This is a genomic window from Pseudomonas sp. yb_9 (assembly GCF_043103635.1).
GTDB lineage: Bacteria > Pseudomonadota > Gammaproteobacteria > Pseudomonadales > Pseudomonadaceae > Aquipseudomonas > Aquipseudomonas monteilii.
On record NZ_JBICKA010000077.1, the window covers coordinates 1 to 49,528 of the forward strand.

At 61.7% G+C, this 49,528-nt stretch carries 52 protein-coding genes and 1 tRNA gene; 24 read left to right on the forward strand and 29 right to left on the reverse strand.

The genetic code is table 11. From position 1 onward, the window contains the following. Positions 1–76: 76 nt before the first annotated feature. On the reverse strand, positions 77–2,302 hold the full coding sequence (locus ACF8MI_RS20510; RefSeq protein ID WP_060497755.1) for an NADP-dependent isocitrate dehydrogenase: 2,226 nt from the start codon (positions 2,300–2,302) through the stop codon (positions 77–79). A 414-nt stretch (positions 2,303–2,716) separates the two neighbouring features. On the opposite strand from ACF8MI_RS20510, the gene icd reads away from it, so the two are divergent. Beyond that, complete coding sequence (icd, locus tag ACF8MI_RS20515) at positions 2,717–3,973, forward strand: NADP-dependent isocitrate dehydrogenase (protein WP_016711502.1); 1,257 nt, start codon at positions 2,717–2,719, stop codon at positions 3,971–3,973. 69 nt (positions 3,974–4,042) lie between these two features. Here the strand turns inward: icd and cspD are convergent, their stop codons facing one another. After that, positions 4,043–4,297, reverse strand: coding sequence for a cold shock domain-containing protein CspD (gene cspD, locus ACF8MI_RS20520; RefSeq protein WP_060497754.1), 255 nt, complete (start codon positions 4,295–4,297; stop codon positions 4,043–4,045). A gap of 229 nt (positions 4,298–4,526) precedes the next feature. Here cspD and clpS point away from each other — a divergent pair, with 229 nt between their 5' ends. Both clpS and clpA read left to right on the forward strand, forming a co-directional pair. After that, complete coding sequence (gene clpS, locus ACF8MI_RS20525; protein ID WP_013973290.1) at positions 4,527–4,889, forward strand: ATP-dependent Clp protease adapter ClpS; 363 nt, start codon at positions 4,527–4,529, stop codon at positions 4,887–4,889. Between the two features lie 30 nt (positions 4,890–4,919). After that, positions 4,920–7,190 carry an ATP-dependent Clp protease ATP-binding subunit ClpA gene (clpA, locus tag ACF8MI_RS20530; protein ID WP_104834320.1) on the forward strand — a complete coding sequence of 757 codons (2,271 nt, stop codon included), beginning with the start codon at positions 4,920–4,922 and terminating at the stop codon, positions 7,188–7,190. A 157-nt stretch (positions 7,191–7,347) separates the two neighbouring features. On the opposite strand, the gene infA is transcribed toward clpA, so the two are convergent. The 3 genes from infA to aat form a co-directional block, all read right to left on the reverse strand. After that, positions 7,348–7,566, reverse strand: coding sequence for a translation initiation factor IF-1 (infA, locus tag ACF8MI_RS20535; RefSeq protein ID WP_002553999.1), 219 nt, complete (start codon positions 7,564–7,566; stop codon positions 7,348–7,350). Positions 7,567–7,667: 101 nt separating this feature from the next. Further along, a complete protein-coding gene (locus tag ACF8MI_RS20540; protein WP_016711499.1) occupies positions 7,668–8,375 on the reverse strand; it encodes an arginyltransferase in 708 nt (235 codons plus the stop codon). Positions 8,376–8,431: 56 nt separating this feature from the next. Beyond that, a complete protein-coding gene (gene aat, locus ACF8MI_RS20545) occupies positions 8,432–9,112 on the reverse strand; it encodes a leucyl/phenylalanyl-tRNA--protein transferase (RefSeq protein WP_156867698.1) in 681 nt (226 codons plus the stop codon). 296 nt (positions 9,113–9,408) lie between these two features. Here aat and ACF8MI_RS20550 point away from each other — a divergent pair, with 296 nt between their 5' ends. From ACF8MI_RS20550 to cysG, 6 genes are all read left to right on the forward strand, one after another. Continuing rightward, positions 9,409–11,973, forward strand: a complete 2,565-nt coding sequence (locus ACF8MI_RS20550; protein WP_392517771.1) for a DNA translocase FtsK — start codon at positions 9,409–9,411, stop codon at positions 11,971–11,973. 62 nt (positions 11,974–12,035) lie between these two features. Then, positions 12,036–12,659 (forward strand): outer membrane lipoprotein chaperone LolA, encoded by a 624-nt coding sequence (lolA, locus tag ACF8MI_RS20555; RefSeq protein WP_019096729.1) that lies wholly within the window; start codon positions 12,036–12,038, stop codon positions 12,657–12,659. A 12-nt stretch (positions 12,660–12,671) separates the two neighbouring features. Further along, positions 12,672–13,997, forward strand: a complete 1,326-nt coding sequence (locus ACF8MI_RS20560) for a replication-associated recombination protein A (protein ID WP_025753662.1) — start codon at positions 12,672–12,674, stop codon at positions 13,995–13,997. Continuing rightward, positions 13,994–14,368, forward strand: coding sequence for a fluoride efflux transporter CrcB (crcB, locus tag ACF8MI_RS20565; protein ID WP_016711494.1), 375 nt, complete (start codon positions 13,994–13,996; stop codon positions 14,366–14,368). The genes ACF8MI_RS20560 and crcB overlap by 4 nt, the downstream gene beginning before the upstream one ends. Positions 14,369–14,398: 30 nt before the next feature. Then, a complete protein-coding gene (gene serS / locus ACF8MI_RS20570; protein WP_060497748.1) occupies positions 14,399–15,679 on the forward strand; it encodes a serine--tRNA ligase in 1,281 nt (426 codons plus the stop codon). Next, the gene (gene cysG / locus ACF8MI_RS20575; protein WP_060497747.1) at positions 15,680–17,071 is read left to right on the forward strand and encodes a siroheme synthase CysG; all 1,392 of its coding nucleotides are present in this window, start codon (positions 15,680–15,682) and stop codon (positions 17,069–17,071) included. Positions 17,072–17,104: 33 nt separating this feature from the next. Here the strand turns inward: cysG and ACF8MI_RS20580 are convergent, their stop codons facing one another. The 8 genes from ACF8MI_RS20580 to ACF8MI_RS20615 all read right to left on the reverse strand — a co-directional run bounded on the left by ACF8MI_RS20580 (position 17,105) and on the right by ACF8MI_RS20615 (position 22,892). Then, on the reverse strand, positions 17,105–18,064 hold the full coding sequence (locus ACF8MI_RS20580; RefSeq protein WP_104834321.1) for a glutathione S-transferase family protein: 960 nt from the start codon (positions 18,062–18,064) through the stop codon (positions 17,105–17,107). A gap of 96 nt (positions 18,065–18,160) precedes the next feature. Beyond that, on the reverse strand, positions 18,161–19,162 hold the full coding sequence (locus tag ACF8MI_RS20585) for a glycosyl transferase family protein (RefSeq protein ID WP_156867703.1): 1,002 nt from the start codon (positions 19,160–19,162) through the stop codon (positions 18,161–18,163). Continuing rightward, positions 19,159–19,494, reverse strand: a complete 336-nt coding sequence (locus tag ACF8MI_RS20590; RefSeq protein ID WP_060497744.1) for a TusE/DsrC/DsvC family sulfur relay protein — start codon at positions 19,492–19,494, stop codon at positions 19,159–19,161. Before ACF8MI_RS20590 ends, ACF8MI_RS20585 begins: the two co-directional genes overlap by 4 nt. Then, on the reverse strand, positions 19,491–19,787 hold the full coding sequence (tusB, locus tag ACF8MI_RS20595) for a sulfurtransferase complex subunit TusB (RefSeq protein WP_060497743.1): 297 nt from the start codon (positions 19,785–19,787) through the stop codon (positions 19,491–19,493). Before tusB ends, ACF8MI_RS20590 begins: the two co-directional genes overlap by 4 nt. Then, positions 19,787–20,146, reverse strand: coding sequence for a sulfurtransferase complex subunit TusC (gene tusC / locus ACF8MI_RS20600; protein WP_060497742.1), 360 nt, complete (start codon positions 20,144–20,146; stop codon positions 19,787–19,789). The genes tusB and tusC overlap by 1 nt, the downstream gene beginning before the upstream one ends. A gap of 1 nt (position 20,147) precedes the next feature. Further along, positions 20,148–20,540 carry a sulfurtransferase complex subunit TusD gene (tusD, locus tag ACF8MI_RS20605; protein WP_200928633.1) on the reverse strand — a complete coding sequence of 131 codons (393 nt, stop codon included), beginning with the start codon at positions 20,538–20,540 and terminating at the stop codon, positions 20,148–20,150. A 96-nt stretch (positions 20,541–20,636) separates the two neighbouring features. Further along, a complete protein-coding gene (locus tag ACF8MI_RS20610) occupies positions 20,637–22,016 on the reverse strand; it encodes a nucleobase:cation symporter-2 family protein (RefSeq protein ID WP_060497740.1) in 1,380 nt (459 codons plus the stop codon). Positions 22,017–22,220: 204 nt separating this feature from the next. Beyond that, entirely contained in the window at positions 22,221–22,892 is a 672-nt protein-coding gene (locus ACF8MI_RS20615) for a Bax inhibitor-1/YccA family protein (protein WP_003251184.1), read from the reverse strand. 134 nt (positions 22,893–23,026) lie between these two features. Here ACF8MI_RS20615 and ACF8MI_RS20620 point away from each other — a divergent pair. Further along, a tRNA-Ser gene (locus ACF8MI_RS20620) sits at positions 23,027–23,114 on the forward strand. A gap of 138 nt (positions 23,115–23,252) precedes the next feature. Here the strand turns inward: ACF8MI_RS20620 and ACF8MI_RS20625 are convergent. Both ACF8MI_RS20625 and ACF8MI_RS20630 read right to left on the reverse strand, forming a co-directional pair. Further along, complete coding sequence (locus tag ACF8MI_RS20625) at positions 23,253–23,600, reverse strand: hypothetical protein (RefSeq protein ID WP_223624402.1); 348 nt, start codon at positions 23,598–23,600, stop codon at positions 23,253–23,255. Positions 23,601–23,651: 51 nt separating this feature from the next. Then, a complete protein-coding gene (locus ACF8MI_RS20630) occupies positions 23,652–23,786 on the reverse strand; it encodes a hypothetical protein (RefSeq protein ID WP_317851767.1) in 135 nt (44 codons plus the stop codon). A gap of 261 nt (positions 23,787–24,047) precedes the next feature. Here ACF8MI_RS20630 and ACF8MI_RS20635 point away from each other — a divergent pair, with 261 nt between their 5' ends. Both ACF8MI_RS20635 and arfB read left to right on the forward strand, forming a co-directional pair. After that, positions 24,048–24,227 carry a hypothetical protein gene (locus ACF8MI_RS20635; protein ID WP_060497648.1) on the forward strand — a complete coding sequence of 60 codons (180 nt, stop codon included), beginning with the start codon at positions 24,048–24,050 and terminating at the stop codon, positions 24,225–24,227. A gap of 99 nt (positions 24,228–24,326) precedes the next feature. Continuing rightward, positions 24,327–24,740, forward strand: coding sequence for an alternative ribosome rescue aminoacyl-tRNA hydrolase ArfB (gene arfB, locus ACF8MI_RS20640; RefSeq protein ID WP_060497647.1), 414 nt, complete (start codon positions 24,327–24,329; stop codon positions 24,738–24,740). Positions 24,741–24,884: 144 nt separating this feature from the next. Here arfB and ACF8MI_RS20645 read toward each other — a convergent pair whose 3' ends face one another. Then, the gene (locus ACF8MI_RS20645; RefSeq protein ID WP_060497646.1) at positions 24,885–25,526 is read right to left on the reverse strand and encodes a 3-oxoacid CoA-transferase subunit B; all 642 of its coding nucleotides are present in this window, start codon (positions 25,524–25,526) and stop codon (positions 24,885–24,887) included. Positions 25,527–25,534: 8 nt separating this feature from the next. After that, a complete protein-coding gene (locus ACF8MI_RS20650) occupies positions 25,535–26,230 on the reverse strand; it encodes a 3-oxoacid CoA-transferase subunit A (protein WP_026020319.1) in 696 nt (231 codons plus the stop codon). A 1,904-nt stretch (positions 26,231–28,134) separates the two neighbouring features. On the opposite strand from ACF8MI_RS20650, the gene ACF8MI_RS20655 reads away from it, so the two are divergent. The 3 genes from ACF8MI_RS20655 (at position 28,135) to ACF8MI_RS20665 (ending at position 29,999) form a co-directional block, all read left to right on the forward strand. Next, positions 28,135–28,794: a methyl-accepting chemotaxis protein gene (locus ACF8MI_RS20655; protein ID WP_392492286.1), complete on the forward strand. Its 660-nt coding sequence runs from the start codon at positions 28,135–28,137 to the stop codon at positions 28,792–28,794. Positions 28,795–28,811: 17 nt separating this feature from the next. Beyond that, positions 28,812–28,991, forward strand: a complete 180-nt coding sequence (locus ACF8MI_RS20660; RefSeq protein WP_016711479.1) for a hypothetical protein — start codon at positions 28,812–28,814, stop codon at positions 28,989–28,991. A gap of 117 nt (positions 28,992–29,108) precedes the next feature. Then, positions 29,109–29,999, forward strand: coding sequence for a LysR substrate-binding domain-containing protein (locus ACF8MI_RS20665; RefSeq protein WP_025753674.1), 891 nt, complete (start codon positions 29,109–29,111; stop codon positions 29,997–29,999). Between the two features lie 53 nt (positions 30,000–30,052). On the opposite strand, the gene ACF8MI_RS20670 is transcribed toward ACF8MI_RS20665, so the two are convergent. After that, the gene (locus ACF8MI_RS20670) at positions 30,053–31,273 is read right to left on the reverse strand and encodes an amidohydrolase family protein (protein WP_392517765.1); all 1,221 of its coding nucleotides are present in this window, start codon (positions 31,271–31,273) and stop codon (positions 30,053–30,055) included. A gap of 285 nt (positions 31,274–31,558) precedes the next feature. Here ACF8MI_RS20670 and ACF8MI_RS20675 point away from each other — a divergent pair, with 285 nt between their 5' ends. Beyond that, positions 31,559–32,713, forward strand: coding sequence for an MFS transporter (locus ACF8MI_RS20675; protein WP_104834428.1), 1,155 nt, complete (start codon positions 31,559–31,561; stop codon positions 32,711–32,713). Positions 32,714–32,788: 75 nt separating this feature from the next. Here ACF8MI_RS20675 and ACF8MI_RS20680 read toward each other — a convergent pair whose 3' ends face one another. Beyond that, positions 32,789–32,974 (reverse strand): hypothetical protein, encoded by a 186-nt coding sequence (locus ACF8MI_RS20680; protein WP_060497641.1) that lies wholly within the window; start codon positions 32,972–32,974, stop codon positions 32,789–32,791. Between the two features lie 555 nt (positions 32,975–33,529). Between ACF8MI_RS20680 and ACF8MI_RS20685 the strand changes: the two genes are divergently transcribed. Beyond that, complete coding sequence (locus ACF8MI_RS20685) at positions 33,530–33,886, forward strand: SH3 domain-containing protein (protein ID WP_019096764.1); 357 nt, start codon at positions 33,530–33,532, stop codon at positions 33,884–33,886. A 334-nt stretch (positions 33,887–34,220) separates the two neighbouring features. Here the strand turns inward: ACF8MI_RS20685 and ACF8MI_RS20690 are convergent, their stop codons facing one another. Beyond that, the gene (locus ACF8MI_RS20690; RefSeq protein WP_156867705.1) at positions 34,221–35,126 is read right to left on the reverse strand and encodes a LysR family transcriptional regulator; all 906 of its coding nucleotides are present in this window, start codon (positions 35,124–35,126) and stop codon (positions 34,221–34,223) included. A 100-nt stretch (positions 35,127–35,226) separates the two neighbouring features. Between ACF8MI_RS20690 and ACF8MI_RS20695 the strand changes: the two genes are divergently transcribed. Further along, positions 35,227–35,988 (forward strand): TSUP family transporter, encoded by a 762-nt coding sequence (locus tag ACF8MI_RS20695; RefSeq protein ID WP_200928565.1) that lies wholly within the window; start codon positions 35,227–35,229, stop codon positions 35,986–35,988. A gap of 1 nt (position 35,989) precedes the next feature. On the opposite strand, the gene ACF8MI_RS20700 is transcribed toward ACF8MI_RS20695, so the two are convergent. The 4 genes from ACF8MI_RS20700 to ACF8MI_RS20715 form a co-directional block, all read right to left on the reverse strand. After that, the gene (locus tag ACF8MI_RS20700) at positions 35,990–37,414 is read right to left on the reverse strand and encodes a GGDEF domain-containing protein (protein WP_104834430.1); all 1,425 of its coding nucleotides are present in this window, start codon (positions 37,412–37,414) and stop codon (positions 35,990–35,992) included. A gap of 137 nt (positions 37,415–37,551) precedes the next feature. After that, positions 37,552–39,381: an SLC13 family permease gene (locus ACF8MI_RS20705; RefSeq protein ID WP_156867706.1), complete on the reverse strand. Its 1,830-nt coding sequence runs from the start codon at positions 39,379–39,381 to the stop codon at positions 37,552–37,554. Between the two features lie 138 nt (positions 39,382–39,519). Beyond that, positions 39,520–39,909 carry a glycine zipper domain-containing protein gene (locus ACF8MI_RS20710; protein ID WP_025753699.1) on the reverse strand — a complete coding sequence of 130 codons (390 nt, stop codon included), beginning with the start codon at positions 39,907–39,909 and terminating at the stop codon, positions 39,520–39,522. A gap of 73 nt (positions 39,910–39,982) precedes the next feature. Continuing rightward, the gene (locus ACF8MI_RS20715; RefSeq protein ID WP_104834432.1) at positions 39,983–40,174 is read right to left on the reverse strand and encodes a hypothetical protein; all 192 of its coding nucleotides are present in this window, start codon (positions 40,172–40,174) and stop codon (positions 39,983–39,985) included. Positions 40,175–40,398: 224 nt separating this feature from the next. On the opposite strand from ACF8MI_RS20715, the gene ACF8MI_RS20720 reads away from it, so the two are divergent. Continuing rightward, on the forward strand, positions 40,399–41,559 hold the full coding sequence (locus ACF8MI_RS20720) for a GGDEF domain-containing protein (RefSeq protein ID WP_104835441.1): 1,161 nt from the start codon (positions 40,399–40,401) through the stop codon (positions 41,557–41,559). 1 nt (position 41,560) lies between these two features. Here ACF8MI_RS20720 and ACF8MI_RS20725 read toward each other — a convergent pair whose 3' ends face one another. Next, positions 41,561–41,851, reverse strand: a complete 291-nt coding sequence (locus ACF8MI_RS20725) for an RcnB family protein (protein ID WP_104834433.1) — start codon at positions 41,849–41,851, stop codon at positions 41,561–41,563. A 114-nt stretch (positions 41,852–41,965) separates the two neighbouring features. Here ACF8MI_RS20725 and ACF8MI_RS20730 point away from each other — a divergent pair, with 114 nt between their 5' ends. Beyond that, positions 41,966–42,316 (forward strand): hypothetical protein, encoded by a 351-nt coding sequence (locus tag ACF8MI_RS20730; protein ID WP_060497634.1) that lies wholly within the window; start codon positions 41,966–41,968, stop codon positions 42,314–42,316. A gap of 110 nt (positions 42,317–42,426) precedes the next feature. Continuing rightward, positions 42,427–43,248, forward strand: a complete 822-nt coding sequence (locus ACF8MI_RS20735; RefSeq protein WP_060497633.1) for a bifunctional 2-polyprenyl-6-hydroxyphenol methylase/3-demethylubiquinol 3-O-methyltransferase UbiG — start codon at positions 42,427–42,429, stop codon at positions 43,246–43,248. On the opposite strand, the gene ACF8MI_RS20740 is transcribed toward ACF8MI_RS20735, so the two are convergent. The 4 genes from ACF8MI_RS20740 to ACF8MI_RS20755 form a co-directional block, all read right to left on the reverse strand. Then, positions 43,249–44,016 carry an SDR family oxidoreductase gene (locus ACF8MI_RS20740; protein ID WP_016711440.1) on the reverse strand — a complete coding sequence of 256 codons (768 nt, stop codon included), beginning with the start codon at positions 44,014–44,016 and terminating at the stop codon, positions 43,249–43,251. A gap of 36 nt (positions 44,017–44,052) precedes the next feature. Continuing rightward, positions 44,053–45,120 carry a phosphotransferase family protein gene (locus ACF8MI_RS20745; RefSeq protein ID WP_060497632.1) on the reverse strand — a complete coding sequence of 356 codons (1,068 nt, stop codon included), beginning with the start codon at positions 45,118–45,120 and terminating at the stop codon, positions 44,053–44,055. 184 nt (positions 45,121–45,304) lie between these two features. Next, positions 45,305–45,622, reverse strand: a complete 318-nt coding sequence (locus tag ACF8MI_RS20750) for an SCP2 sterol-binding domain-containing protein (protein ID WP_060497631.1) — start codon at positions 45,620–45,622, stop codon at positions 45,305–45,307. 57 nt (positions 45,623–45,679) lie between these two features. After that, positions 45,680–46,390, reverse strand: a complete 711-nt coding sequence (locus ACF8MI_RS20755; protein WP_060497630.1) for a histidine phosphatase family protein — start codon at positions 46,388–46,390, stop codon at positions 45,680–45,682. A 434-nt stretch (positions 46,391–46,824) separates the two neighbouring features. Between ACF8MI_RS20755 and ACF8MI_RS20760 the strand changes: the two genes are divergently transcribed. From ACF8MI_RS20760 to ACF8MI_RS20770, 3 genes are all read left to right on the forward strand, one after another. Next, entirely contained in the window at positions 46,825–48,117 is a 1,293-nt protein-coding gene (locus ACF8MI_RS20760; protein WP_200928564.1) for a tyrosine-type recombinase/integrase, read from the forward strand. Between the two features lie 44 nt (positions 48,118–48,161). After that, positions 48,162–48,575 (forward strand): BRO family protein, encoded by a 414-nt coding sequence (locus ACF8MI_RS20765; protein ID WP_200928563.1) that lies wholly within the window; start codon positions 48,162–48,164, stop codon positions 48,573–48,575. Positions 48,576–48,638: 63 nt separating this feature from the next. After that, positions 48,639–49,301 (forward strand): HNH endonuclease signature motif containing protein, encoded by a 663-nt coding sequence (locus tag ACF8MI_RS20770; protein ID WP_392517769.1) that lies wholly within the window; start codon positions 48,639–48,641, stop codon positions 49,299–49,301. The last annotated feature ends 227 nt before the right edge of the window (positions 49,302–49,528 follow it).

Below are 49,528 nucleotides of genomic sequence, written 5' to 3' on the forward strand. Positions count from 1 at the left end.
GCAGAGCAGCCCCATTTCCCAGAAAGCACAAACCCCGGTGCGTGGCCGGGGTTTGTGCTGTTACTTCAAGCGAACCTTACAGGGCGGCAATGGCGCTGTTCAGGGTCTGGCTTGGGCGCATCACCTTGGCGGTCAGCTCGGCATCCGGGGCGTAGTAGCCACCGATGTCGGCTGGCTTGCCCTGAACGGCGTTGAGCTCGGCGACGATCGTCTCCTCGTTCTCGGTCAGGGTTTTTGCCAGCGGGGCGAAGCGAGCCTGCAGGGCAGCGTCGTCAGTCTGGGCAGCCAGGGCCTGGGCCCAGTACAGGGTCAGGTAGAAGTGGCTGCCGCGGTTGTCGATACCACCGACTTTGCGCGAAGGCGACTTGTTGGTGTCGAGGAACTTGCCGGTAGCCTGGTCCAGGGTGTTGGCCAGAACCTTGGCACGCGGGTTGTCGTAGGTGTTGCCCAGGTGCTCCAGGGAAGCGGCCAGGGCCAGGAATTCACCCAGCGAGTCCCAACGCAGGAAGTTCTCTTCAACCAGCTGCTGCACGTGCTTCGGAGCCGAACCGCCGGCGCCGGTTTCGAACAGGCCACCGCCGTTCATCAGCGGCACGATCGACAGCATCTTGGCGCTGGTGCCCAGTTCCATGATCGGGAACAGGTCGGTCAGGTAGTCGCGCAGCACGTTGCCGGTCACCGAGATGGTGTCCTTGCCTTCGCGGATGCGGGCCAGGGAGAACTTGATGGCGTCGACCGGGGCCAGAACGCGGATGTCCAGGCCGGTGGTGTCGTGATCTTTCAGGTACTTCTGCACTTTTTCGATCATCACGCCGTCGTGGGCGCGGGCCGGGTCCAGCCAGAACACCGCAGGGGTGTTGCTCAGGCGGGCACGGTTGACGGCCAGCTTGACCCAGTCCTGGATCGGCGCGTCTTTGGTCTGGCACATGCGGAAGATGTCGCCAGCTTCGACGTTCTGCTCAAGTACGACGTTACCTTTGCCATCGACCACGCGCACAACGCCGTCGGCCTTGATCTGGAAGGTCTTGTCGTGGGAACCGTACTCTTCGGCCTTTTGTGCCATCAGGCCAACGTTCGGCACGCTGCCCATGGTGGTGGGGTCGAAGGCGCCGTTTTTCTTGCAGTCTTCGATGGTGGCCTGGTAGATGCCAGCGTAGCAACGGTCCGGGATCACGGCCTTGGCGTCTTGCAGTTCGCCAGCGGTGTTCCACATCTTGCCCGAGTCACGGATCATGGCCGGCATCGAAGCGTCGACGATGACGTCGCTCGGTACGTGCAGGTTGGTGATGCCTTTGTCGGAGTTGACCATGGCCAGGGCTGGGCGCTGGGCGTACAGGGCCTGGATGTCGGCTTCGATCTCGGCCTGCTTGTCGGCTGGCAGGTCCTTGATGCGGGCGTACAGGTCGCCGATGCCGTTGTTGGCGTTGAAGCCGACTTCAGCCAGCGCGGCGGCGTGCTTGGCCAGCACGTCGTTGTAGAACTCTTCGACGATGACGCCGAACATGATCGGGTCGGAAACCTTCATCATGGTGGCTTTCAGGTGCACCGACAGCAGTACGCCGGAGGCCTTGGCATCGGCGATCTGCTCGGCGATGAAGGCTTTCAGGGCCTTGCGGCTCATGGTGGCGCAGTCGATCACTTCGGCAGCTTTGACGGCGGTCTTTTCTTTCAGCACGGTGGTGCTGCCGTCTTTGGCAACCAGCTCGATGCGCAGGCTATCGTCAGCTTCGATCAGGGCAGCTTTTTCGCTGCCGTAGAAGTCGCCCTGGGTCATGTGGGCAACGTGCGACTGAGAGTCGGCGGCCCAGGCGCCCATCTTGTGTGGGTGCTTGCGGGCGTAGTTCTTGACCGACAGCGGCGCGCGGCGGTCGGAGTTGCCTTCGCGCAGTACCGGGTTCACGGCCGAACCCTTGATGCGGTCGTAGCGGGCGCGGGACTCTTTTTCTTCCGCGGTGGCCGGCTCGTCGGCGTAGTCAGGGATGTTGAAGCCCTTGCCTTGCAGTTCCTTGATCGCGGCTTTGAGCTGCGGTACCGAGGCGCTGATGTTCGGCAGCTTGATGATGTTGGCTTCAGGGGTGGTAGCCAGCTGGCCCAGTTCCGCCAGGTGATCGCCTACTTGCTTCTCTGCGCCCAGTTGCTCCGGGAAGGCGGCAAGGATACGGCCGGCCAGGGAGATGTCGCGGGTTTCGACGGCGATGTCAGCCGAAGCGGTGAAGGCTTCGACGATCGGCAGCAGCGAGTAAGTGGCGAGGGCGGGGGCTTCGTCGGTGAAGGTATAGATGATCTTGGAACGGGTGGGCATGCGGGTTAACTCTCTGTGTGCTGAGCGTGCTCGAGTCTCGTGGTGCGCAGGGTAGGCGCATCGCCCTGACAACGCCATGAGCGGAAAGTCGAGAGGCTGCGAGCGGTGATGGTGGATGCATCAGTCGAGCGTCAAGTGCTGAACTGCGGTAACAGCCCAGGCTTTACGGCCATTCATGGCCTAGGGCGGTCCGCATTTTCCTGGGATTCGCCCCGATGACCCTTCGGTCGCGGCGGAGTATACCAAACCATTCGGGCTAATCAGCAAGGCCAAGTGATATCGGCCCATTTATAAGACCAAAGACTAAGCGGCAATGTGGCGGGTTGTCGCATGCCTTGCAGGTCGGCAGATGTGGTTTAGGCTCATTGCATCGCATGATGTCCAAACCACACCCGACAGCGGAGTAGTGCAAGCATGGGATACCAGAAAATCAAGGTTCCGACCGACGGCACCAAGATCACCGTCAATGCAGACCATTCGCTTAACGTGCCTGACCACCCGATCATTCCTTACATTGAGGGTGACGGCATCGGCGTCGATGTTTCGCCCGTGATGATCAAGGTGGTCGATGCCGCCGTGCAGAAGGCCTACGGCGGCAAGCGCAAGATTGCCTGGATGGAGGTGTACGCCGGCGAGAAGGCCACCCAGGTGTACGACCAGGACACCTGGCTGCCTCAGGAAACCCTCGACGCCGTGCGTGATTACGTGGTGTCGATCAAGGGTCCGCTGACCACCCCGGTGGGTGGCGGCATCCGCTCGCTCAACGTGGCCCTGCGCCAGCAACTGGACCTGTATGTGTGCCTGCGGCCGGTGCTGTGGTTCCAGGGTGTACCGAGCCCGGTGAAAAAGCCTGGCGACGTCGACATGGTGATCTTCCGTGAGAACTCCGAGGACATCTACGCCGGCATCGAGTGGAAGGCCGGCTCGCCCGAGGCCAACAAGGTGATCAAGTTCCTCAAGGAGGAAATGGGCGTCACCAAGATCCGCTTCGACCAGGACTGCGGCATTGGCGTGAAGCCGGTCTCGAAAGAAGGCACCAAGCGCCTGGTGCGCAAGGCCCTGCAATACGTGGTGGACAATGACCGCGAGTCGCTGACCCTGGTACACAAAGGGAACATCATGAAGTTCACCGAAGGTGCCTTCAAAGACTGGGGTTATGAAGTGGCCCGGGATGAGTTCGGCGCCGAACTGCTCGATGGTGGCCCTTGGATGAAGTTCAAGAACCCCAAGACCGGCCGCGAGGTCATCGTCAAGGACGCCATCGCCGACGCCATGCTGCAGCAGATTCTGCTGCGCCCGGCCGAGTACGACGTGATTGCCACCCTGAACCTCAACGGTGACTACCTGTCCGACGCTCTGGCGGCGGAGGTGGGCGGTATCGGCATCGCACCGGGCGCCAACCTTTCCGACACCGTGGCCATGTTCGAGGCCACTCACGGCACTGCGCCCAAGTACGCGGGGCAAGACAAGGTCAACCCCGGCTCGGTCATTCTCTCGGCGGAGATGATGCTGCGACACATGGGCTGGACCGAGGCGGCCGACCTGATCATCAAGGGCACCAATGGCGCGATTGCGGCCAAGACCGTGACCTACGACTTCGAGCGGCTGATGGACGGGGCAAAGCTGGTGAGCAGCTCAGGCTTTGGTGATGAAATGATCAAGCATATGTAAGGCAAGAGAAAACCGGTCGCCAGGGTAAAAGGGCGACCGGTTTTTTCGTACTACGACACGGGGCGGCGATCAGACGCGTACGGTTTCGCTTGCGGCCTGGCCTTGGGCTTTGGCAGCCGCAGCAGCGTCCATTATCTTCACCGCGTGCAGGCCTTTGGGGCCCTGGATGATTTCGAACTCCACGGCCTGGCCCGCCTTCAGTGTCTTGTATCCGTCCATCTGGATGGCCGAGTAATGAGCGAAAAGGTCATCGGATTTACCTTCCTCGTTGATGAATCCGTAGCCCTTGGCATTGTTGAACCACTTGACTTTACCGCTTGCCATCCCTATGTCCCTCTGCAAAGGACTCCATCACTGGAGTATCATCCACTTCATCCGCATACGAACCTTGCGAAATTCTGGTTGACTGCGCGGATCTTTATCGACCACGGTGGGTTCTTATTGGTTGTAACACCGTTTTTCCGATAGTCAAGGTCGCCCGGCGCCTGCGCCGTTCGTGGCCTGTGCGGTCAACCCACAACCTTAACCTAACGCTCATGATGAAATTCTTTCCATGCATGCACCTAGTGAGATTCGACTAACATTCAATCAGGATCGCCCGCAATCGAATGAGGACGACGGCTCAGGTCTTGCAGTTCAGGAAGCCAAGCCGATCCTGCAGGCGCCACCGATGTACAAGGTGGTTTTGTTCAACGATGACTACACGCCGATGGATTTCGTCGTCGAAGTGCTCGAGACGTTCTTTAATCTGAACCGCGAGCTGGCGACCAAGATCATGCTGACCGTCCATACCGAAGGGCGGGCAGTGTGCGGATTGTTTACCCGTGACATCGCCGAAACAAAGGCTATGCAGGTCAACCAATACGCCAGGGAAAGCCAGCATCCGCTACTCTGTGAAATCGAGAAGGACGGTTAATCGCCGACCACTTGGGTATGAGGTGAAGCTATGTTAAACCGCGAGCTCGAAGTCACCCTCAATCTTGCCTTCAAGGAGGCCCGTTCGAAGCGTCATGAGTTCATGACCGTCGAACATCTGCTGCTGGCACTCCTTGACAATGAGGCTGCCGCGACCGTTCTGCGCGCCTGTGGCGCCAATCTCGACAAGCTCAAGCACGACCTGCAAGAGTTCATCGATTCCACTACGCCGCTGATTCCTGTCAACGACGAAGATCGTGAAACCCAGCCGACCCTGGGCTTCCAGCGGGTGCTGCAGCGTGCCGTGTTCCACGTGCAAAGCTCCGGCAAGCGCGAAGTGACCGGCGCCAACGTGCTGGTGGCGATCTTCAGCGAGCAGGAAAGCCAGGCTGTGTTCCTGCTGAAACAGCAGAGCGTGGCCCGTATCGACGTGGTCAACTACATCGCCCATGGCATCTCCAAGGTGCCGGGGCATGGTTCGCAATCTGAAAGCGACCAAGACATGCAGGACGAGGAGGGTGGCGAAACCTCCTCTTCGAGCAACCCGCTGGACGCCTATGCCAGCAACCTGAACGAGCTGGCCCGTGCTGGCCGTATCGACCCGCTGGTGGGGCGCGAGCAGGAAGTGGAGCGCGTGGCGCAAATCCTGGCGCGCCGGCGCAAGAACAACCCGTTGCTGGTGGGTGAGGCGGGCGTTGGCAAGACTGCCATCGCCGAAGGCCTGGCCAAGCGCATTGTCGATGGCCAGGTGCCCGACCTGCTGGCGCAAAGCGTGGTGTATTCCCTTGACCTGGGCGCGCTGTTGGCTGGTACCAAATACCGCGGCGACTTCGAGAAGCGCTTCAAGGCGCTGCTCGGTGAGCTGCGCAAGCGCCCGCAGGCGATCCTGTTCATCGACGAAATCCACACCATCATCGGTGCCGGTGCGGCATCGGGCGGGGTGATGGATGCCTCCAACCTGCTCAAGCCGCTGCTGTCGTCGGGTGAGATCCGTTGCATCGGCTCGACCACCTTCCAGGAATTCCGCGGCATCTTCGAGAAGGACCGTGCCCTGGCACGTCGCTTCCAGAAGGTGGATGTCAGTGAGCCGTCGGTCGAAGACACCGTGGGCATCCTGCGCGGCCTGAAAGGGCGCTTCGAGAGCCACCACAACATCGAGTACAGCGACGAAGCCCTGCGCGCCGCCGCCGAACTGGCCTCGCGCTACATCAATGACCGGCACATGCCCGACAAAGCCATCGATGTGATCGACGAAGCCGGTGCCTACCAGCGGCTGCAGCCGGAGGCCATGCGCGTCAAACGCATCGATGTGCCTCAAGTCGAGGACATCGTCGCCAAGATCGCGCGGATTCCGCCGAAGCACGTCACCAGCTCCGACAAGGAGCTGCTGCGTAACCTTGAGCGTGACCTGAAGCTGACCGTGTTCGGTCAGGACCAGGCCATCGACTCGCTGTCTACGGCCATCAAGCTGTCCCGTGCTGGCCTGAAGTCGCCAGACAAGCCCGTCGGTTCGTTCCTGTTCGCTGGCCCTACCGGCGTCGGCAAGACCGAAGCGGCGCGGCAGCTGGCCAAGGCGCTGGGCGTGGAGCTGGTGCGGTTCGACATGTCCGAGTACATGGAGCGTCATACCGTGTCGCGCCTGATCGGTGCGCCTCCAGGTTACGTAGGGTTCGACCAGGGGGGCTTGCTGACCGAGGCGATTACCAAGCAACCGCACTGCGTATTGCTGCTCGATGAAATCGAGAAGGCCCACCCGGAAGTCTTCAACCTGCTGCTGCAGGTGATGGACCACGGTACCCTGACCGACAACAACGGGCGCAAGGCCGACTTCCGTAACGTGATCCTGATCATGACCACCAACGCGGGTGCAGAAACGGCAGCGCGGGCCTCGATCGGCTTTACCCATCAGGACCACGCGTCCGATGCCATGGAAGTGATCCGCAAGAGCTTCACGCCAGAGTTCCGCAACCGTCTGGATACCATTATCCAGTTTGGTCGCCTGAGCACCGAGACGATCAAGAGCATCGTCGACAAGTTCCTTATCGAACTGCAGGCGCAGCTGGAAGACAAGCGTGTGCTGCTGGAAGTCAGCGACGCCGCACGCGGCTGGCTGGCGGTGTCGGGCTACGACGTGCAGATGGGTGCGCGGCCGATGGCGCGGCTGATCCAGGACAAGATCAAGCGGCCGCTGGCCGAGGAGATCCTGTTTGGCGAACTGGCCGAGCATGGTGGTGTGGTGCACGTCGACCTGCGCGATGGCGAGCTGGTGTTCGACTTCGAGACCACGGCTGAGGTTGCCTGATCGATGAGGGTCGCTTTGCGGCCATCGCGAGCTGCGCTCGCTCCTACGGGGTTTAGTGTGCCCATGTAGGAGCGAGCGCAGCTCGTGATGGCCGCAAAGCGGTTCTGGCAGGCACAAAAAAGCCCGGCGCATGGCCGGGCTTTTTCATGGCTTGAGCTTAGCGCGCACGGTAGGTGATGCGGCCCTTGCTCAGGTCGTATGGTGTCAGTTCGACGCGGACCTTGTCGCCAGTGAGAATACGGATGTAGTTCTTGCGCATCTTTCCGGAGATGTGCGCGGTTACGACGTGCCCGTTTTCCAACTCCACGCGGAACATGGTGTTGGGCAGGGTGTCGACGACAGTACCTTCCATTTCGAAGCTGTCTTCTTTCGACATGCAGTAGAGCCCTCGGATCCAGTGTTGGCCCGACGCATATCCGCACCGGGCAAAAAAGTGGCGTGGATTATGCCCGAAAACTGTGTGTCAAGCCAATGCTTTCAGTTGAGGGTGACCCAGCGCTGGTTTATCAGCAATTCGATGGGCCGATACTGCGTCTTGTAGTTCATTTTCTTGCAGTTCTTGATCCAGTAACCCAGGTATACCGCTTCCAGGTCCTGGCGCAGGGCTTCGGTGATTTGCCACAGGATGGCAAAGCGGCCCAAGCTGCGTCGCTCTTCGTCCGGTTCGTAGAAGGTGTAGACCGCCGACAGGCCGTTGGGCAGCAGGTCGCACACGGCCACTGCCATCAAGCGGCCTTCCAGGCGGAACTCGTAAAACCAGCAGAACGGCAGGTCGCGCACCAGAAAGGTGGAAAACTGGTCGCGGCTGGGCGGGTACATGTCACCGTCGGCGTGGCGTGTTTCGATATAGCGCCGGTACAGCTCGAAATACTCTTCCTTGAAGGTTGGGCGCGCCGCCGTCACGGTCAGGTCGGCATTGCGCTTGAGGATGCGCCGTTGCTGGCGGTTGGGGATAAAGCGCGCCGCCGGGATGCGTGCCGGCACGCAGGCGTTGCAATTCTGGCAGTGCGGGCGGTACAGATGGTCGCCACTGCGGCGGAAGCCCATTTCCGACAGGTCGGCGTACACGTTAACGTCCATCGGCTGGCTGGGGTCGAGGAACAGCGTGGTGGCCTGTTCCTCGGGCAGGTAGCTGCAGGAGTGGGGCTGAGTGGCATAAAACTTCAACCGCGCCAACTCTGTCATGATCAACCCCCTCGGTGAGACTTTGTTTTAAGTGTAAGCCAGCTACGGGAACTCGCCTAGGCAACCCATGTGGCGCTGTTGGGCTGGTCGAGGTGGCGTGCCAGGTAGCCAGCGAATTCGGCGCGGCTGATGGCGTGGGCGCCCAGGCTGTGCAGGTGGTTGGTGGGCATCTGGCAGTCGATCAGCACGAACCCGGCCTGGCGCAGGTGGTTGACCAAGGTCACGAAGCCGACCTTGGAGGCGTTGTCGGCGCGGCTGAACATCGATTCACCGAAGAACAGCTGGCCCATGGCCAGGCCGTACAGGCCGCCGACCAGCTCACCGTCCTGGCGCACTTCCACCGAGTGGGCAATGCCGCGTCGGTGCAGTTCGCAGTAGGCATTGCGCATGGTATCGGTGATCCAGGTGCCGTCGGCGTAGTCGCGTGGCGCGGCGCAGGCGGCGATCACGGCCGGGAAGTCGGTGTCGAAGCTGACCTGGTAGCGGCCCTGGCGCATCAGCTTGGCCAGCGAGCGCGACACGTGCAGCTGGTCGGGCACCAGCACCGTGCGCGGGTCGGGTGACCACCACAGGATCGGCTGGCTATCCTGGTACCACGGGAAGCAACCGTGACGATAGGCCTGAACCAGGCGCTCGGGGGTAAGGTCGCCGCCGGCGGCCAGCAGGCCGTTGGGGTCGTGCAGGGCCTTTTCCAGGGGCGGGAAGGTCAGCGAGTCGCGGGTCAGCCAGGTAAGCATGGTCTATCGTGCGGTGGGGGAGGGGAGAGGGCAGCATGGCTTGCGCGCATGGCAGGGTCAATGGTTGTGGCTGCTTTGCGGGGGGCGAATTCAGGCAATTTCCTACACATTCATGAAACCGCAGGCACCATCCGCTACATTTGCTGTCACACCTGTGCAAAAACACAGCATAAGCCTTTGTCACAAAAGAAAATGCATGCTCAAATTGCAGGTATATGAAAGTCGCCCCCGGCCAAACCCCCATACGGCGTGCCGCCATGGCGGCTGTCGGGCAGTAATGTTAAAAGTAGTGGTTCATTGGCCGCACCGCCGCCGATCACTATTGGACGCGCAGCACGCGCAGGAATAGACGCGTTTTGAAGAAATCCACCGCAACCCCAGCTCCCTTGCCCGTGCCCCTGTGGCGGCAGCAGCTGCATTATCGCCTCAAGGAAGGTGCGTTGATCGCTGTCGGCGCCCTGTGCCTGTACCTGTGGATGGCCCTGCTGACCTACGACACTTCGGACCCGGGTTTCAGCCACACCGCCACCGTCGACCAGGTGCAGAACGCCGCCGGGCGTGCCGGCGCCTACTTCGCCGATATCCTGTTCATGGTGCTGGGTTACTTCGCCTATATCTTCCCGCTGCTGCTGGCGGTGAAGACCTGGCAGATCTTCCGCGAACGCCACCAGCCGTGGGACTGGAGCGGCTGGCTGTTTTCCTGGCGGTTGATCGGCCTGGTCTTCCTGGTGTTGTCCGGGGCGGCGCTGGCGCATATCCACTTCCACCCGCCGGCGAGCTTGCCGTTCTCTGCAGGTGGCGCATTGGGCGAAAGCCTTGGTGACCTGGCGCGCAACCTGCTGAACGTGCAGGGCAGCACGCTGATGTTCATTGCCCTGTTCCTGTTCGGCCTGACGGTCTTCACCGACTTGTCGTGGTTCAAGGTGATGGACCTGACCGGCAAGATCACCCTCGACCTGTTCGAGCTGGTGCAGGGCGCCGCCAACCGTTGGTGGGAAGCCCGCAACGAGCGCAAGCGCCTGGAGGCGCAACTGCGCGAGGATGAGCCGGTGGTCAAGGCCGCGCCGATGGCCGCCGAGAAGCGTGAACCGGCCAAGCCGGCGTTGCGTGAGCGTATTTTCAAGCGTGAAGAAGCGCCGGCCCCGGTCGTTGAACCCCGTGAGCCGACGCTTGGCCGTGAGCCTGTCGTGCCACCACGTGAGGCCGTCCGTGAGCCCGTAGTGCCGCGTGAAACCGTGGTCCCTCGCGAGCAGCACGCCGCCCCGACGATCGTGCCACCCGCCGCCGCCAAGGCTCCGGAGCCGAGCAAGCGGGTGATGAAGGAAAAGCAGGCACCGCTGTTCATCGACAGCGCGGTGGAAGGCACCTTGCCGTCGATTTCCATCCTCGACCCTGCCGAGCAGAAGAAAATCGAGTATTCGCCAGAGTCCCTGGCCGGTGTCGGCCAACTGCTGGAAATCAAGCTCAAGGAATTCGGTGTAGAAGTGGCGGTGGACTCGATTCACCCCGGCCCGGTGATTACCCGTTACGAAATCCAGCCGGCCGCTGGCGTGAAGGTCAGCCGCATCGCCAACCTGGCCAAGGACCTGGCGCGCTCGCTGGCCGTGACCAGCGTGCGCGTGGTCGAGGTGATCCCCGGCAAGACCACCGTGGGTATCGAGATTCCCAACGAAAACCGGCAGATGGTGCGCTTCTCCGAGGTGCTGGCCACGCCGCAGTACGACGAACAGAAGTCCCCGGTCACGCTGGCCCTGGGCCATGACATCGGCGGCAAGCCGGTGATTACCGACCTGGCCAAGATGCCCCACCTGCTGGTGGCCGGTACTACCGGCTCCGGTAAGTCGGTGGGTGTGAACGCGATGATCCTGTCGATCCTGTTCAAGTCCAGCCCGGAAGACGCGCGGCTGATCATGATCGACCCGAAAATGCTCGAACTGTCGATCTACGAAGGCATCCCGCACCTGCTGTGCCCGGTGGTCACCGACATGAAAGACGCCGCCAACGCCCTGCGCTGGAGCGTGGCCGAGATGGAGCGGCGCTACAAGCTGATGGCGGCCATGGGCGTGCGTAACCTGGCCGGTTTCAACCGCAAGATCAAGGACGCCCAGGAAGCTGGCGAAATCATCCACGACCCGCTGTACCGTCGCGAGAGCATGGACGACGAGCCGCCAGCGCTGAAAACCTTGCCGACCATCGTGGTGGTGGTGGACGAGTTCGCCGACATGATGATGATCGTCGGCAAGAAGGTCGAAGAGCTGATCGCCCGTATCGCCCAGAAGGCGCGGGCAGCCGGTATCCATCTGATTCTCGCCACCCAGCGCCCGTCGGTGGACGTGATTACCGGCCTGATCAAGGCCAACATTCCGACCCGCATGGCGTTCCAGGTGTCGAGCAAGATCGACTCACGCACCATCATCGACCAGGGTGGTGCAGAGCAGCTGTTGGGTCATGGTGACATGCTGTACATGCCACCGGGCACCAGCCTGCCAATCCGCGTGCACGGTGCGTTCGTTTCCGACGACGAAGTGCACCGTACGGTCGAAGCGTGGAAGCTGCGAGGCGCGCCGGATTACAACGATGACATCCTCAACGGTGTCGAAGAAGCCGGCAGTGGCTTCGACGGCGGCGGCGGTGGTGGCGGTGATGGTGAAGATTCGGAGAGCGACGCCCTGTATGATGAGGCCGTGCAGTTCGTGCTGGAAAGCCGCCGCGCGTCCATTTCGGCCGTGCAGCGCAAGCTGAAAATCGGTTACAACCGCGCCGCCCGTATGATCGAAGCCATGGAAATGGCCGGCGTGGTCACCCCCATGAACAGCAACGGCTCGCGGGAAGTGATTGCCCCGGGCGGCCCGCGCGACTGAAGAACACCTTGCCGGGCGCCAACGGTGGCGCCCGGCCTTTTCAATGCTCAATGAGGATTCCCATGCGCGCGATTCGCATGCTGTTGGTTTCTGCCCTGACCCTGGGCTCGGTTACTGCTTATGCCGGTGAGCAAGACGTACAACGCCTGACCCAGTTGCTGGAAAAGTCGCAGACTATCGAGGCCAACTTCTCCCAGCTGACCCTGGGCGCCGATGGCACCAGCCTGCAGGAAACCTCGGGCAAGATGGCGGTCAAGCGCCCGGGCCTGTTCTACTGGCATACTGATGCGCCGCAGGAGCAGGTGGTGGTTTCGGACGGCAAGAACGTCACCCTGTGGGACCCGGACCTGGAACAGGCCACCATCAAGAAGCTCGATGTGCGACTGAACCAGACCCCTGCACTGCTGCTGTCCGGTGATGTGTCGAAGATCAGCCAGAGTTTCGACATTGCTTCCAAGGAGCAGGGCGAGGTGATGGACTTCACCCTCAAACCGAAGACCAAGGACACCCTGTTCGACTCGCTGCGCGTGTCGTTCCGCAAAGGCCTGATCAATGACATGCAGCTGATCGACAGTGTCGGCCAGCGCACCAACATCCTGTTCAATGGCGTCAAGGCCAACCAGGCGGTGCCGGACAGCCAGTTCAAGTTCGACATCCCCAAAGGCGCGGACGTGATCAAGGAGTAACCAGAGCCCGTCATGGACCTGTTTCGAAGCGAACCCGTCGCCCAGCCCCTGGCCGCTCGCCTGCGCCCGTCCAACCTGGACGAGTACGTCGGCCAGGAGCACTTGCTGGCGCGCGGTAAGCCGTTGCGCGAGGCGCTGGAGCAGGGTGCGCTGCACTCGATGATCTTCTGGGGGCCGCCGGGGGTGGGCAAGACCACCCTTGCGCGGCTGCTGGCGCAGTTTTGTGACGCGCATTTCGAAACCGTGTCGGCGGTACTGGCCGGGGTGAAAGAAATCCGCCAGGCCGTTGAAGTGGCCAAGCAACAGGCCGGTCAGTATGGCCGCCGCACCATCCTGTTCGTCGATGAAGTGCACCGCTTCAACAAGTCGCAGCAGGATGCCTTCTTGCCCTACGTGGAAGACGGCACGCTGCTGTTCATCGGCGCCACCACTGAAAACCCGTCCTTCGAACTGAACAACGCGCTGCTGTCGCGGGCGCGGGTGTACGTGCTCAAAAGCCTGGACGAGGCGGCACTGCGCAAACTGGTCAACCGCGCGCTGACCGAAGAGCGCGGCCTGGGCAAGCGCAACCTGCGAGTGGGTGACGACGCCTTCAAGATGCTGATGGCTGCCGCCGATGGCGATGGCCGGCGCATGCTCAACTTCCTTGAGAACGCCTCGGACCTAGCCGAAGACGGCAGCGAAATCGACGTCGAGATGCTGCAAAGCCTGCTTGGTGATAGCCGCCGTCGTTTCGACAAGGGGGGGGAGGCGTTCTACGACCAGATTTCCGCGCTGCACAAGTCGGTGCGCGGTTCCAACCCCGATGGCGCCCTGTACTGGTTTGCACGCATGCTCGACGGCGGTTGCGACCCGCTTTACATCGCCCGCCGCGTGGTGCGCATGGCCAGCGAGGATATCGGTAACGCTGACCCGCGAGCGCTCAGCCTGTGCCTGGCGGCGTGGGACGTGCAGGAACGCCTGGGCAGCCCCGAAGGCGAGCTGGCAGTGGCCCAGGCTATCACCTACCTGGCCTGCGCGCCGAAGAGCAACGCGGTGTACATGGGCTTCAAGACCGCCCTGCGCGAAGCGGCCGAACATGGCTCGCTGGAGGTGCCACTGCACTTGCGCAACGCTCCGACCAAGCTGATGAAACAACTGGGCTATGGCGACGAGTACCGCTATGCCCATGATGAACCCGACGCTTATGCCGCCGGTGAAGATTACTTCCCTGATGAACTGGAGCCTCGCCAGTACTACCAGCCAGTGCCCCGTGGCCTGGAACTGAAGATTGGCGAGAAGCTACGCCACCTGGCCGAGCTCGACCGCAACAGCCCCCGTCAACGGAGAAAACCGTGATCGCACTCATCGCCGCGGTCAGCGCGGGCGGTATCGCCGGCACCTTGTTGCGCTTTGCTACCGCCAACTGGGTAGCGGCCCACTGGCCACGGCACTTCTATGCCGGTACGCTGGCGGTCAACCTGGTTGGCTGCCTGCTGATCGGCCTGCTTTATGGCCTGTTCCTGCACAAGCCCCTGGCGCCGGTCGAGCTGCGCGCCGGCCTGATTGTCGGCTTCCTCGGCGGCCTGACAACCTTTTCCTCCTTCTCGCTCGATACCGTGCGCCTGATGGAAAGCGGGCAGGTGCCCCTTGCCTTGGGCTATACCAGTATCAGCGTGGTGGGCGGGCTGCTCGCGACCTGGGCCGGCCTGTCCCTGACCCGATTCTGAACCAACACCTACTTATAACGAGAGAACGATATGCTCGATTCCAAACTGTTACGCGGCCAACTTCAGGAAGTGGCGGATCGCCTGGCCTCCCGTGGCTTCAGCCTGGATGTCGCGCGCATCGAATCACTGGAAGAGCGCCGCAAGGCAGTGCAGACTCGCACCGAGCAGCTGCAAGCCGAGCGCAACGCCCGTTCCAAGTCCATCGGCCAGGCCAAGGCCAAGGGCGAAGACATCGCGCCATTGATGGCCGACGTCGAGCGCATGGCCAATGAACTGGCTGCTGGCAAGACCGAACTGGACGCCATCCAGGCCGAACTGGATGGCATCCTGCTGACCATCCCCAACCTGCCGGACGCCAGCGTACCGGTCGGTGCCAGCGAAGACGACAACGTCGAAGTGCGCCGTTGGGGCACGCCGAAGGCCTTCGACTTCGAAATCAAGGACCACGTCGCCCTGGGCGAAGTCAGCGGTGGCCTGGACTTCGAAGCCGCTGCCAAGCTGTCTGGCGCCCGTTTTGCCGTGCTGCGTGGCCCGATCGCCCGCCTGCACCGCGCCCTGGCGCAATTCATGATCAACCTGCACACCGGCGAGCACGGCTACGAGGAGCACTACACCCCGTACCTGGTGCAGGCCCCGGCCCTTCAAGGCACCGGCCAGCTGCCGAAGTTCGAGGAGGACCTGTTCAAGATCACCCGCGAAGGTGAGGCGGACTTCTATCTGATCCCGACCGCCGAAGTGTCGCTGACTAACCTGGTGGCCGGTGAGATCCTTGACGCCAAGCAGCTTCCGCTGAAACTGGTTGCCCATACCCCGTGCTTCCGCAGTGAAGCCGGTGCTTCCGGCCGTGACACCCGCGGCATGATCCGCCAGCACCAGTTCGACAAGGTCGAGATGGTGCAGGTGGTAGAACCGGCCAAGTCGATGGAAGCGCTGGAAGGCCTGACCGCCAACGCCGAACGTGTACTGCAGCTGCTGGAGCTGCCTTATCGCGTACTGGCCCTGTGCACCGGCGACATGGGCTTTGGCGCCGTCAAAACCTACGACTTGGAAGTGTGGGTGCCGAGCCAGGACAAGTACCGCGAAATCAGCTCGTGCTCCAACTGCGGCGACTTCCAGGCGCGCCGCATGCAGGCCCGCTGGCGCAACCCGGAAACCGGCAAGCCAGAGCTGGTGCACACCCTCAACGGCTCCGGCCTGGCCGTCGGACGTACACTGGTTGCCGTGCTGGAAAACTACCAGCAGGCTGATGGTTCGATCCGCGTGCCGGACGTGCTGAAGCCGTACATGGGCGGCGTCGAGGTCATCCGCTAAATGGATTACCTGCCGCTGTTCCACAAGCTGCAGGGCGGCCGCGTGCTGGTCGTCGGTGGCGGTGAGATCGCCTTGCGCAAGGCGCGCCTGCTGGCGGATGCCGGTGGCGTGCTGCGCGTGGTGGCGCCGGATGTCGACGGCCAGTTGGCTGCGTTGGCCCGGGAAGGTGGCGGTGAGGTGCTGGTGCGTGGCTATCAGGCCGCTGACCTGGTCGGTTGCCGGCTGGTGATCGCAGCGACCGACGACCCAGGGCTGAATGCCCAGGTGTCAGCGGATGCGCAGGCCCTCAGCCTGCCGGTCAATGTGGTGGATGCGCCGGCCCTGTGCACGGTGATCTTCCCGGCGATCGTTGACCGTTCACCCCTGGTGATTGCGGTGTCCAGTGGCGGTGACGCCCCGGTTTTGGCGCGGTTGATTCGCGCCAAGCTCGAGGCCTGGATTCCGTCGGCCTATGGTGAGCTGGCCGGCCTGGCAGCGCGCTTTCGGCACAAGGTGAAATCCTTGTACCCGGACGTCAACCAGCGCCGAGGCTTCTGGGAAACCGTGTTCCAGGGGCCGATTGCCGAGCGTCAGCTGGCCGGGCAGGGTGCCGAGGCCGAACGCCTGTTGCAAGCGATGGTAGACGGCGCGCCGGTGCAGCAGGGGGGCGAGGTGTATCTGGTCGGTGCAGGCCCGGGTGATCCCGACTTGCTCACCTTCCGTGCCTTGCGCCTGATGCAGCAGGCCGACGTGGTGCTGTACGACCGCCTGGTAGCCCCCGCGATCATCGAGATGTGCCGGCGTGATGCCGAGCGTATCTACGTGGGCAAGCGCCGCGCCGACCACGCCGTGCCGCAGGACCAGATCAACCGCCTGCTGGTCGATCTGGCTCAGCAGGGCAAGCGTGTGCTGCGTCTGAAGGGGGGCGACCCGTTCATCTTCGGCCGGGGTGGCGAAGAGATCGAAGAGCTGGCCGAGCATGGCATTCCGTTCCAGGTGGTGCCGGGCATTACGGCGGCCAGCGGCTGTTCCGCTTATGGTGGGATTCCGCTGACTCACCGGGACTACGCCCAGTCGGTGCGCTTCGTGACCGGGCACCTGAAGGATGGCACCAGCAACCTTCCGTGGGATGACCTGGTGGCGCCGGCGCAGACCTTGGTGTTCTACATGGGGTTGGTGGGCTTGCCGACCATCTGTGCCGAGCTGATTCGCCATGGGCGGGCGGCGAGTACGCCGGCTGCGTTGGTGCAGCAGGGGACTACGCGTAATCAGCGGGTATTCACCGGTACCCTGGCGGATTTGCCAGAGCTGGTGGCGCGGCATGAAGTGCATGCGCCTACCCTGGTGATTGTGGGGGAAGTCGTGCAACTGCGTGAAAAGCTGGCCTGGTTTGAAGGTTCGCAAAACGGCTGAAATCGTTGGGGCTGCAAAGCAGCCCCGGCAATCTCAAACCTGCCAAATCCCCTTGCCCGCCAACCGCTCCCGATCATGCGCCAGGCCAAAGTCCTGCAAAGGCCCCTTTGGCACGACACCGGTCGGGTTGATGGTTTTGTGGCTCATGTAATAGTGCTTCTGGATATGCTCCATATCCACCGTGCCCGCCACACCAGGCCACTGATACAGCTCGCGCAGCCAGTTCGACAGGTTGTGGTAGTCGCTCAGGCGCCGCAGGTTGCACTTGAAATGCCCGTGATACACCGCATCGAAGCGCACCAGCGTGGTAAACAGGCGCACATCGGCTTCGGTCAGGTATTCACCCGCCAGATAGCGATTGCGGCTTAGCACGTCTTCCAGATAGTCCAGCTCATTGAACACGTCGTCGAACGCGGCTTCGTACGCCTCCTGCGTGGTGGCAAAGCCTGCGCGGTACACGCCGTTGTTCACGGCCGGGTAGATGCGCTCGTTGAGCGCCTCGATGGTTGGGCGCAGCGGTTCGGGGTACAGGTCCAGTGTATTGCCGGTCAGCTCGTTAAACGCGCTGTTGAAGATGCGGATGATCTCCGACGATTCATTGTTGACGATGCGCTTCTCTTTCTTGTCCCACAGCACGGGTACGGTCACGCGGCCGGTGTAGTGCGGGTCATCCTGGGTGTAGCGCTGGTGCAGGTACTGCAAGGCGTCGAGGTGGTCGCCCGTGGAGCCTTGCTGCACATCGAAAGTCCAGCCGTGGTCCTGCATCAGCCAACTGACTACCGAGACATCGATCAAGGGCTCCAGGCCTTTGAGTGCGCGGACAATCAGGGTGCGGTGGGCCCATGGGCAGGCCAGCGAGACGTACAGGTGGTAGCGGCCGGCCTCAGGGGCGGGCAGTTGATTGCGGCGTTGGGCGTTTTCACGTTTGAACGTGCCGTCCTTGCCGTTTTCATACCACTGGTCATGCCAGCGGCCGTCGATCAAAAGGCCCATGCGTAGGCTCCTCGGAACAAAGTTGTTTGTCGTTGGAGCCCAGTCTAGGCCAAAACGTTCGAATAAATAGCGCAAATAACCGGGGGTTATGATCGGCTAAATCGATTTGTTGCGTGTCTCCCAATAGCCTTGGGCGGTTGCGAACGCCTGCTCGCGGTCCTGCCCCAGGCCACGCAGGGCCAGGGCCATGGTGGCGATGAGGGCCTTCTCGCCATAGCTGTCTTCCACTTCGCCCCGCCAGAATGCCAGCAAGTGTTCGGCTTGCAGGCTGGCCGGTTTCACATGGCGGCGTTCGCTCAGTGCTGGCCACTCTTCGTCCCACGCTTCGCCTGCCGTGGTGCCGTAGAGGTGGCTGATGACATCGGGGTTTACTTCGATCTCACCGCCATCGCCCTTGATTACCACCGCATGATCGCCCAGCAGGCGACTGGCCTCGCGGTGCACCGCCTGGTAACCGGGGTGGAAGATACTTTGCAGGCCGCAGCGTGCGCCCAGCGGGTTAAGTACCCGGGCAAGGGAGTGGATGGGCGAGCGCAGGCCCAAGGTGTTGCGCAGGTCGATCATGCGCTGTAATTGCGGCGCCCAGTCGTGCAGCGGGAAAAACGCCAGCTGATGCTGGTCGAGGGTGCTGCCGACAGCGGCCCAGTCGCGGCACAGGGGGATTTGCAGCAGCTCGAGCAGTTGCTCGGTGTACATGCGCCCGGCGGTGTGGGCGCCGCCACCGTGCATCAGGATACGCACGCCGTTGCCGGCCAGGCATTTGGCCGCCAGCAAGTACCAGGGCAGGTGGCGCTTTTTGCCGGCGTAGGTGGGCCAGTCCAGGTCCACTGCAATGCTCGGTGCCTGCAGGTGGGCGCGCAGGGCCTCGGTGAAACCGGCAAGCTCGTCGGCGCTTTCCTCTTTATGGCGCAGCAGCATGAGGAATGCACCCAGCTGGGTGTCTTCGACTTTGCCTTCCAGCAGCAGAGTCATGGCTGCGCGGGCTTCTTCGCGGGTCAGGCCACGCGCGCCGCGCTTGCCTTTGCCGAGAATGCGCACGAATTCGGCGAACGGGTGTTCGGCCGGGGTTTCCAGGGTAAGTGGGCGAGGTTCGTTCATATGCAGTTGGTCGGCTTGGGCAGGCCCGCCAGCTTGGCGGCAAGTTTGGCGGGTGTGCCGTTGAACAGGCGGTTCAGGTGCGGGCTGTTGCCCTTCTCCGGCCCCAGCTTCAGGGCCGTGTACTTGATCAGCGGGCGTGTGGCCGGGGACAGCTGGTATTCCTGGTAGAACTCACGCAGCAGTTCGAGGATTTCCCAATGGTCCGCGGTCAACGGGATGCCCTCGCGCTCGGCCAAGGCCTCGGCGGCAGCGTGGGACCAGTCTTGCAGGTCGACCAGAAAGCCGTCCTTGTCCAGGGCGATGGCGTTATCGCCAACGTTGAGTGTATTCATAGCCAGCTGTTGACCTTGTCGTAGTGCAGCGACAGTTCGACGAAGCCAGGGTAGTCCACGGCCTTGGCCAGGTCGTTGCCGACTGCGCGGGCCTGCACGTCTTCTTCCAAGGCGAACAGGCGCTGGGCCAGGCCGGCAGCTTGTAGCAGGTGGTGCGGCTCGCTGCCGCTGCGCAAGGCATACACCGCATCGCCGCACAGCAGCAGCGCGTCGTCGGCACCGAGCAGGCGCAGGCAGCTGGCCAGGCGTTCGTCGCCGAACGGGGAGTGGGCAATTACATGCAGGGTCGTCATCAGAGCGTTACCACCTGGTCGAAACGGGCGATCAGCGCGGTTAGCGCTGCGTCATCGAGCACTTGTACCGGCAGTGCCAGGGTGTCGGCTGCCAGGCCGCGGCGGGTGAGGCTGTGGCTACAGGCAAACAGCTCTTCAACACCGAACATCGGCAGTGCTTGCAGGTTGGCGGCCAGGTTCTTCTGTTGCACGGCGGTGGGTTGTTGGTTGGGCGCAAGCTGGAACACGCCATCGTCGAGGAACAGCATGCCCAGCGGCAGGTCGAACGCGCCGCCGGCCAGGGCGATGTCCAGTGCTTCACGGGCGGATGGGCCGTTCCACGGTGCCTGGCGGCTGATGATCAACAAGGATTTGGCCATTTCAGTCGCCTCCGAAGCAGACAAGGCGGTCGGCTACCTGCGCAGCCTCATGCAACTGGCCAAGACCCGACAGCTCCCAAGGCTTGGGCAGGTTCACGGCCGGGCGCTGGTAGCGGCTGGCCTCGGCTTCATCGAGCACGCCACGGCGCAGGGCGGCAGCGATACACACCACGGCGTCCAGTTGGTTAGTCTCGATAAAGGCGCGCCACTGGCCGGCCACGTCGAGTTCGTCCTGCGGGGCGACCACGTTGGCCGAGGCACTGTGCACCCCGTCCTGATAGAAGAACAACCGGGCAATCTCATGCCCGCCGGCCAGTACCGCCTCGGCATAGCGCAAGGCGCGCCGTGAAGAGGGCGCATGGGCCGGAGAGAACACCGTGATAGCGAATTTCATGGGTAACTCATGCAAAGGAATGGTGCCATGATAAAGCAAAAAAGCCCGCGCCCGCTTGTGCATGGCGGGGCGGGCTTCCTGTCATGCCTGAAGGGCTCAGGCGTGTTCCTTGCTCTCCGGCAGGAACCAGTTCAACACCAGGGCACAGATACCGCCCGTGGCCACACCCGACTCCAGCACATTGCGGATCGCAGCCGGCATATGCGCCAGGAATTCCGGCACCTGCGCCACACCCAGGCCCAAGGCCAGCGACACCGCAATAATCAGCAGCGCGCGGCGGTCCAGCCGGGTGCTAGCCAGAATATTGATCCCCGAAGCCGCGACCGCACCGAACATCACCATGGCCGCACCACCCAGCACCGGCTCCGGCACCGCCTGAATCACCCCGGCAACGCTCGGGAACAGGCCCAGCAGCACCAGCATCACGGCAATCCAGATACCGATATGGCGGCTGGCAATACCGGTCAGCTGAATCACGCCGTTGTTCTGCGCAAAGATCGAGCTGGGGAAGGTGTTGAACAAGCCCGCCAGCAGCGAGTTGGCTCCGTTGACCAGCACGCCGCCCTTGATCCGCTGCATCCACACCGGCCCTTCGACCGGCTGGCGCGAGACCTTGCTGGTGGCGGTAACGTCACCGATGGCTTCCAGCGAAGTCACCAGGTAAATCACCAACATCGGAATGAACAGCGCCCAGGAGAAGCCAAGGCCGAAGTGCAGCGGTGTAGGCACCTGGAACAGCGCGGCTTCATGCATGCCGGTGAAATCCAGGCGGCCCATGTAACCGGCCAATGCATAACCAACCGCCAAGGCGATGACGATGGCGCAGCTGCGCATCCACACCACCGGGACGCGGTTGAGGATCACGATAATCGCCAGTACCACGCCCGACAGCAGCAGGTTTTCGCTATTGGCGAAGGTGCCGTTGGCCATGGCGCCAAAGCCGCCACCCATGCTGATAAGGCCGACCTTGATCAGCGTCAGGCCGATCATCAGCACCACGATGCCAGTCACCAGCGGGGTGATAAGACGCTTTACGAAGGGCAGGATGCGCGAAACGCCCATCTCCACGAACGAGCCTGCGATCACCACGCCGAAAATAGCCGCCATCACGCCTTCTACCGGCGTGCCTTGCTTGACCATCAGCGCACCGCCAGCAATCAGCGGACCGACGAAGTTGAAGCTGGTGCCCTGAACAATCAGCAGCCCAGCGCCGAACGGCCCGAAACGTTTGCACTGGACGAAGGTGGCAATACCCGAGATCACCAGCGACATGGAAACGATCAGGTTGGTATCACGCGCCGAAACACCCAGCGCCTGGCAGATCAGCAGGCCAGGGGTCACGATCGGCACAATGATCGCCAGCAGGTGCTGCAGGGCCGCCAGCAGGCCGATCACCAGCCGTGGCTTGTCCTCAAGGCCAAGCACCAGTTCATTGGCAGGCGCCGCCGCGCCTGGGCTGTGTTCGTGTGAGCTCATTGCTGGAAGCTGCCCCGGAAGAAAAAAGGAGCGCATTCTACGGGGTGATGAGGGATTGCGGTAGAGAAAAGCACGATGGCGGCACGATCGGCGACCATGTGCCTAGTTATCTGACTTTTTGGTCAGTTATTGGTTGTGCTTTCTGGGGCTAAGTAGTGCCCACAAAAAAGCCCGCCGAAGCGGGCTTTCTCGCACATTCATCAATCAGTCATCACGACCCATGATGCCGAACAGCTGCAGCAGGCTGACAAACAGGTTGTAGATCGACACATACAGACTGATTGTCGCCATGATGTAGTTACGCTCGCCACCATGAATGATCGCGCTGGTCTGGAACAGGATGCACACCGACGAGAATAGCACGAAGCCAGCGCTGATCGCCAGTTGCAGGCCGCTGATCTGGAAGAAGAAGCTGGCCACGACAGCACCCAGCAGAACGAAGAAGCCAGCAGTGATGAAGCCACTGAGGAAGCTCATGTCCTTGCGGGTGATCAGCACATAGGCCGACAGACCACCAAACACCAGCGCAGTCATGGCAAACGCCGAGCTGACCACTTCAGCGCCACCGGCCATGCCCAGGTAGCGGTTGAGGATCGGGCCGAGGATGAAGCCCATGAAGCCGGTGAGGGCAAAGGTCGACACCAGGCCCCAGGCCGAATCACGCAGTTTGTTGGTGAGGAAGAACAGCCCGTAGAAGCCGATCAGCACCACGAACACGTTCGGGTAGCCGACGCGCATCTGCTGGGCGACGAAGGCCATGACACCGCTGAAGGCGAGGGTAAGTGCCAGCAGGCTGTACGTGTTGCGCAGGACCTTGCTGATCTCCTGCTGCTCGACCTGCTGGCCGTGGTGTACGGCGTAATCCTGTTCGCGCATGGCGACACTCCTTGGTAAAACCTGTGGTTTCGAACGTTCAGATGCTAGGAGTCTATCAGAGCTCCCACAACCCGCGACACAGAGAGTTTGACAGCGTGTTTCATTAAGGTATTATGGCGGCCGCAAAACGAGCTGGAAGCGTGGCCGAGTGGTTTAAGGCAACGGTCTTGAAAACCGTCGATGGGCAACTATCCTAGAGTTCGAATCTCTACGCTTCCGCCACATTCAAAGCCCTGATTACTCAGGGCTTTTTGCGTTTTTGGGGCCGTAAAATGAGTCTCTGAAGACAGACGGCCTGAGTCCAGCAAGGCCAACGACTTTCAAGTCCAGAAAAGCCCAGATCTTCTCAGGGCTTCGGCATCACGCCTTGCGCAGAATGACATCAATCCGATGCCAGTTCACCGTTCCGGAATCGATGACCATGGCTGATTCGGTTTCGCGCAGCAGGACAGTTTCCAACCCCGCAGCAAGCGCCTGAACATTTTCAACGCTATGAAACGACATATGCCCCTGGCTAGCCCAGCCGTGCCTTAGCCCGAAGAAATGACCTGCAAAAACACCTCCGGGAACCAGCGCTTTGCACATCAGATTCCACAGGTGATCGAATCGCCCAGGGTGGCAAAAGGGAAGGGCAAGCCCGGCATGAATCAGGCTTGAAGGCGGTAGCTCGGCAAGGTACTCAAAGTCTGCCACCTTGGCGTTCAGCATTCGTGCCTCAACTGGTGAGCATTTGTTGGCGGTTCGAGCGATGGCCTCAGGTTATTTATCGATGGCCAGCACCTGCCAGCCCGCCTGGATCATCTGCAGCGCTTCATTACCCGCGCCACACCCGAGGTCTACCGCATGCAGGGGACGTAGGTGCCTGGCGTGATCAATGGCGCAACTGAGCAGCAGAGAGGGCGCGCGTTCGTTCGTGCGTTAGTAAAAAGCGTTCCAGCTCGTCATGGAGAAAGCGTCCTTACCTTTCCATCTTGTACAGGGTGGCTACCGCAATGCATGAATGGGGGATGTTATCCCATTGGGGGTTACCGCTTGGCGGCTTGAGTATTTCCACAGGTTACCGGCCTGGTTACGAAATCATGACCGGCGCTGGCACTGTCTCTGTGTAGACTGTGCCTCCTCACACATTCTGTCGCTCGCATTCGGAATACCAAAATGAACAAACTGATCCTGCCCGCCGCCATCTTCGTAAGCGTGATGATCGTAGGGACGATCGCCGATAACTTTGGCGTGGAAGGGGGCTGGAAAATAGGTGTGCTGTGCCTTGTGGCCGGAGCTGTTCAAATTGTGGTTACACGCTTTCAGCGTGCACGCAGCAACAACGTCCAGCCTTAGGCGCTGCGGCTAAGGCAAAGGCGGCCACACTTTGCGTGCTGTTGTTCTATGGGAGAGCGACGGAGGCTGTGATAATGGGGTAATTACCAGGACCATGTCATGCTGACCATCTCCAACAACGTGCATCTGCCGGATGCCGAAATCGAACTGACCTACATTCGTGCGCAAGGCGCGGGTGGGCAGAATGTCAACAAGGTGTCCAGCGCCGTGCACCTGCGCTTCGACATCCCGGCCTCATCATTGCCAGGGTTCTACAAAGAGCGGCTGCTGGCGCTGCGTGACAGTCGCATCACCGGCGACGGCGTGTTGATCATCAAGGCTCAGCAGTACCGCACCCAGGAGCAGAACCGTGCTGACGCATTGGCGCGTCTCGCCGAGTTGATCATCGCTGCCGGCAAGACCGAGAAGAAACGGCGCCCCACCAAGCCGACCCTCGGCTCGAAGACCCGCCGCCTCGAAGGAAAAGCCAGGCGGAGCACCGTCAAGGCGGGGCGGGGCAAGGTGGAGTTTTAGTGCGGGTGGTGGAACGGTGCTGGCAAGTGTCGGTATCGCCTGAGTGAGCAAAGACAGTGGCTGTTGACTGGGGCCATGGGGGCTGCTACGCAGCCCATCGCAGGCAAGCCACAGAGATTGCGTCTTGCCAGAAGGTTTCGCCGATCACTTGATCAGCGGCACACCACTCAACTTCTGCAACTCGTCAAAGTCGATATCCGCACAGATCTCGACCACTTTCAGCCCTTCAGGCGTCACTTCCAGCACGGCCAGGTCAGTGTAGATACGGCTGACGCAAGCAATGCCGGTCAGCGGGTAGGTGCACTCAGGCACCAGTTTGCTTTCGCCGGATTTGGTCAGGTGGTCCATCATCACGAACACCTGGCGGGCGCCGGTGGCCAGGTCCATTGCGCCGCCTACGGCCGGGATCGAACCTTCGGCACCGGTGTGCCAGTTGGCCAGGTCGCCCTTCACCGACACCTGGAATGCGCCCAGTACGGCGATGTCCAGGTGGCCGCCACGCATCATCGAGAACGAGTCGGCATGGTGGAAGAATGCACCGCCAGTCAGCAGGGTCACGTGCTGCTTGCCGGCGTTGATCAGGTCATCGTCTTCCTCGCCCGGGGCCGGGCTTGGGCCCATGCCCAGCAGGCCGTTTTCGCTGTGCAGGAACACTTCCTTGTCGCCCAGGTAGTTGGCCACCAGGGTAGGTGCGCCGATGCCCAGGTTGACGTAGGCACCTTCCTGGATGTCTGCGGCCACGCGCTGGGCCATCTCGGTGCGGGAGAGCTTTTTGGTGATGGTCATGGCAGGCCTCAGACAGCGTTGGCGATCGAAGAAGCGGCAGCGCCGGTCACGGCGACCACGCGCTGGACGAAGATACCCGGGGTAATGATGTGTTCCGGGTCCAGTTCACCGAGTTCGACAACCTGGTCGACCTGGGCGATGGCGGTCTTGGCGGCCATGGCCATGATCGGGCCGAAGTTGCGGGCGGCCTTGCGGTAGGTCAGGTTGCCCCAACGGTCGCCCTTGTGCGCCTTGATCAACGCAAAGTCGGCGTGCAGCGGCATTTCCAGCACGTACATGCGACCGTCGATCTCTCGGGTTTCCTTGCCTTCGGCCAGCAGGGTGCCGTAGCCGGTTGGCGAGAAGAATGCACCAATGCCCGAACCCGCGGCGCGGATACGCTCGGCCAGGTTGCCCTGCGGGACTACTTCCAGCTCGATCTTGCCGGCGCGGTACAGTTCGTCGAACACGTAGGAGTCGGACTGGCGCGGGAACGAGCAGACCACCTTGCGCACGCTGCCTGCCATGAGCAGGGCGGCCAGGCCGATCTCGCCGTTACCGGCGTTGTTGCTGATGATGGTCAGGTCGCGGGCACCGGTGGCAATCAGGCCGTCGATCAGCTCGGACGGCATGCCCGCCGTGCCAAAGCCACCGACCATGATGGTCGAACCGTCGGTAATCCCTTCCACCGCGCTGGCGATGGACTCGTACGTTTTATTGATCAAGGCGAGCTCCTGGTTGTTCCTGGAGTTGTGGTTGTCGGGCTGGCCGGAGCGCGTGACGCGATGGGGCCTGTCAGCGGTTGAAATTACTTGCTGACTTTCGCTATAGCGTGCCGCAAGATAGGGCAACAGTAGAGGGGGTTTGGCTGAATTTGTGCGATTATCGAACTGTTGTGCGATGTGCGAGCAGTTTCGGAAGCTATCTGCCTCACTCAACTTGAACGTGTGATCCCATCATTGTTGCCCCTCGTTGGTGCGCTTTGCGCTTCTCTGCCACGGTTCTGCACTGATCAAGTGCGGCAGGCTCGCGAAATCACCCATTAATCACCCCTGCCGCGTTGGCGTGCGACTTGCTATCAGATTGCCATTCGATGTCGCGTATGGTGAAGATAATGTCGCTTTCCAGTGGTTCGATGCAGTTGTCGTCGCATGAAAAGGGCTGGCTGCCGTGGTTTGGTAAAACTGGCAAATTCAGCATGGGCTGGGCGTGCCGCGTTAACCGGGCCAGTTACCCGCAGATCGAGCAAACCTTCGAAGCCATCGCCCACACCCGTGTGCAGTTGCTGCATGAGTGGGCGCGCGAGCAGTGGGAGCATCTGGCCGAGTTGGCCGATCAACTGGCGCCCGGTCTCGCTCAAGTCGATAGCGCGATGTTGCGCAGCACGCTGGCCCAGGCCGAGGACTTTTCCGAACTGTTTGTCGTCGATGCCCACGGCAGCGTCATCGCTTCGACCTGGCCCCAACGTGGCACGCCGCGTATCGAACACATGTCAGCCCTGGCACAAGGGCTGAAAGCCCCCTTTCTGCACGGGCCTTACAGCGACCCACTGACCTTGCAGATCGGCCCGTCATCCTCACGCTTTCACGACGAAGTCACGCTGATGTTCTACCAGCCCCTCAGGCACGCGGGCAAAGTGCTCGGTTGCCTGTGCGGGCGGGTGCCCAACGACGTGCTGGGCGATCTGATCCAGCGCGAGGCCGGGCACATCTACCCCGAGTCGGGTGACAACTACCTGTTCATGGCGCAATCGCGCTTCGACCTTGCCATTCAGCCTGGCATCGCGCTGTCCCGCTCGCGCTTCGAAGACGCCACCTTCACCCATGGCGAAAACCTCAAGAGCGGCGTGCACACGCCCTGGACCACGGTGCAGGTCCAGCGCCATACCGAACTGGAGCTGCGTTTCACCGATCCCTCCACGCGGGAACTGCACCCGGGCGTAAGGGAGACCATCAGGCGCGGTGAAAACCTGTTCGTGACCTACCCCGGCTATTCGGATTATCGCCACGTACCGGTGGTGGGCAAGGGCGTAACGTTCCAGTTGCCGGGCTCACCCGACCGCTGGGGCATGATGTGCGAGGCAGACCTGGAGGAGGTCTACCGCCGGCGCTCGCTGAGCTACGGTTTGATGAAGCCCTATGTGGCGATCATGGCGGCCCTTTTCGGCTGCAACTACCTGGTGCAGCACTGTGCAGGCCTGCCGCAAGGGCTGAACGACGCAATCGAGGCCGCGAGCATGCTCGGCGCCACGTTGCTGTTCGGTGTGCTCGGGCCCAAGCGCCTGGCGGCCAGGCTGAATGGCATGAGCGGCGTGCTGCGCACCATCGCCGAGGGAGAAGGCAACCTGCGCCAGCGGTTGGACACCAGCACCTTGGCCAACGACGAAAGCGGCGACATGGCGCGCTGGATCAACAGCTTCATCGACCGCCTGGACGCGGTGGTGGGGCAGGTGGTCAAGGCCAGCCGCACCGTCGGCAGCACCAACCAAGTGATGCTCGGGCGCAGCCAGGAAGCCAGCGTGAGCTCCGCCGATGTGGCGGACGCCGTGCACCAGATGATGATCATCATGGAAGAGCAGCTCGGCGAGTTGCAGCAGGCTTCGGTCAGTGCCGAGCAGATGAAGCAGGCCATGGACGAAGTGGTCAGCCGCGCGCGCGAGCAGTACTTGGCGGTGCAGGCGGGCACGCAGTCGATCCGCGATGTGGTCGCGCGCTCGTCGTCCAGCGTGCAGCGGCTCGACAGCCGCATGGTCGAGATCGACAACATTACCGGGTTGATCAGCGAAATCACCAACCAGACCAACCTGCTGGCGCTCAATGCCGCCATCGAGGCGGCGCGCGCCGGGGAGCATGGCCGTGGCTTTGCGGTGGTGGCCGAGGAAGTGCGTAGCCTGGCCGCGCGCACCTCGCGTGCTGCCGACGACATTCGCCATATGGTCGAAAGCCTGCAGGGCGAAACCCGTCAGGCCGTAAGCTTCATGGAGCAGGGCGTGCAGGACGTCGACAACAGTCTGCGCCTCGCCGAGGACGCCTCTTCGGAAAATGTGCAACTTCACCAGGCGGTGGAGGGCATGTTCGCCATCATCCAGCAGCTCAACCGGCGCAGTGTGGAATACGGCAAGACCATCGAGCAGGTCAACCAGTCGTCCAGCGAGATGCGCCAGACCGCCGTGGTGCTGCAAAGCAGTGCGCAGAAGGTGAAGGTGGATGCCGGCAAGTTGCAGAAGCTGGTGGGGCAGTTCGAAGTCAGCGATGATGGCGCACGGGGCGCTGTCCCGATCTCTGCTTAGTACACCTGGAAGACTACATGAACAAACTGATCCTCCCTGTCGCCATCTTCGTAAGCGTAATTGCCGCTGGGAAGGCATCCGAGCACTTCGGCCTGGAAGGGGGCTGGAAAATAGGCGTGTTGTGTCTGGTGGCAGGTGCTGTTCAAATCGTGGTGACGCGTTTTCAACGCGCACCCCGCAAAAACGCTCAATCGTAAGCCCTGGACATCACTCGTGCGCACGCACAAAGCGCACCTCGCATCAGGGCAATGCCTAATGCACGCCTGCTTCAGGCATCATGCAGCAAGCCCCATTCCAAAAGCTGAACCCGCCAAATGTCAGAATCCACCAACCCCAATCGCGCCATCTACGACCTGGACATGCTCCGCACCGTGGTCATGGTGGCCGACTGCGGCAGTTTCACCACCGCCGCAGCCCGCCTGCATTCCACCCAGTCCACGGTCAGCCAGAAGGTGCGCCGGCTGGAGGAACTGGTCGGCCAGCAACTGCTAGACCGCAGCAACCGCGAAGTGCACCCGACCGACGCCGGTGAAACCCTGCTGCGTTACGCACGGCATTTGCTGGCGGTGAGTAATCAGCTCACCGAGGCCATGTCGGGCGGAGTGACGGTGACCGTGCGGATCGGCCTGCCGGACGATTTTGTCGCGGGCAAGACGATGCAGGCGCTGGCAGCATTTAACCGGCGCAACCCGACGGTGAAGCTGGAGATTACCGGTGGGTTGAGCCGCGATTTGATGAGCACCTACGACCGTGGCGAGCTGGACCTGGTGTTGATCAAGCAGCGGCGCCACAGCCGCGAGGCGAATGCCTGCCAGCCGGAGCGCATCGAGTGGATCGACAGCGCGCAGTACCCGTGTTTTGCCCAGGACCCGATTCCGCTGGTGACCTTTCCGCCACGCGGGTTGTACCGGGATGACATGATCAGTGCGGTCGAGGCCATGGGGCGCAGTTGGCGCATTGCATTCACCAGTTCGAGCCTGGCAGGGATTCAGGAGGCGGTGGCCAATGGGCTGGGGGTGAGCCTGTTGCCATCGCGGGTGGTGACGGCGGGGCATCGGGTGCTGGGGGTGGAAGAAGGGTTCAAGCCGATCAAAGTGTTTGAGGCGGCGATTTTTCATCGGCCTACGGCGGATCCGATGGTTATGGCGTTGGCCGAAATTCTGATAGGTATTTTGCGGGCAGAAGCAGAGGAAATCTTGGTCTAGTGGCTGTCAGTCAGGGCCATGGGGCTGCATGGCAGCCCCAGGATTTTTGCCTGTCAGTGGCGGCGCAGTTCGGCAGCAAACTGCGCAGCCTCCAACTGCAACTGCGCAGGCCCGCCCCAGAACGCCCCGTGGCGCACGATCACCCGCTCATGAATGGCAGCCGCCACCGCCGCAGCGGCATTCGGTGCCTTGAACAGGATGAAGCTGGCTTCATTGCCCACCTTCAAGCCGTAGTCCTGTTTACCCATCACGCCGGCACCCGCCTCGGTCGCCATGTGCAACGCTACCCGCAGTTCCTCGTCGGTGTTGAAGCCTGAGCGGTAGCTGACCAGCATGGCCCGTTGCAGCATGTCGCCGTTGCCGTAGGGCCACCAGGCATCCTGGATGTTGTCGTTGCCGGTAAACACCCGCACGCCGCCGTTACGCAGGCGCAGGACGGGGGGAAAAGCATGCTCGCCGGGGGCGTTGGTCATGATGGAAATGCCGGCGCCAGCCAGCACTTCGGCGGTGCGGTCGACCACGGCATCGGATACGTCGCCCAGCCCATAGGCGTGGCTGACCGCCGCCAGGCCTTGCATGCCCAGTGCCTGGGTGCGGGCAGCGATGCGTTCGAGTTGGGCGATACAGATATCGCCAGGCTCATGCAGGTGGATGTCGACCTTCACCCCATGTCGGTCGGCGATGCCGAACACGATGTCGAGCTGGCCATCGGCATCGCCATCAAGGGTGGTCGGGTCGATGCCGCCGACCACCTGCACGCCTTCGCGGATGGCCGCTTCCATCACTTCAGCAGTGCCGGGGCAGGTCACCACGCCGGCCTGGGGGAAGGCCACCAGTTGGATGTCGATCAGGTCTTTCCACATGTCCCGGGCTTCGAGCATGGCATGCAGGTTGGTAAGGCCGGTGGTGGCGTCCACGTCCACATGGCAACGCATGGCCAGGGTGCCAAACGAGGCTGCCTGGCGCATCAGCGCATCGGCGCGCTCGACGATGGGCGGGGCGCTGGCCAGTTCGCGTTTTTCCACGGCCAGGCGTTCGCGCAGGCTGGCCACGGGTTGGTGCGGGTGCCAGCGGTCACCGACGAAGCTTTTATCCAGGTGGATGTGGCCATCGACAAAGCCCGGCAGCGCCAGCAGGCCTTCGAGGTCGATGGTTTCGCGGGCGGGCGTGCTGGCGCGTTGCGGGCCGATGTGGCTGATGCGGCCATTGCTTACGGCAATGTTCAGAGGCAGGCCATCGGCGTCGATGGCGTTGATGAACTCACGGTCGTTCATGGTTGGGCCTTTTTTACTAACGGCTTGGGTGACGTACCACGGTAGGGCGGATGCGGGCATGTCTCCAATTAATTATCAGGATTGGGTTCAGTGCATTTCTGGATGCGGGCTGGTGAAGTTGCCCTGCATTAAAAAGCCCACTGCATTCGATTCTGATAATTAACTTTCAAAGCGTTCGATCACGGCCCAGGATTGAGCTCGAGATCGGCCCAGCCGCCAGTCATGGCGCCCTCCAGGGCTGAGCCTCACACACAATAAAAACAAATGCCGTGTCGGAGTCCTCCCATGACCTACGATTCCAAGCTGCTGCGTGCCGCGCTGATTTTCATCGCCTGTACTTCCTTCATCGTCTGTGGTGTGCAGCCCATCTTCATGGGTTTGGTCACGGAGCAACTGAGCCTGTCACTCGACCAGCAAGGCTGGGTGGTGTCGGTCGAGATGATTGGCATGACTCTGGGCACCTTGCTGTGCCCGCTGCTGATGAAGCGCCATGGCGGGCGCAGTCTGTGCCTGTTCGTTGGCGCGCTGTGCGTGGCGTTGAGTATCGCCACCGCCTTTGCCATCACCAACACGATGTTGCTGGTCGTGCGCCTGGCGGCCGGCACCTGTGCGGGGCTGGTTTATGCCTACGCGGTGTGCATGCTGGGCCGCTTGCCCAACCAGGACCGATCGTTCGGGTTGATGCTGTTGTTGCAAACCCCCGAATACTCGCTGTTCTCCGCCGCATTGCCGTTGCTGGCCGCGCAGAGCGGCACCGTAACTGCATTGTGCGCATTCGGCCTGTGGTATTTGCTGATCTGCGGCGCCAGCCTGGTGTTGCCGCGCCGTCCGGCGGCGTTGCTGGCCAGTGGCGAAGGCTCACCTGCCCAGGGTGGTTCGGCACGTACCGGGCGTACGGCGCTGGTGGGCATGCTGTTCATGCAGATTGCCATTTACTGTGTGTGGGGCTTCATCGACCAGCTGGCGCGAGACCAGGGTATCAGCGGGGTCGACATCGGTTGGGCGTTCGGCCTGTCGGCCATTGGCGGATTGCCTGGGGCGGGGCTGCCAAGCCTGCTGGGGGCGCGGGTCAACCGCCAACTGATGATTGCTGTGGGGTTGGTGGCGGTGTTCGTTTCCATCGCCATGCTCACGGGCCATACCCGCACACCGATGCAGTTGTTCGTGGCGTTGTTGCTGATCAACTTTGGCTGGGTGCTGTCACTGTCGTACTACATGGCGCTGATCACCACCAACGACCCGACCGGCAAGCTTACGCCGCTGGTCAGTATTACCTTGATGGGCGCTGCGGCGGTGACGCCGGCTTTGATTGCCCTATTGGTGGAGGGGTCGAACCAGCAGTTGATCTTTTTGCTGGGGACCGGGGCGTTGGTGATTGCCTTTGCGGTGACCTGCCTGGGGGCGAGCGCTAAAGGCGTGGGCAGAAAGGCTGCCTACTGAGTGCTGGCACTTGGGGCCGACGGGGGCGAGCCCATGGATTACAGAGCCGGTGCTTGCCTTGCAGGATGTTAGAGGTCACTGCAAGGTCACGGGCTTCAAGCTATCCGGTAACTGCTGGATAGCCGCCTCTATCCTGGCGATCGGTTCAGCCAACGCGTCCGCTTCGTTGTCCTTACCCTCCCTCCTTAGGCGATCGCGCTCAAGGCGCAGGTTCAGCAAATTCTTCTGCAGCTTCAGGGCCGAGGCATTGTACGGGTCCATGCTTTTCTCACGCTGTGGGCTTCCGTGCCGTTGTAGGAAAACCGGACCGTAGCAGCTCGATTTTGCTGTAGAAACTGATGTTTCATACAGGGAAATCCCCTCAAGGCGAATACTCCTACGTTGCGAGGTAAAAGATCCTACAAGCTGCATTTCAAATCGTTTCATTCAATCTTGGCTGAACCCCGCGTGATACCTAGCCACAACGGGGCTTCGTCCCTACAGGCTCTCGGCAATTTCCTGTAAATGGCTTGCCGTGCCCTTCGCAACTTCGTGTAGCAATTGCTTGCGCGTTACAAGTGGTTCGCATCCACGACCGCCTGGCCGCGTGTCGAGTGGCGGGCAGGCATCGGGCATCTCCTTGGTATGAGCCAGTGGGGCGGGTTGATGTGTGCTAGTAAAGTTGATAGCTGTATCGCCGATATGTCCGATTGACCCGTTGGATACGTGCTTGTGTATCAGGTCTCAATGGGTACAGATAACGATACAAGCGCGGTGCAGCGGTGGTTTTTTCCGCTGCTGCACCCATCGAAGGTTTACCCGGCCAAGGAGAGGCCCATGCATTACGTTGTCATTGAACCCCATCGCAGTGAATACCCGCGGCCCATTCGCTTCGCCAAGGGCACGCTGCTGAACATCGGGCCACGCTACGAGGGTGAGCCAGGCTGGCAGGACTGGTACCTGTGCACCTGCAGTGGTCAGGAGCCTGGCTGGGTGCCGGCCCAGTTGATCGAGCGGATCAGCGTGTGCCAGGGCAGGGCACTGGACAATTACTCAGCGCATGAGCTCGATGCCGACCCCGGGCAACGGGTGCAGATGCTGCGCCCGCTCAACGGGTGGGTCTGGTGCCGTCGCCATGGCAATGGCGAGCTGGGCTGGCTGCCTGCAGAAAAGCTTCAGCAGGTTTCCATCTGATCCGCTTTTTTTCCACAAAGCTGAATCTGTAACCGTATCAGCCCAAGGCCGAGAATATGCCCATTCCCGCATCACAACTGTAGAGGTTCCAATGGGCAAGCTGGCGCTATTCCTGGGTGGTTTTCTGCTACTGACCATTCTGATTGGTCTTCTTGGTACGATTCCGCCAAGCTGAGGTTCAACGTTTACCCGCGCATGGGATAAGTCATTCTTTGCGCGGGGAAATCTGTCCACAAAAAACGTGGGTAGGTCTGTGGATAAAGTGCTGAAAGCCAAGCCCACGGCGGGCTCTGTTAAATTGAGCAGAAATTGAACAGCCGTTTCAGTGGCTGTTTCATTGGGCCATGCCGGCTCGGCGCAGGGCCGCCAGCAAGTCACGTACCCGTGCCGGCAGCTCGCCGGCAGGGTACAGCGCATGCATCTGCGGGTCCTGGCCGCTGCTGGAGGTCAGGCGGTACTGTGGGCACACCCGCACCAGGCGCCCGGTTTTGACATGCGCTTCGCCAACCCAGGCGGCCAGGCGGGCGATACCGGCACCGGCCAGGGTGCTGTGGTACACCGCATCACCCGAACCCAGGCGCAACCTGGGCCTGGGGCGCAGGCTGGTGATCTGGCCCTCGCGGCAGAAATGCCAGGCCTTGAGGATGCGTGGCGCGGTATGCAGGATCAGCGTATGCCCCTCCAGGTCTTCCGGGTGTTGCGGTGTGCCGGCCTGGCCCAGGTAGGCGGGGCTGGCATACAGGTGGCGCTGATAGGGCCAAAGCGGGTAGCCGATCAGCTCGCTTGATTGGGGGAAGGCGCCGCGTACCACGAAATCGAATTTGCCTTGCAGTGGGTCGAGGGCTTCGTCGCTGTACTGCACGTCCAGGGTCACTTGCGGGTGGCAGCGAGAAAACTCGGCAAGCACCTGCGGCAACACATGCTCCCCCAGCAACTGCGGCACGGCAAAGCGGATCCAGCCTTGGGCACTGCCGCTGAGCGCGGCCAGTTCGTCGGCTGCATCGCGTTGCACATCCAGCAAGCGTTCGGCGTGCGGCAACAGGCGCTTGCCGGCTTCGGTCAAGGTCACGGCGTTGGCGTTGCGGTTGAGCAGCTTGCTTCCGGCATTGTCTTCCAGGGTTTGCACAGCCCGGGTAACTGCGCTGGGAGAGCGCCCCAATGCGCGGGCAGCGGCGACAAAGCTGCGCTTGTGTGCCACGCTGACGAACGCCTGGATTTCCCGCAGCATGTCCAATGCCATCGTCTGCTCCTTGTTGCAGTTTTCGCAATATGGCATTTCAACACAAACGCGGTACTTTGATTAGCCTTGCAGGCGTCTTCTCTGCCTCTGGGCCTGCATCATGATGGATATCGCTGTACTTTCCGTGTTCGCTTTTGCCGCTGGGCTGATCGATGCCGCCGTGGGGGGCGGTGGGCTGATCCAGATCCCTGCCTTGTTCAATGCGCTGCCCACCGCACAGCCAGCGGCATTGCTCGGCAGCAACAAGCTGGCGTCGGTGTGCGGCACGGCCTTCGCGGCGCGGTCGTTTATCCGCAAGGTGACGCTGGACTGGGGGCTGATCGTACCCGCTGCACTCAGCGCCTTTGTCATGTCGTTCGCCGGTGCCGCCACGGTGTCGCTGGTGCCGCCCAGCGTGATGCGCCCGGCGGTGCTGGTGCTGATCGTGCTGATGGCCATCTACACCTTCTGCAAGAAAGACTTCGGCACCCTGCACAAGCCTGCGCAAATCGGCCGCAAGGAGCAGTGCCTGGCGGTGCTGATCGGCGGTGCGATCGGTTTTTACGACGGTCTGTTTGGCCCGGGCACCGGAAGCTTCCTGATCTTCCTGTTCATCCGCTTCTTTGCCCTGGACTTCCTGCACGCCTCGGCGTCGGCCAAGGTGGTGAACATCGCCACCAACCTGGCGGCACTGGTGTTCTTCGTGCCGACGGGCAACGTGTTGTATGCCATCGCCCTGCCCATGGCGGTGTGCAACATCCTGGGCGCGCTGACCGGTACCTGGCTGGCAGTGCGCAAGGGCGCCGGCTTTGTCCGCGGGTTGTTCCTGGTGCTGTTGTGCGTGCTGATCGCCAAGCTGTCGTGGGACTTGCTGGCCGGTTGACTCAGATCACCTGGCGCTGCGCCTCGGCCTGCTCGACGCGATTGCGGCCATGGGCCTTGGCCCGGTACAGCGCCTGGTCGGCGCTTGCCAGCAGCGCGTCCAGGCTGGGGGCCGGGCGGTCGGCGTCGCAGCCGGCCAGGCCGATACTGACGGTAATCTGCAGGCGCTGGTCGGCCTGCACCACATGCAGGTCCTGTACGGCGCGGCGCAGGCGTTCGGCGGTGAACTTGGCCCGTTCTGGCGCAAGGCCCGGGAGAATGACGACGAACTCCTCGCCTCCCAGGCGCGCGAGCAGCTCATCGTTGTGCAACTGGTCTTGCAAGGTGCTGGCGAACTGGCGCAGCACCTGGTCACCAACCGCGTGGCCGTGGACATCGTTGATCGACTTGAAATGGTCGATGTCCAGCATCATCAGGGTCACCGGCAGTGCCTGGGCATGCTGTTGGCGGCTGTCCAGCAACGCGTTGGCGCGGCGGGTAAAGGCACTGCGGGTGAGCACGCCGGTAAGGTGGTCGATGGTCGCCTGGTGCGCCAGGCGGGCCATCAGGCTGCGGTTGGCCTGGCTGACGCAGGCCACCACCAGCGGGCCAAGCACTAACATGGCGATGCCCAGGCGCGCCGACATCAGCGTGGTCACCCCTGGCTCGCTTTGCGGCACGCTAAAGTGCATGAGGTTTTGCGCCACCGCCACAATCAAGGTACTGCCGGCGGTGAGTGCCAGCAGCGAAACCATAAAGGGCGAATAGGTCCAGGCACACCACAGCAAAGCGGCAATCGGGAAGGCAATGGCCCCGGGGCCGCCAAAGGCAATGCTGAACGCCAGCGAGGCCAGCAGCACCAGCAGCGGTGCCAGGCGGATGGCCTGGGCACCACCGCGCACCAAGGCCCGTACCGAGGGCGCAGTCAGCAGCACCGGCAGCACCAGCACGCTTGTCGAGAACTGTTCGCTGAACCAGGCCAGCCAAGTGGCGCGCAACGATTGTTGGAACCAGGGCGCGGCCATCGCCGCCGCCATGCTGGCCGCCACCATGGCGCCAGCGGCGCAGGCGGCAAATACGCTGAGTACGCCGTGCGGGGTTCGCATGCGTCGGTGCAGGCGCGGCAAGCGCGACAGCAATTGCCAGAGGGTCACCACCACGCCCAGGTTGCACAGGTTGAACCACAGGGCCGGGGCCCAGGCGCTGCCGCACAGCAGGTCGGCACCGACCATGGCCAGCCAGACGAGGCCAAAGCCGGTAAGTGTGGCCTGGCGAGGGTAGCGCAGCAGTACACCGGCCAATACGGCATTCACCGGCCAGAACAGCGACAGCGATTCGATCGGGCGTGCCAGGATGCCCCCCAGGGTGAGGGCAAAGGTCAGGCAGAGCAGAACGACGTAAGGCAACAAGCGCGATTGGGCAGCAAAAACCATGGGCTCGACCGGCAAGCGGAAACGAAATCCAGGACAACGCCTTGAAGCACCTGGGGCAATGACCCGCAGTGTGTTTCGTCAGGGCAGTTGATGTCAATCTGCCGCGAACGGTCGAGATAATGCCAAATTGCCTTCATTCCTCAATTGTGTCGTCACAGCCCGAAGAACCACGGCACCATCAACACGGTCACCAGCATCACCAGCAGGGTGAACGGTACGCCGATTTTGACGAAGTCGGCGAAACGGTACTGCCCTGGGCCCAGCACCAGCGTATTGACCGGCGATGACACCGGCGTCATGAACGCCGCCGATGCGGCCAACGCCACGGTCATGGCGAACGGGTAGGGTGACATCCCCAGCTGTGCTGCGGTACTGACAGCCACCGGCGCCATCAGCACCGCAGTGGCCGTATTGGAAATGAACAGGCCAATCACCGCCGTGACGGCAAACAGGCAGGCGAGAATGGCACTGGGGCCGGCCCCTCCCAGCACGCTGACCAGCCCGCTCACCGCCAGGTCGATGCCGCCGGTTTTCTGCAGCGCCTGGGCGAAGGGTAGCATGCCGACAATCAGCACCAGGCTTTGCCAATGAATGGCCCGATAAGCGCTGCTCATGTCGATGCAGCGGCCGGCGCCCATCAGCAGGCAGCCGATCAGCGCGGCCATGACATTGGGCACGGCACCACTGACCATCAGCCCGACCATCACCGCCAGGCTCAGTAGCGCTTGCGGCGCGCGGGTGCGGGCGGGGGCCACCTGGTCGATTTCGGCAGGCAGGCTCAGCACCAGGAAGTCTCTGGGTTTGCTTTGCAACTGGCGTACGGCCTTCCACGGGCCGACCACCAGCAGCGTGTCGCCAAGGCGCAGCTTTTCTTCCACCAGTTGGTCTTCGATCGCTGCCTGCTCGCGGCGCAGGCCGACCACGTTGAGGTCGAAGCGGGTACGGAAGGCCAGTTCGAGAATGCTCTTGCCAATCAGCTGCGACCCCGGTGGTAGGGAGACCTCGGCCATGCCCAGTTCCTGGGACTGGTCGATGAAATAGGCGGCCTTGAAGTGAAGCGGCTCCAGTTGCATGGTCTGGCACAGGCTGCGCAGGTCATCGCGGTTGGCGAACAGGTCGAGCAGCAGCACGTCGCCCTGGTGCAGCACGGTGCTGGAGTCGGCAGCCATCACCCGCGTGGTGAACTTGTGCTGGCGTTCGATGCCGATCACGTTGGCGCCGTGCCGGGTACGCAGTTCCAGTTCGCCGAGGGTGTGGCCGATCAGCGGCGAGTGAGGGCGGATGCGCAGGCGCCGTTCGCGGCCGTTGAGCTTGTAGTCCAGCACCAGGTCCAGCAGTGTCCGGCGGGTTTCCACGCGGCCGTCCTTGCGCACTTCGCCGTTGAGCCAGTGTCGGGTCAGCAGCATGTAGCCGATGCCCAGCACCAGCACCACCAGGCCAAACGGGGTAAAGCTGAAGAAGCTGAAACCGGCTTCGCCATTGCGCACCAGCTCGCTGTGCACCACCACGTTGGGCGGTGTGGCCACCAGACTGAGCATGCCGCTGATCAGGCCGGCGAACGCCAGCGGCATCATCAGGCGGCTGGGCGAGAGTTTCAGGCGTGCGGCAATACTGAGCACCACCGGGATGAAGATGGCCACCACGCCGGTGGAGCTCATGATCGAGCCCAGCCCGGCCACCGCCACCATCAGCAGCACCAGCAGGCGCGCCTCGCTGTTGCCGGCCCGCTCGCTCATCCATTCGCCGATGCGGTAGGCAATGCCGGTACGCACCAGGCCTTCGCCAATCACGAACAGGGCGGCGATCAGCACCACGTTGGGGTCGCTGAAGCCGGCCAGGGCCTGCTCGACGGTGAGGATGCCGAGTAGCGGCAGGGCGAGAATTACCAGCAGTGCGACCACGTCCATGCGCGGGCGGTTGATGACGAACAGGAGGATGACGATGGCCAGCAGGCCGAGGACCCAGAGCAGCTCTTGGTTCATGGGGAGGGGGTGTTCCTTCACACAGGGGCACGATAGACAGTAGCAGCCAGTGTGCCAGCTTGTGATGAAGGGGGTGTTGATGTACTGCAGGGTTTGCCAAACAACAGGGGCCGCATTGTGGCCCCTTGGGTCACCGGATCAGTGACGGTGACGGCGGTGCTTTTTGCTGCCGTTATTGTCGCCCAGGTGGTTGCCGATGGCACCACCGGCCGCGCCGCCCAGGCCGGCACCGACGGTAGAGCCGGTCTTGCCGCCCACCGCGCCGCCCAGCAGCGAGCCGCCGGCCGAGCCCAGGCCGCCGCCGATGGCGGCTTCGGTACGGTTGCCTTTGCGTGCACCTACCGCACTGCCGGCTGCGCCGCCGAGGCCGGCGCCGATGGCCGCCCCGGTCTTGCCACCGATCGATTGACCGACAACGTTACCCAGGGCACCACCCAGGCCACCGCCAATGGCGGCAGTACCGTCACCGGCGAAAGCGCCCTGGCACAGCAGCAGGCCGAGGGCAAGGGAAGGCAGAGTCAGACGCATGATACGAACCTCAAAGGAATCATCAGGTTAAGGTGCCGCGCAACGGGCGGCGGGTCAGGGGTGCAAAGACGCTTCAGCGGTAGTAGCGGTCACCGCGATACTGGCGATTGTCATCGTCATCATCGTCGCGCTCATGGCGATGGTGGTGGCGATGGTCGCGGTCACGGTTACGCCAGCCATCGTCGTCGTCATGGTAGCGATGGCTGTGGCAGCCTGCGGTCAGCAGGACAACAGCAACCAGCGAAAGGCTTGCAAGGCGGGTCATCACGATATAGGTCCTTGATCCGCAATGGTTTACAGGGCACTTGCTGAGACTGGGAATGATCCATTTGGTTTCCCTGGCAGGCAAAAATTTGTCGCGCCAGTGATGAGCGGCGTGCTTGTGGGCTGCTGTTCTGTCCCATTCGGTCATGGTCGAGCCGGCGATGCCCCTCTAGACTGTGGGTTAAGCCGCTGGCAAGACGGCAATTTGCCACACAGTGAATCATGATGATCGCCCATACCCCCACGTTGTTCGCCGCCGTTGCCTTGGTTGCAACCATTCTGGCCTTCTGCCTGTTGCTGGTCGGGCGCAGTAACCGCCGTGACAACCTGTTACTCACGGGGTGCGGGTTGCTGGTGCATGCCCTGGCCTATGTCTGCTACACCGTCTATGCCCATGCCCCGCTGTGGCTCAGCTATGGCCTGGGCAACAGCCTGTTGTCGCTGGCCCTGGCGTTCTATACGGCCAGCCTGTTCCGGGTGCGTCAGCAGATAGTGCCTTGGCGCATTATCTTCATTATCCCGGCGTGCATGCTGGTGGGGTTGATGCTGCTGCTCGATACGGTAGAGCCACGTATGCTGCTGGCAACGCTGGTGCTGATGCTGCAGTGCTCGATGATTCTGTACTGGGCGCGACGCTATGCCGAGCGGCCGGGCAAGGCCCACTTGCTGCTGCAGATCGGTGCGTTGATCAGCCTGGTCGGCCTGGGCATGCGTGTGGTGGCGGTGGCCAATGGCACGGCGGTGGAGTTGCGCTATGACACCAGCAACCTCAAGCAGAGCATTTCCGTGGCGATTGGCACCGTCACGGTGATGATGTATTCGATCGGGCTGGTGTTGATGGCCAAGGAGCGCAGCGAATCCCGCTTGCAGCACCTGGCCCTGCACGATGTGCTGACCGGCACGCTGAACCGCAGGGCGATCCTTGAGCGCTTTGCCGTGGAACTGGACCAGGCTCGCCAGCAACAGGGCAGCCTGGCTGTGGCGATGATCGACATCGACCATTTCAAGCGCATCAACGACCTGTATGGGCACCTGGCAGGTGATGAGGTGCTGTGCCACTGCGTGCGCCAGTTGCAACAGCGGCTGCGCCAAGGTGACTGCCTGGGCCGTTATGGTGGCGAGGAGTTCCTGTTGCTGCTACCGGGCGCTGACCGCAGCGGGGCGATGGCCGCGCTGCAAGGGCTGCGTGAGGCCATTGCGCGCAACCCGGCGAGTTTTGCCGGTGACCAGATCGAACTGCGCTTCAGCGTGGGCTTGTGGTGCGGCGTGCCTGGGCTCAAAGACAGCACCGCCAGCCTGTTGGCCCAGGCTGACGCAGCGCTTTACCAGGCCAAGGCCGCCGGGCGCAATACAGTGCATATGGCGGCAATGGCCGAAGCGGGTTGACTCACGACGCCGGCTGGATTGCCAGTACTACGCCGTTGGTGATCTGTACCAGTACAAAGTGCTCGCCCATGCGTACCCAGTGGCTTTCTTTTTCGGGCTTGGGCAGGCCCTTGGCTTGCCAGTCCTGAATGGCTTGATCGTCCCGTTTGTACTGGTCCGGCGCCTTGTCACCCACCTTGAGTTCGCGATTGTGTGTTTCCAGGGCGGTGACGCTTTCTTCGCTGGAAGGAGTGGCGTTTGCCGCCAGGGGTAGGCAGGGTAGGGCCGCGAGCAGCAGATAGTGCAGTTTCATGGGGTATTCCTCTTGGCTACGTGTCTTATCTGCGACAGCGGCAGGTGTGTGGCAATTCACTCGCGATGCATGCCAGTGCTAGAGTCGCCTTCTTTTTTACCCTGAGGATGGAACATGCGTGCGATTCTGCCGATGGCCGCAGCACTGATGCTGGTCGGTTGTGCTTCTGCGACCATGGAGACAGCCCGCGGCGGCAAGCCGACGGCGCAGCTCGATTCGCATAAGGCGCCAGAGCTGGTGGCCCAGTGCATCCAGTTCAGCTGGCAGGAAGAGAAGGTGTTCGGCGACGATGCCAGTGGCTACCTGGAGCCGAGCAAGCAGGGCGGGTTTACCGTGTATACCCGCGAAGCCGAAGCGTTCGTGGATGTTTACCCACAGGCGGGTGGGGCGCGGGTTGACTATTACGCGCAGAAGAATGACGGCGTGGCGCTGCAGCGCCGGGCGGCTGCGGCTACGTGCCTGTAACGCAGGCGCTCATCCTATAGGGGCGGGCTTTACACTTTTTAGCAAGGCAGTTGTGTCGCAAGACGCGTGGTAACGGCTAGCATCAGCCGTTACCACTCAAGGACGACACCATGGATCGCTCACTGCAACTCAACCGTGCCAGCTGGGACGAACGCGCTCCGCTACACGCTGCCTCCAAGGACTACGAAGTCGAGCTTCTGGTCCAGCGCCCCGGGCACCTTTCCGAAACCGTCCGCTTCGACCTGCCACTGCTTGGTGATATCAAAGGGCTGAACGCTGTGCACCTGCAGTGCCACATCGGTACCGATACGCTCTCGCTGGCGCGCCTTGGCGCCAAGGTCTGTGGCTTGGACTATTCCGCAGCTTCACTGGCCGAAGCGCGTGCTCTGGCCAAGCGGTGCGCGGTGCCCATCGAGTATGTCGAGTCTGACGTCTATGCCGCCGACAGCGTGCTGCCGGCAGGCACTTTCGACCTCGTTTATACCGGTATCGGCGCACTGTGCTGGTTGCCCCGCATCAAGCCGTGGGCGCGTACGGTGGCAGCACTGTTGAAGCCAGGCGGGCGGCTATTCCTGCGTGATGGGCACCCGATGCTGATGGCGGTCAACGAAGACCATCAGGACCGCCTGCAGCTCGAATACCCGTATTTCGAGCACGAAGCGCCGACGGTGTGGCACAACGACCAGACCTACGTCGAAACCGACCAGCGCCTTGCCCACACCGAAACCCACGAATGGAACCACGGCCTGGGCGAGGTGGTGACTGCCTTGCTGGCGCATGGGCTGCAACTGACGGCACTGGTCGAGCACCAGAGCATTCCCTGGGAGGCGCTGCCGGGGCAGATGGTCAAGGGCAGCGACGGTGAGTATCGCTTGCGCGAGCAGCCCGCACGTCTGCCCTTGAGCTACACCTTGGTGGCAATCAAGGCTTGATCAGGACAGGTAGCCGCCGTCTACATTGAGTGCCGTGCCGGTGGTGTAGCTGGACGCATCGCTGGCCAGGTACAACACTGCGCCGGCCATTTCTTTGGGGTCGGCCACGCGCTTGAGCGGGATCTGCTGCAGTGCGGCGTTCAGAATGGCGTCGTTCTTCACCAGAGCCGAGGCGAACTTGGTGTCGGTCAGGCCCGGCAACAGGGCGTTGCAGCGAATGCCAAACTGGGCGCACTCCTTGGCAAAGACCTTGGTCATGTTGATGACCGCTGCCTTGGTTACCGAATAGATCCCCTGGAAGTGGCCGGGCGATACACCGTTGATGGAGGCGACGTTGATGATGCTGCCGCCGCCGTGCTCACGCATCAGCTTGCCGGCTTCCACCGACATGAAGAAGTAGCCGCGGATGTTCACGTCCACGGTCTTCTGGAAGGCGTTCGGGTCGGTATCCAGCACGTTGCAGAACTGCGGGTTGGTGGCGGCGTTGTTGACCAGCACGTCCAGGCGCCCGAACTGTTCGCGAATGCCGGCAAACACCTGCTGGATCTGCTCCAGCTCACCGATGTGGCAGGCTACCGCCGTGGCCTTGCCGCCGGCGGCGATGATGGCATCGGCCACCTGCTGGCAACCGTCGAGCTTGCGGCTGGAAACGATCACATGAGCCCCTTGCTGCGCCAGCAAGTGGGCGATCGCCTCGCCAATGCCACGGCTGGCGCCGGAAACGAAGGCAATCTTGCCGTCGAGGTCGAACAGGTGGGTCTTGGACATGCTGTTTTCCTTGTTATCCGTCGTCGTGGTCATGGCTTACAGGCTGGACTTGGCAATGACCTGCAGGGTCATCTGCTCCAGCAAGCGGTTCATGTGGATGAACTGGGCGAAGCGCTTGTCCTGGGTCTGGCCGTGGAAATAGCGGTAATAGATTTGCTGGACGATGCCGGCCAGGCGGAACAGGCCATAGCAATAGTAGTAATCGAAGTTGTCGAGCGGGATGCCCGCACGCTCGGCGTAGTAATCGACGAACTGGCGACGGGTAAGCATGCCTGGTGCATTGCTCGGCTGGCGGCGCATCAGTTGCACGGGTGCCGGGTCTTCGGCCTCGATCCAGTAGGCCAGGCTGTTGCCCAGGTCCATCAGCGGGTCACCCAGGGTGGCCATTTCCCAGTCCAGTACCCCGATGATGCGCATGGGGTTGTCGGCGTCGAGGATCACGTTGTCGAAGCGGTAATCGTTGTGCACGATGCCGGGCTTTGGGTGGTCGGCGGGCATCTTGTCGTGCAACCAGGCAATCACCTGCTCCCAGCGCGGGGCATCCGGGGTCAGGGCTTTTTCGTAGCGGCTGGTCCAACCCTCGATCTGGCGTTGCACATAGCCTTCCGGCTTGCCCAGGTCGGCCAGGCCGCAGGCGTTGTAGTCCACCTGATGCAGCTCGACCAGGCGGTCGATGAAGCTTTTGCACAGGGCCTCGGTGCGGCTGGCGTCTAGGTTCAGTTCGGCAGGGATATCCGAGCGCAGGATGATGCCCTTGACCCGCTCCATCACGTAGAACTCGCCGCCGATCAGGCTGCTGTCGGTGCAGTGCACATAGGCCTTGGGGCAGTAGGGGAAGCCGCTGTTCAGCTGGTTGAGGATGCGGAACTCGCGGCCCATGTCGTGGGCCGACTTGGCTTTATGCCCGAACGGTGGGCGGCGCAGTACGAAGTCACTGTCCGGATAGCTGACCAGGTAGGTGAGGTTGGAGGCGCCACCCGGAAACTGGCTGATGCTGGGCAGGCCATCCAGGCCGCGGATATTGGCCTTGAGGTAAGGGTCGATGACGGCCGCGTCGAGTTCTTCGCCGGGGCGTACCTGGGTGGACTGGTCGGTGAGCGTCATGCGTTTTCCTTATTCTCGATCGCAAGGACTATTGGCTAATCTAATGGCCTGCCCGGGCTGGAACAAGCGTGCCAGGTGCCATATAGGTGCGGGTGTTGCCGGTGGATCACTGCACCGAATGCCAGGCAAAAAAAAACCGAAGCCGCGAGGGCTTCGGTTTTCGATCATCCGGTATCCCCAGCCCTCAGGACGGGAACAGCTCGCTGAGTTTCATCGACAGCATCATGTCGCCTTCAACGCGCAGCTTGCCGCCCATGAAGGCCTGCATGCCGTCGGTTTCGCCACTGACGATACCCTTCAGGGTTTCGCTGTCCATTATCAGGGTGCAGTTGGCATCCGGGTTTTCGCCTTCCTGCAGGTCGCAGGTGCCGTCTTTGACGATCAGCGCGTAGTGCTTGCCTTCGTCGGTGATGTTGAAGCCGAACACCAGGTCCAGGCCGGCGGCAGCGGATGGGTTGAACTTCTCTTGCATCTTTTTGACGGCATCAGCTACGGAGGTCATGGCGCATTCCTTATAGAGTGATTTACACGTCCCCGCAGGGACACAACAAAGCCGGGCTTATCGGTAGGTGACAAACTCCGGCGCCCTCAACAGCTGCACATGGGCTTGGCTGTTGAAGGAAGCCAGTGCCACGTCGCGGCCGCGGAACTTCAGCTGGCTGAGCGACGTGTTGATGATCTGCCAGTTCAGCGCGAACGCCTGGCTGGGGGTGATACGGGTAACCAAGTGGAGCAGGGCGGCAATGGTACCGCCCGAGGTGAAAATGGCGATATTGTCGCCGCTGCCGGCGGTATCCAGTACGCGTTGCAGCCCACCCTGTACGCGGGCAGTAAACGCTTGCCAGGTTTCCAGGCCGTCATCGGTATGCTCCCCGTCGTGCCAGCGCTGCACCATCAAGGCGAACAGGCGCTGGAACTCGCTGCGGTGCTGCGCAGCATTGCGCAGGATGTGCAGGGCGTTTGGCTCTTGCGGCAGCAGCCCGGGCAACAGGGCACGGATGACGCCGTCAGCATCGAACTCATTGAACGCCGCGTCGGTCTCAACCGCTGGCACCGCGCAGCCGCTGGCCTGCAAGGCCTCCAGGGCAAGGTGCGCGGTATCCTGCTGGCGGCGCAGGTCGCCTGCCACGCAACGGTCCAGCCGCACACCCAGCTGGGCAAGGTGCTCACCCAGGGCCTGGCTCTGGCGCACGCCCACGGGGGAGAGGACGTCATAGTCATCGGCACCGAAGGAGGCTTGGCCATGTCGGATCAGGTAGAGGTTGCCCACGAAAGGTTCCGGCCTGTTGGAGGTTGCTGCGAGGTTAGGATGCGGCACACGGGCTGTCAACGAAAAAACATACAAGCGTTTGAAAAGGTTGTTTGAAAGATGTTGCCAGCGTTTGCGCCGGCTGGCAGCACCTCAGGCTCAACGGTATGCTTGCAACAGTTACGCGCCGCCGTGGCGCAGGTATTTAAGGAGTCAACGTGGAGTTTCTTGCCAACTGTCCTTGATCTCGGGTAAAGCCAAGCAACACGGGGCTTCCACCCAAAATGACCATCCTCACCGTTGAATCCAGTGTCACAAATCGTCCCAACGTGTCACAAATCGCAGTGCCCTACGTCTACCGTAGAGCCTCGGGTCGGTATCATCTCCGAGTCCGCCTCAAGGGCTGCCACACCTCCTGTACGCTCTCGCTCAAGACCACGAATCGACCTGCTGCCATGACAACTGCCAAGCACCTGCTTCAGACCCTCAAAGCGTTCCACCTCGACAACCCAGAGGCATCCTGGGAGGAACTACGGGACAACCTCCGAGACATCGCTGAGGAAGCCTTGGGCAACCCACAAGGCGAAGCCTATGGGCTGGTCCTCTCTGAGGTCTCCGAGAACCTCGCTCAGATAGCCGAGACGATGCCCATGGGGTTAGCCCAAGCGCAGGCCGTTCTGACGGCTCAGAGGGTGCTGGAAGCTGCTCAAGGGCGGCACAGCGGAGACCTAAGAGGACTGGTAGAGCTGCTCAATGGGGACTTGAAGGGTTCGATAGATAAAGACAATCAAGATCGGACTTTTGATAGTAAAGACCTTGTGTCTGCCTCTATCTGTAAGTCGCTCTCTACGGGCATCTCTCAGGAGACCTCTACGGCCACCACCTTCCAGTCACTCTACGATGCCTTCAAGGCCGAACGGGGCGGGGACAAGTCAGAGAACACACTGAAGAACTGGAAGAGTTGCACCAGCACCATCGTCGGGCACCTCAAGGACGCCGATATGGCAAAGCACACGCGGGCAACCTTCGTGGGCCTTCGTGATGCTCTATTGGCTGGTGGGGAGCACAAGCCTTCCTCTATCAACAAGATCATGACCCATGCTTCCTCTGTCATTGGCTGGGCAGTGGCTACGGGTCTCATTGAGCGTGACTACACCAAGAAGCTGTCGATCACCAAGGGGTCCGAGAGTGCCCGCACAGCCTTCACCGGGGACCACCTAAAGACCCTTCGAGCATGGGCAATGGGTAACCTTGGGGAAGACTGGAAGGCATCTGCCATTGCCCTTGGGGTCGCCACTGGGGCACGCATTGGGGAGATTCACCAGCTCACTGGCAGCGATATCTATAAGGCCGATGGTCAATGGGTCATGGACATTAATGACAAGGAAGGGAAGACCCTGAAGAACTCCTTCAGTCGTCGCATAGTGCCCTTGCTGGGCGTCCCAGAGGATCACCTTGAGAAACTCTCGCAGACCCAAGGGCGGTTGTTCACTCAGTCCAAGAGTGGCTTCGACCAACTCACCAATCAGATGATCCGTGACCTGCTGGGCACCAAGACCGGGGAGGGGCTGTCGTTCCACTCGTTGAGGCACTCGATGGCGTCCGACCTGAAGGCCGCTGGCGTGTCTGTGGGCATCGCTCAGGCCATCTTGGGGCATAGCTCCGGGTCGCTTGCGTTCGATCTCTACGGCGGCAATGCGGCTGCTTCGAGGGGCCTCATGGTCGAGGCGCTGAGGTTGGTGCGCTGAGATTCCTGTGGGCACCGTTGAGTCTCTTTGAAAAGCGCAATTTCATGGGCATCGAGCTGGATGTCCTCGTTGGCCACCCTGAGCATGAACTGCTGTTCCTCGCCAACCAAGTGGCACATGCCTCGGGCCTCAAGGACTCCAGCCACAAGGCGCGGGACATCGCCAAGACCGAGACCGCATATCGAGTGTCAGAAGTCTTAGGGGCGGATTACGCCCTTATGAAACCTGAGAGCTGCCATGCCCCAACGTGGCACAAGGTCTGGGTATTCCCTGAGTCCACGGTCTACAAGATGCTCTTGAAGGGCCGAGCGCCTCAGTCCGAACCCTTCCGTAAGTGGGTCACCGAGGAAGTCCTCCCGACCATCCGCAAGACCGGCCAGTACAACGCTGCTGAGTCGAGCGTCTACGAGATGCTGACCCGTGTTTACTGGGCTTGGAGGGGTACAAACTGGTCATAGGATTTATAGACCCTCACTATGGCCAGGACACCACACCCACCCACCAGCACAGGAGACACAATCATGACCACACCAACCAAGATTCGACTACAAGGCACCAACGTAATGGCCAGCCTGCTCCCACCCATAGAAGTCCTTGAGGCTCGCTATAAGCTGTCCAACGACCACGAAGGCATCGTCACTCGGGAGTTTAAATTGATCCCCGGAAAGACCCGTAGAGGAACCCGTGAGGGCGACCCAGTGGGCACCTATACGAACGGCTCACTGCGCCAACAGGTAGAGGTCACATGGATGGACGGCGAGATCAAGCGCAAGGTCCGCGTCCAGAAGTCCCGCATCATCTACCGGATGGCCTATGGTCCGTTCGATGAGTCATTAGTCATTGACCATATCGACGGCAACCCTAATAACAATCATCCGAGTAACTTACGCCCTCTAACATATCACGAGAATTTTGGTAACAGGACTACGGCCCTCAATGTGAAACAGCCAAAGAGAGATTCCCACTTGCCAACCGGCATCACCAGAGATCGACACTACAAGGCAGGCGAACGCTATATTGCCAAGACCACAATTCAAGGAGTTACCCATCGGGGCTACTTTGAGAACCCCACGGCAGCCGGTCATTGGCTCGCTCAAATTAAAGCTCAGTACCTAAAGGCTCCCCGAGTTAACCCAGATGGTCGTATCGAAGGTGCTCCCCGGCACATGAAGGTCACTGTTTAAAACCCCTATGGTCAGTATCCTCACTATGGCCACAGGGTAATCTCTGAGGCATCCCTACCGGTTCCTCAAGGACCGATCAGAGACGACCAAGCGATAAGAGACCAGCCACCACTACGGTGATGCGAGCCAGCGCCAACAGTCCCCGATAAGCAGACCTCAGTGTCTGGCTCCAGTAGGAAGGAGCACAGCTTGATATTGTCGATCCATGAACCGATGCCCACGAAGGG

Excerpts from the sequence above, each read along its gene's own strand:
- ACF8MI_RS20510 (WP_060497755.1), bottom strand. The coding sequence starts at position 2,302 with ATGCCCACCCGTTCCAAGATCATCTATACCTTCACCGACGAAGCCCCC.
- ACF8MI_RS20680 (WP_060497641.1), bottom strand. The coding sequence starts at position 32,974 with ATGGACCCGTACAATGCCTCGGCCCTGAAGCTGCAGAAGAATTTGCTG.
- ACF8MI_RS20745 (WP_060497632.1), bottom strand. The coding sequence starts at position 45,120 with ATGACGCTCACCGACCAGTCCACCCAGGTACGCCCCGGCGAAGAACTC.
- ACF8MI_RS20720 (WP_104835441.1), top strand. The coding sequence starts at position 40,399 with ATGATCGCCCATACCCCCACGTTGTTCGCCGCCGTTGCCTTGGTTGCA.
- ACF8MI_RS20655 (WP_392492286.1), top strand. The coding sequence starts at position 28,135 with ATGGACGAAGTGGTCAGCCGCGCGCGCGAGCAGTACTTGGCGGTGCAG.
- ACF8MI_RS20765 (WP_200928563.1), top strand. The coding sequence starts at position 48,162 with ATGGGCATCGAGCTGGATGTCCTCGTTGGCCACCCTGAGCATGAACTG.
- ACF8MI_RS20735 (WP_060497633.1), top strand. The coding sequence starts at position 42,427 with ATGGATCGCTCACTGCAACTCAACCGTGCCAGCTGGGACGAACGCGCT.
- ACF8MI_RS20615 (WP_003251184.1), bottom strand. The coding sequence starts at position 22,892 with ATGCGCGAACAGGATTACGCCGTACACCACGGCCAGCAGGTCGAGCAG.
- ACF8MI_RS20740 (WP_016711440.1), bottom strand. The coding sequence starts at position 44,016 with ATGTCCAAGACCCACCTGTTCGACCTCGACGGCAAGATTGCCTTCGTT.
- ACF8MI_RS20750 (WP_060497631.1), bottom strand. The coding sequence starts at position 45,622 with ATGACCTCCGTAGCTGATGCCGTCAAAAAGATGCAAGAGAAGTTCAAC.
- tusD (WP_200928633.1), bottom strand. The coding sequence starts at position 20,540 with ATGAAATTCGCTATCACGGTGTTCTCTCCGGCCCATGCGCCCTCTTCA.
- infA (WP_002553999.1), bottom strand. The coding sequence starts at position 7,566 with ATGTCGAAAGAAGACAGCTTCGAAATGGAAGGTACTGTCGTCGACACC.
- ACF8MI_RS20585 (WP_156867703.1), bottom strand. The coding sequence starts at position 19,162 with ATGAACGAACCTCGCCCACTTACCCTGGAAACCCCGGCCGAACACCCG.
- ACF8MI_RS20610 (WP_060497740.1), bottom strand. The coding sequence starts at position 22,016 with ATGAGCTCACACGAACACAGCCCAGGCGCGGCGGCGCCTGCCAATGAA.
- cspD (WP_060497754.1), bottom strand. The coding sequence starts at position 4,297 with ATGGCAAGCGGTAAAGTCAAGTGGTTCAACAATGCCAAGGGCTACGGA.
- ACF8MI_RS20695 (WP_200928565.1), top strand. The coding sequence starts at position 35,227 with ATGATGGATATCGCTGTACTTTCCGTGTTCGCTTTTGCCGCTGGGCTG.
- clpA (WP_104834320.1), top strand. The coding sequence starts at position 4,920 with ATGTTAAACCGCGAGCTCGAAGTCACCCTCAATCTTGCCTTCAAGGAG.
- ACF8MI_RS20625 (WP_223624402.1), bottom strand. The coding sequence starts at position 23,600 with ATGCTGAACGCCAAGGTGGCAGACTTTGAGTACCTTGCCGAGCTACCG.
- ACF8MI_RS20635 (WP_060497648.1), top strand. The coding sequence starts at position 24,048 with ATGAACAAACTGATCCTGCCCGCCGCCATCTTCGTAAGCGTGATGATC.
- ACF8MI_RS20675 (WP_104834428.1), top strand. The coding sequence starts at position 31,559 with ATGACCTACGATTCCAAGCTGCTGCGTGCCGCGCTGATTTTCATCGCC.
- icd (WP_016711502.1), top strand. The coding sequence starts at position 2,717 with ATGGGATACCAGAAAATCAAGGTTCCGACCGACGGCACCAAGATCACC.
- ACF8MI_RS20645 (WP_060497646.1), bottom strand. The coding sequence starts at position 25,526 with ATGACCATCACCAAAAAGCTCTCCCGCACCGAGATGGCCCAGCGCGTG.
- ACF8MI_RS20560 (WP_025753662.1), top strand. The coding sequence starts at position 12,672 with ATGGACCTGTTTCGAAGCGAACCCGTCGCCCAGCCCCTGGCCGCTCGC.
- ACF8MI_RS20710 (WP_025753699.1), bottom strand. The coding sequence starts at position 39,909 with ATGCGTCTGACTCTGCCTTCCCTTGCCCTCGGCCTGCTGCTGTGCCAG.
- cysG (WP_060497747.1), top strand. The coding sequence starts at position 15,680 with ATGGATTACCTGCCGCTGTTCCACAAGCTGCAGGGCGGCCGCGTGCTG.
- ACF8MI_RS20590 (WP_060497744.1), bottom strand. The coding sequence starts at position 19,494 with ATGAATACACTCAACGTTGGCGATAACGCCATCGCCCTGGACAAGGAC.
- aat (WP_156867698.1), bottom strand. The coding sequence starts at position 9,112 with ATGCTTACCTGGCTGACCCGCGACTCGCTGACCTTCCCGCCCCTGGAA.
- ACF8MI_RS20770 (WP_392517769.1), top strand. The coding sequence starts at position 48,639 with ATGACCACACCAACCAAGATTCGACTACAAGGCACCAACGTAATGGCC.
- ACF8MI_RS20715 (WP_104834432.1), bottom strand. The coding sequence starts at position 40,174 with ATGACCCGCCTTGCAAGCCTTTCGCTGGTTGCTGTTGTCCTGCTGACC.
- ACF8MI_RS20670 (WP_392517765.1), bottom strand. The coding sequence starts at position 31,273 with ATGAACGACCGTGAGTTCATCAACGCCATCGACGCCGATGGCCTGCCT.
- ACF8MI_RS20660 (WP_016711479.1), top strand. The coding sequence starts at position 28,812 with ATGAACAAACTGATCCTCCCTGTCGCCATCTTCGTAAGCGTAATTGCC.
- ACF8MI_RS20730 (WP_060497634.1), top strand. The coding sequence starts at position 41,966 with ATGCGTGCGATTCTGCCGATGGCCGCAGCACTGATGCTGGTCGGTTGT.
- ACF8MI_RS20685 (WP_019096764.1), top strand. The coding sequence starts at position 33,530 with ATGCATTACGTTGTCATTGAACCCCATCGCAGTGAATACCCGCGGCCC.
- ACF8MI_RS20760 (WP_200928564.1), top strand. The coding sequence starts at position 46,825 with ATGACAACTGCCAAGCACCTGCTTCAGACCCTCAAAGCGTTCCACCTC.
- lolA (WP_019096729.1), top strand. The coding sequence starts at position 12,036 with ATGCGCGCGATTCGCATGCTGTTGGTTTCTGCCCTGACCCTGGGCTCG.
- ACF8MI_RS20580 (WP_104834321.1), bottom strand. The coding sequence starts at position 18,064 with ATGGGCCTTTTGATCGACGGCCGCTGGCATGACCAGTGGTATGAAAAC.
- ACF8MI_RS20690 (WP_156867705.1), bottom strand. The coding sequence starts at position 35,126 with ATGGCATTGGACATGCTGCGGGAAATCCAGGCGTTCGTCAGCGTGGCA.
- ACF8MI_RS20665 (WP_025753674.1), top strand. The coding sequence starts at position 29,109 with ATGTCAGAATCCACCAACCCCAATCGCGCCATCTACGACCTGGACATG.
- clpS (WP_013973290.1), top strand. The coding sequence starts at position 4,527 with ATGCATGCACCTAGTGAGATTCGACTAACATTCAATCAGGATCGCCCG.
- arfB (WP_060497647.1), top strand. The coding sequence starts at position 24,327 with ATGCTGACCATCTCCAACAACGTGCATCTGCCGGATGCCGAAATCGAA.
- tusC (WP_060497742.1), bottom strand. The coding sequence starts at position 20,146 with ATGGCCAAATCCTTGTTGATCATCAGCCGCCAGGCACCGTGGAACGGC.
- ACF8MI_RS20725 (WP_104834433.1), bottom strand. The coding sequence starts at position 41,851 with ATGAAACTGCACTATCTGCTGCTCGCGGCCCTACCCTGCCTACCCCTG.
- ACF8MI_RS20705 (WP_156867706.1), bottom strand. The coding sequence starts at position 39,381 with ATGAACCAAGAGCTGCTCTGGGTCCTCGGCCTGCTGGCCATCGTCATC.
- serS (WP_060497748.1), top strand. The coding sequence starts at position 14,399 with ATGCTCGATTCCAAACTGTTACGCGGCCAACTTCAGGAAGTGGCGGAT.
- ACF8MI_RS20540 (WP_016711499.1), bottom strand. The coding sequence starts at position 8,375 with ATGACAGAGTTGGCGCGGTTGAAGTTTTATGCCACTCAGCCCCACTCC.
- tusB (WP_060497743.1), bottom strand. The coding sequence starts at position 19,787 with ATGACGACCCTGCATGTAATTGCCCACTCCCCGTTCGGCGACGAACGC.